The 57,671-nt window shown below is 62.7% G+C and carries 52 protein-coding genes and 1 pseudogene (2 of these 53 only partly in view); 17 read left to right on the top strand and 36 right to left on the bottom strand.

Annotated elements, in window-relative coordinates; all coding sequences use genetic code 11:
- Positions 1 to 505, bottom strand: partial view of a LacI family DNA-binding transcriptional regulator gene (locus ACX3OW_RS05435; protein ID WP_459094703.1) — the start only. The gene continues 530 nt to the left of window position 1, outside the view; 505 of the gene's 1,035 nt are visible here — the first part of the coding sequence; its start codon is at positions 503 to 505; its stop codon lies beyond the left edge, outside the window.
- 70 nt (positions 506 to 575) lie between these two features.
- On the opposite strand from ACX3OW_RS05435, the gene ACX3OW_RS05430 reads away from it, so the two are divergent.
- From ACX3OW_RS05430 to ACX3OW_RS05410, 5 genes are all read left to right on the top strand, one after another.
- Positions 576 to 2,006 (top strand): aldehyde dehydrogenase family protein, encoded by a 1,431-nt coding sequence (locus tag ACX3OW_RS05430; protein WP_459094702.1) that lies wholly within the window; start codon positions 576 to 578, stop codon positions 2,004 to 2,006.
- A gap of 4 nt (positions 2,007 to 2,010) precedes the next feature.
- The gene (locus ACX3OW_RS05425) at positions 2,011 to 2,775 is read left to right on the top strand and encodes a glycerophosphodiester phosphodiesterase family protein (RefSeq protein WP_459094701.1); all 765 of its coding nucleotides are present in this window, start codon (positions 2,011 to 2,013) and stop codon (positions 2,773 to 2,775) included.
- A gap of 77 nt (positions 2,776 to 2,852) precedes the next feature.
- On the top strand, positions 2,853 to 4,412 hold the full coding sequence (locus ACX3OW_RS05420) for an ABC transporter substrate-binding protein (RefSeq protein WP_459094700.1): 1,560 nt from the start codon (positions 2,853 to 2,855) through the stop codon (positions 4,410 to 4,412).
- Between the two features lie 60 nt (positions 4,413 to 4,472).
- Complete coding sequence (locus ACX3OW_RS05415) at positions 4,473 to 5,396, top strand: ABC transporter permease (RefSeq protein WP_459094699.1); 924 nt, start codon at positions 4,473 to 4,475, stop codon at positions 5,394 to 5,396.
- A gap of 2 nt (positions 5,397 to 5,398) precedes the next feature.
- A complete protein-coding gene (locus tag ACX3OW_RS05410; protein WP_459094811.1) occupies positions 5,399 to 6,220 on the top strand; it encodes an ABC transporter permease in 822 nt (273 codons plus the stop codon).
- Between the two features lie 65 nt (positions 6,221 to 6,285).
- Here the strand turns inward: ACX3OW_RS05410 and ACX3OW_RS05405 are convergent, their stop codons facing one another.
- Complete coding sequence (locus tag ACX3OW_RS05405; protein ID WP_459094698.1) at positions 6,286 to 7,146, bottom strand: LysR family transcriptional regulator; 861 nt, start codon at positions 7,144 to 7,146, stop codon at positions 6,286 to 6,288.
- 109 nt (positions 7,147 to 7,255) lie between these two features.
- Between ACX3OW_RS05405 and ACX3OW_RS05400 the strand changes: the two genes are divergently transcribed.
- The 8 genes from ACX3OW_RS05400 (at position 7,256) to ACX3OW_RS05365 (ending at position 16,090) form a co-directional block, all read left to right on the top strand.
- Complete coding sequence (locus ACX3OW_RS05400) at positions 7,256 to 8,128, top strand: metallophosphoesterase (RefSeq protein WP_459094697.1); 873 nt, start codon at positions 7,256 to 7,258, stop codon at positions 8,126 to 8,128.
- Positions 8,115 to 9,122, top strand: coding sequence for an ABC transporter ATP-binding protein (locus tag ACX3OW_RS05395; RefSeq protein WP_459094696.1), 1,008 nt, complete (start codon positions 8,115 to 8,117; stop codon positions 9,120 to 9,122). Before ACX3OW_RS05400 ends, ACX3OW_RS05395 begins: the two co-directional genes overlap by 14 nt.
- The gene (locus ACX3OW_RS05390) at positions 9,122 to 10,078 is read left to right on the top strand and encodes an oligopeptide/dipeptide ABC transporter ATP-binding protein (RefSeq protein WP_459094695.1); all 957 of its coding nucleotides are present in this window, start codon (positions 9,122 to 9,124) and stop codon (positions 10,076 to 10,078) included. The genes ACX3OW_RS05395 and ACX3OW_RS05390 overlap by 1 nt, the downstream gene beginning before the upstream one ends.
- Before the next feature lie 209 nt (positions 10,079 to 10,287).
- Positions 10,288 to 11,733 (top strand): alkaline phosphatase family protein, encoded by a 1,446-nt coding sequence (locus ACX3OW_RS05385; RefSeq protein ID WP_459094694.1) that lies wholly within the window; start codon positions 10,288 to 10,290, stop codon positions 11,731 to 11,733.
- A 43-nt stretch (positions 11,734 to 11,776) separates the two neighbouring features.
- Positions 11,777 to 13,402, top strand: coding sequence for an arylsulfatase (locus tag ACX3OW_RS05380; RefSeq protein ID WP_459094693.1), 1,626 nt, complete (start codon positions 11,777 to 11,779; stop codon positions 13,400 to 13,402).
- Positions 13,403 to 13,455: 53 nt separating this feature from the next.
- Positions 13,456 to 14,376 (top strand): formylglycine-generating enzyme family protein, encoded by a 921-nt coding sequence (locus ACX3OW_RS05375; RefSeq protein ID WP_459094692.1) that lies wholly within the window; start codon positions 13,456 to 13,458, stop codon positions 14,374 to 14,376.
- A 29-nt stretch (positions 14,377 to 14,405) separates the two neighbouring features.
- Entirely contained in the window at positions 14,406 to 15,329 is a 924-nt protein-coding gene (locus ACX3OW_RS05370) for a sulfite exporter TauE/SafE family protein (RefSeq protein ID WP_459094691.1), read from the top strand.
- Positions 15,329 to 16,090, top strand: coding sequence for a TIGR02186 family protein (locus tag ACX3OW_RS05365; RefSeq protein WP_459094690.1), 762 nt, complete (start codon positions 15,329 to 15,331; stop codon positions 16,088 to 16,090). Before ACX3OW_RS05370 ends, ACX3OW_RS05365 begins: the two co-directional genes overlap by 1 nt.
- Positions 16,091 to 16,350: 260 nt before the next feature.
- On the opposite strand, the gene ACX3OW_RS05360 is transcribed toward ACX3OW_RS05365, so the two are convergent.
- The 14 genes from ACX3OW_RS05360 to ACX3OW_RS05295 form a co-directional block, all read right to left on the bottom strand.
- On the bottom strand, positions 16,351 to 18,078 hold the full coding sequence (locus tag ACX3OW_RS05360; RefSeq protein ID WP_459094689.1) for a DUF6538 domain-containing protein: 1,728 nt from the start codon (positions 18,076 to 18,078) through the stop codon (positions 16,351 to 16,353).
- Between the two features lie 384 nt (positions 18,079 to 18,462).
- Positions 18,463 to 18,858, bottom strand: coding sequence for a VOC family protein (locus tag ACX3OW_RS05355; protein ID WP_459094688.1), 396 nt, complete (start codon positions 18,856 to 18,858; stop codon positions 18,463 to 18,465).
- Positions 18,859 to 18,870: 12 nt separating this feature from the next.
- Entirely contained in the window at positions 18,871 to 19,512 is a 642-nt protein-coding gene (upp, locus tag ACX3OW_RS05350) for a uracil phosphoribosyltransferase (protein ID WP_459094687.1), read from the bottom strand.
- Between the two features lie 13 nt (positions 19,513 to 19,525).
- The gene (locus ACX3OW_RS05345; protein WP_459094686.1) at positions 19,526 to 20,743 is read right to left on the bottom strand and encodes a phosphopentomutase; all 1,218 of its coding nucleotides are present in this window, start codon (positions 20,741 to 20,743) and stop codon (positions 19,526 to 19,528) included.
- A gap of 31 nt (positions 20,744 to 20,774) precedes the next feature.
- On the bottom strand, positions 20,775 to 22,094 hold the full coding sequence (deoA, locus tag ACX3OW_RS05340) for a thymidine phosphorylase (RefSeq protein WP_459094685.1): 1,320 nt from the start codon (positions 22,092 to 22,094) through the stop codon (positions 20,775 to 20,777).
- 156 nt (positions 22,095 to 22,250) lie between these two features.
- Positions 22,251 to 24,620 (bottom strand): aldehyde dehydrogenase family protein, encoded by a 2,370-nt coding sequence (locus ACX3OW_RS05335; RefSeq protein WP_459094684.1) that lies wholly within the window; start codon positions 24,618 to 24,620, stop codon positions 22,251 to 22,253.
- A gap of 170 nt (positions 24,621 to 24,790) precedes the next feature.
- Positions 24,791 to 25,780 (bottom strand): deoxyribose-phosphate aldolase, encoded by a 990-nt coding sequence (gene deoC / locus ACX3OW_RS05330; protein WP_459094683.1) that lies wholly within the window; start codon positions 25,778 to 25,780, stop codon positions 24,791 to 24,793.
- A complete protein-coding gene (locus ACX3OW_RS05325; protein ID WP_459094682.1) occupies positions 25,777 to 26,571 on the bottom strand; it encodes a purine-nucleoside phosphorylase in 795 nt (264 codons plus the stop codon). The genes deoC and ACX3OW_RS05325 overlap by 4 nt, the downstream gene beginning before the upstream one ends.
- Positions 26,568 to 26,978 (bottom strand): cytidine deaminase, encoded by a 411-nt coding sequence (locus ACX3OW_RS05320; RefSeq protein ID WP_459094681.1) that lies wholly within the window; start codon positions 26,976 to 26,978, stop codon positions 26,568 to 26,570. Before ACX3OW_RS05320 ends, ACX3OW_RS05325 begins: the two co-directional genes overlap by 4 nt.
- 29 nt (positions 26,979 to 27,007) lie before the next feature.
- A complete protein-coding gene (locus ACX3OW_RS05315) occupies positions 27,008 to 27,973 on the bottom strand; it encodes an ABC transporter permease (protein ID WP_459094680.1) in 966 nt (321 codons plus the stop codon).
- A 3-nt stretch (positions 27,974 to 27,976) separates the two neighbouring features.
- On the bottom strand, positions 27,977 to 29,110 hold the full coding sequence (locus ACX3OW_RS05310; RefSeq protein ID WP_459094679.1) for an ABC transporter permease: 1,134 nt from the start codon (positions 29,108 to 29,110) through the stop codon (positions 27,977 to 27,979).
- Positions 29,107 to 30,699: an ABC transporter ATP-binding protein gene (locus ACX3OW_RS05305; RefSeq protein WP_459094678.1), complete on the bottom strand. Its 1,593-nt coding sequence runs from the start codon at positions 30,697 to 30,699 to the stop codon at positions 29,107 to 29,109. Before ACX3OW_RS05305 ends, ACX3OW_RS05310 begins: the two co-directional genes overlap by 4 nt.
- Positions 30,700 to 30,710: 11 nt before the next feature.
- Positions 30,711 to 31,715, bottom strand: coding sequence for a BMP family lipoprotein (locus tag ACX3OW_RS05300; protein ID WP_459094677.1), 1,005 nt, complete (start codon positions 31,713 to 31,715; stop codon positions 30,711 to 30,713).
- A 182-nt stretch (positions 31,716 to 31,897) separates the two neighbouring features.
- Positions 31,898 to 32,374: a CoxG family protein gene (locus ACX3OW_RS05295; protein ID WP_459094676.1), complete on the bottom strand. Its 477-nt coding sequence runs from the start codon at positions 32,372 to 32,374 to the stop codon at positions 31,898 to 31,900.
- A 238-nt stretch (positions 32,375 to 32,612) separates the two neighbouring features.
- Between ACX3OW_RS05295 and ACX3OW_RS05290 the strand changes: the two genes are divergently transcribed.
- The 3 genes from ACX3OW_RS05290 to ACX3OW_RS05280 are packed head-to-tail and all read left to right on the top strand — an operon-like array spanning position 32,613 to position 36,359.
- Positions 32,613 to 33,836 (top strand): cell surface protein, encoded by a 1,224-nt coding sequence (locus tag ACX3OW_RS05290; protein WP_459094675.1) that lies wholly within the window; start codon positions 32,613 to 32,615, stop codon positions 33,834 to 33,836.
- Positions 33,837 to 33,865: 29 nt separating this feature from the next.
- Positions 33,866 to 34,804 (top strand): DUF6384 family protein, encoded by a 939-nt coding sequence (locus ACX3OW_RS05285; protein ID WP_459094674.1) that lies wholly within the window; start codon positions 33,866 to 33,868, stop codon positions 34,802 to 34,804.
- Between the two features lie 4 nt (positions 34,805 to 34,808).
- Positions 34,809 to 36,359: a hypothetical protein gene (locus ACX3OW_RS05280; protein WP_459094673.1), complete on the top strand. Its 1,551-nt coding sequence runs from the start codon at positions 34,809 to 34,811 to the stop codon at positions 36,357 to 36,359.
- Positions 36,360 to 36,485: 126 nt separating this feature from the next.
- Here the strand turns inward: ACX3OW_RS05280 and ACX3OW_RS05275 are convergent, their stop codons facing one another.
- From ACX3OW_RS05275 to ACX3OW_RS05200, 16 genes and pseudogenes are all read right to left on the bottom strand, one after another.
- Positions 36,486 to 36,884 (bottom strand): VOC family protein, encoded by a 399-nt coding sequence (locus ACX3OW_RS05275; protein WP_459094672.1) that lies wholly within the window; start codon positions 36,882 to 36,884, stop codon positions 36,486 to 36,488.
- A gap of 65 nt (positions 36,885 to 36,949) precedes the next feature.
- Entirely contained in the window at positions 36,950 to 37,708 is a 759-nt protein-coding gene (locus ACX3OW_RS05270) for an iron ABC transporter ATP-binding protein (RefSeq protein WP_459094671.1), read from the bottom strand.
- Positions 37,705 to 38,712, bottom strand: a complete 1,008-nt coding sequence (locus ACX3OW_RS05265; protein ID WP_459094670.1) for an iron chelate uptake ABC transporter family permease subunit — start codon at positions 38,710 to 38,712, stop codon at positions 37,705 to 37,707. Before ACX3OW_RS05265 ends, ACX3OW_RS05270 begins: the two co-directional genes overlap by 4 nt.
- Entirely contained in the window at positions 38,702 to 39,664 is a 963-nt protein-coding gene (locus ACX3OW_RS05260; RefSeq protein WP_459094669.1) for an ABC transporter permease, read from the bottom strand. The genes ACX3OW_RS05265 and ACX3OW_RS05260 overlap by 11 nt, the downstream gene beginning before the upstream one ends.
- A 72-nt stretch (positions 39,665 to 39,736) precedes the next feature.
- Positions 39,737 to 40,660 (bottom strand): siderophore ABC transporter substrate-binding protein, encoded by a 924-nt coding sequence (locus tag ACX3OW_RS05255; RefSeq protein ID WP_459094668.1) that lies wholly within the window; start codon positions 40,658 to 40,660, stop codon positions 39,737 to 39,739.
- Positions 40,661 to 40,824: 164 nt separating this feature from the next.
- The gene (locus tag ACX3OW_RS05250) at positions 40,825 to 41,433 is read right to left on the bottom strand and encodes an SCO family protein (RefSeq protein ID WP_459094810.1); all 609 of its coding nucleotides are present in this window, start codon (positions 41,431 to 41,433) and stop codon (positions 40,825 to 40,827) included.
- Between the two features lie 5 nt (positions 41,434 to 41,438).
- A complete protein-coding gene (locus ACX3OW_RS05245) occupies positions 41,439 to 41,924 on the bottom strand; it encodes a copper chaperone PCu(A)C (protein ID WP_459094667.1) in 486 nt (161 codons plus the stop codon).
- 50 nt (positions 41,925 to 41,974) lie between these two features.
- On the bottom strand, positions 41,975 to 42,358 hold the full coding sequence (locus tag ACX3OW_RS05240) for a hypothetical protein (protein WP_459094666.1): 384 nt from the start codon (positions 42,356 to 42,358) through the stop codon (positions 41,975 to 41,977).
- Between the two features lie 240 nt (positions 42,359 to 42,598).
- Positions 42,599 to 43,510: a LysR family transcriptional regulator gene (locus ACX3OW_RS05235; protein WP_459094665.1), complete on the bottom strand. Its 912-nt coding sequence runs from the start codon at positions 43,508 to 43,510 to the stop codon at positions 42,599 to 42,601.
- Positions 43,511 to 43,542: 32 nt separating this feature from the next.
- Entirely contained in the window at positions 43,543 to 44,286 is a 744-nt protein-coding gene (locus tag ACX3OW_RS05230) for a TSUP family transporter (RefSeq protein ID WP_459094664.1), read from the bottom strand.
- Positions 44,287 to 44,575: 289 nt separating this feature from the next.
- Entirely contained in the window at positions 44,576 to 46,474 is a 1,899-nt protein-coding gene (locus ACX3OW_RS05225) for an ABC transporter ATP-binding protein (protein WP_459094663.1), read from the bottom strand.
- Positions 46,471 to 48,327 carry an ABC transporter ATP-binding protein gene (locus ACX3OW_RS05220; protein WP_459094662.1) on the bottom strand — a complete coding sequence of 619 codons (1,857 nt, stop codon included), beginning with the start codon at positions 48,325 to 48,327 and terminating at the stop codon, positions 46,471 to 46,473. The genes ACX3OW_RS05225 and ACX3OW_RS05220 overlap by 4 nt, the downstream gene beginning before the upstream one ends.
- A 460-nt stretch (positions 48,328 to 48,787) precedes the next feature.
- Positions 48,788 to 49,471 (bottom strand): annotated as a pseudogene (locus ACX3OW_RS05215) (heparan-alpha-glucosaminide N-acetyltransferase); the annotation flags it as partial.
- A gap of 31 nt (positions 49,472 to 49,502) precedes the next feature.
- The gene (locus ACX3OW_RS05210) at positions 49,503 to 50,582 is read right to left on the bottom strand and encodes a GNAT family N-acetyltransferase (RefSeq protein ID WP_459094661.1); all 1,080 of its coding nucleotides are present in this window, start codon (positions 50,580 to 50,582) and stop codon (positions 49,503 to 49,505) included.
- A complete protein-coding gene (locus ACX3OW_RS05205; RefSeq protein WP_459094660.1) occupies positions 50,579 to 51,331 on the bottom strand; it encodes a polysaccharide deacetylase family protein in 753 nt (250 codons plus the stop codon). Before ACX3OW_RS05205 ends, ACX3OW_RS05210 begins: the two co-directional genes overlap by 4 nt.
- Positions 51,328 to 52,494 (bottom strand): glycosyltransferase, encoded by a 1,167-nt coding sequence (locus ACX3OW_RS05200; RefSeq protein ID WP_459094659.1) that lies wholly within the window; start codon positions 52,492 to 52,494, stop codon positions 51,328 to 51,330. The genes ACX3OW_RS05205 and ACX3OW_RS05200 overlap by 4 nt, the downstream gene beginning before the upstream one ends.
- 124 nt (positions 52,495 to 52,618) lie before the next feature.
- Here ACX3OW_RS05200 and ACX3OW_RS05195 point away from each other — a divergent pair, with 124 nt between their 5' ends.
- Entirely contained in the window at positions 52,619 to 54,004 is a 1,386-nt protein-coding gene (locus ACX3OW_RS05195) for a polysaccharide biosynthesis protein (RefSeq protein ID WP_459094658.1), read from the top strand.
- On the opposite strand, the gene ACX3OW_RS05190 is transcribed toward ACX3OW_RS05195, so the two are convergent.
- The 4 genes in view from ACX3OW_RS05190 to ACX3OW_RS05175 are tightly spaced (each overlapping or abutting the next) and all read right to left on the bottom strand, a layout consistent with a single transcriptional unit that may run on beyond the window.
- Positions 53,977 to 54,981 (bottom strand): glycosyltransferase family 4 protein, encoded by a 1,005-nt coding sequence (locus ACX3OW_RS05190; protein WP_459094657.1) that lies wholly within the window; start codon positions 54,979 to 54,981, stop codon positions 53,977 to 53,979. The genes ACX3OW_RS05195 and ACX3OW_RS05190 overlap by 28 nt on opposite strands.
- On the bottom strand, positions 54,978 to 56,261 hold the full coding sequence (locus ACX3OW_RS05185) for an O-antigen ligase family protein (RefSeq protein WP_459094656.1): 1,284 nt from the start codon (positions 56,259 to 56,261) through the stop codon (positions 54,978 to 54,980). Before ACX3OW_RS05185 ends, ACX3OW_RS05190 begins: the two co-directional genes overlap by 4 nt.
- Positions 56,258 to 57,259, bottom strand: a complete 1,002-nt coding sequence (locus ACX3OW_RS05180) for a glycoside hydrolase family 5 protein (RefSeq protein ID WP_459094655.1) — start codon at positions 57,257 to 57,259, stop codon at positions 56,258 to 56,260. The genes ACX3OW_RS05185 and ACX3OW_RS05180 overlap by 4 nt, the downstream gene beginning before the upstream one ends.
- Positions 57,256 to 57,671: the end of a GumC family protein gene (locus ACX3OW_RS05175; protein WP_459094654.1), read on the bottom strand. It continues 964 nt past the right edge of the window; 416 of the gene's 1,380 nt are visible here — the last part of the coding sequence; its start codon lies beyond the right edge, outside the window; its stop codon occupies positions 57,256 to 57,258. Before ACX3OW_RS05175 ends, ACX3OW_RS05180 begins: the two co-directional genes overlap by 4 nt.

Raw genomic sequence — 57,671 nt, 5'->3', positions numbered from 1 at the left:
GCATGTCGATTGCGGAGTCGTCGACCGTCCAGGTCTCCACCACCGGAACTCCGCGGCGTTCCAGCATGGCGTGGGTTCGGCGGGAATGTGCGCTGCCGGTCAGCACCACCCCACTGGGACTTTGTGCGAGCAGTGCCGACAGCAGGTCTGCCTCTGCATCCAGCGAATAGCCGCTCTGGCCGAGCAGAATCTGATAACCAGCCTGCGACAGCACATCGTTGAGACCCCGAATCTTGTCGGCAAAGATCGAGTTAGTCACCGTCGGGACGATGACGCCCACAGTCTTGCTGCGGTTGGACGCGAGGCTTCCGGCCAGTCGGTTCGGGATGTAACCAGCATCCTCCACTGCCTTCAGCACCGCAGCTCGCGTCGTTTCATTGACCTTGTCAGGAGTGTTGAGCGCCCGTGACACGGTGATCGGGGAAACCCCGGCCAGTCGCGCGACCTCTTCGATGCGGACCTTGTTCGACCCCGATCTTCGTGAGCGTTTCACGAGAGGTTTCATATTGACCAGCTCCATATGGTAGCGCTATCATTGACGCCAATTCTAGGCCGTAATAGAGGAAATACAGGCGATGTCAAAGCCCGTTGCGAGGTATGAGTTCGGGAATGGAACCGCTGGGGTGTTCGAGACGCGCAATCCAGCGCGGCCAGAGGAGGTTGTGGGTCTGTATGCGGTGTCCAGCGCGCAGGACGTCGACAATAGCTTTGCCGCCGCTGCTGCTGCGCAGGTCGCCTGGGGCCAGAAACCTCAGGCTGAGCGCAATGCTGCCATGGCCAGCTTCTTCAATGCCATCGAGCGCCGCGGCGAAGAAATCGCAGTATCCATCACGCTTGAGCAGGGCAAGCCGATTGCCGAGGCACGCGCCGAAACGGGCAAGTCGCTTGGCGAGGGGCGCGCGATGCTTGGCCACGCAATGTCCGTTGGCAATGCGCAGCAGGCCACGTGGCGTCCCGGCTTCCGCAACACTGTAACGCGCCGTCCGCGCGGTGTTATTGCTGCCATCTCGCCGTGGAATTTTCCAATTCTCACGCCGATGCGCAAGATTGCGCCGGCTCTGGCCTTTGGCAACGCCATCGTCCTCAAGCCATCTGAATTCACCCCTGCCGCCGCTGCTATTATCGCAGAGTGTGCCAGCGAGCATCTTCCCGCCAACCTGCTCAGTCTGGCGTTCGGGGCGGGCGCGGTGGGCGATCGGATGGTGCGCAATCGTCGCGTCCATGGCGTCACCTTCACTGGCTCGGTCAATACCGGCAAGGCAATCTACGCCGCCGGAGCCGATAATCTGCTGGAACTGTCCTTGGAACTGGGCGGCAAGAACGCCGCGGTAATCAATGACGTGACCGATATCGACGCTGCGGTCGCCCAGGTCGCAGGTGCGGCTTTCCAGTGTGCCGGCCAGCGCTGCACGGCCATCAGCCGCATCCTAGTGCACGCATCACTCAAGCAGGCTGTCACCGACGCCATCGCCAAGCTCGCTCAGGCCCAGGTGCTTGGCGATGGCTTCGCCCCCGGCGTCACTATGGGGCCGCTGTCTCATGGGGCTCAGCTCGACAAGGTCGAGAGTGTGGTCGAGCAGGCGCGTGCCGCCGGCGCACGCGTGGTGACCGGTGGTACGCGTATCCGCCCCGAATCCGCACCGGACGGTTATTTCTACGCGCCGACCATCCTGGGCGATGTCGATCCGGATAGCGCTGCTGCACGTGACGAGATCTTCGGGCCTGTCGTTTCGGTGCTGTCCTATCAGAGCGAAGATGAAGCCTTCGACATGCTGAATTCCGTCGGCTATGGCCTGACCGCTTCGTTGTTCTCAAATCAGCTGAGTCTGGTTGAGCGCTTCATCGCCCAATGCGAAACGGGCATGGTTCACATCAACCACGGCACCATTCCTGACAATCACATGCCATTCGGCGGCATCAAGGATTCCGGCGTCGGTGCCTATTCGGTCGGGCCCTCGTCGGCTGCATTCTACACCTCCGAACATTCGGTCTATGTGAAGGCTTAACGCAATGGTCAAGATATTGGGGCACCGAGGTGCCCGCCAGCTTTGGCCCGAAAATACCCTTGCGGGATTTCGGAACGCCATCGAATTGGGCGTCGACATGGTGGAGTTCGACGTACACCTCAGTGCCGACGGTGTGCCTTTCGTGATGCACGACGCCTTGCTCGACCGCACCACGCTCGGCAGCGGACCGATCAGTGCAAAGTCGGCGGCGCAGTTGAGCCAGATCGGGTTCCGGGACAGCGCAGAAACAGTGTCCACGCTGGACCAGGTTCTGGATCTGCTCGCGGACTATCCGGTTGAGCTGGCCGTCGAGATTAAAACCAATATCGATTGTTCGCCCTACCTTGACATTGAGACCAAGATTGTCGCGGCGCTGGACCGCCGGCGTATGGTCGGTCGCTCGCTTATTCTAAGCTTTGTGCCCGATTGCCTGGAGCGCGTGCGCGCGCTGTCGAGTGAGGTCGGCTTGCAGGCCTGCCTGTGGCGCCCACAGGCAGACATTCAGGGCGGGCTCGTGCCCGCCTTGAACAGACTGGCCGGCATTCCGGGGGCCATTGTGGCTGTTCAGGAAGAACTGTTTTCACTCAATGAAACGGCCTGCTTTGCATGCATGCCGCCCGAGCGCCTTGCTGTCGGCGTGAACAACGATCCGTCCCGCATCCAGTACTGGCTGAGCAGGCCCGTTCGTCACATATCCACGGATCGCCCGGATGTCGCCCTGGGAATCAGGGATCACGGCAAAAACGCATCGCAGTATTATGAAATCTAATTACACGTAATGATCGGGTGATTGGGCATGGCTATTTTACTGAACCGGATCCGACAAGATCTGGACTAGGAGGAAAAATGTATCAGTTGAAATCCACCGGCGTGGCAGTAGGGCTGCTCGTCCTCATGGCAGGGGCTCCGGTCCTGGCCCAGGATAAACGCCCGATCCTGACTATTGGCGTGCAGAACCTGACGCCGGGCTTTGAACCCTCTATGAACATCAGCAATGCGGGCCAGCGCATCACCGCGTCGATTTACGACAAGCTCGTCGCGCGCGACTACGGCGCGAGCGAAAATGGCGATGGCGCGGAATTGAGGCCTTCCATTGCAACGGAGTGGCGCCAGGTTTCCGCTACCGAGTGGGAGCTCGACATCCGAACCGATGTCACTTTCCATGACGGTACACCTATGACTGCGGAGGACGTTGCATTCTCGTTCGGCAGCGAACTGATGTTTGGTCCTGACCGTGTCATCAAGGCTGGCGTCACCTATTACAGCACGTTCACCGATGTCAGCGTTGTCGACGCAGATACGATCAAGATCACTACCGCTGCGGCCGATCCGATTCTGCCGGCTCGTTTCACCTCGCCGCTGGGCATGGTTCTACCGAAGGACTATTTCCTTGAGGTCGGCATCGAGAAGTTCAACTTGGCGCCAATCGGTACCGGCCCTTACAAGCTCGCTGAGTTCAAACCGGGTGAGTATATCCGCCTGGTGTCCCATGACGGGTATTGGGGCGGCTTGCCACCTGCGCGCGAAATCATCTTCCGCGAAGTCCCTGAGGAGGCCGGTCGCATTACCGGTCTGCTCACAGGCGAACTGGACATGATTGTTTCGATCACCCCGGACCAGCAGTCGGTTATCGATTCCTCGGGTGTTGCGACCATCAAGCCTGTCGTGATCGACAATTCCCGTGTCATCGCTTTCAACACGTTCCAGGCGCCAATGGATGACAAATACCTGCGGCAGGCGCTGGTCTGGGCGGTCGATCGTGCTGCAATTGTCGACGCGCTCTGGTCTGGCCAGAACCGCCTCCCGCGCGACTTCAACTTCGTTAGCCACGGCCGCGATTACCTCGAAGATCGCCCCGACGAGCACTACGATCTGGAAATTGCCAAGGAGCTGCTGGCCAAGTCGGATTATAATGGTGAAGAGCTGATCTTCCGCATTCAGGGTGGCTACTACGCCAACTACGAACAGGTTGCCCAGGTTCTGCAGCAGCAGTGGGGCGATGTAGGCATCAAGGTGACGATTGAGATCCGTAGCACCTTCGCTGAAGTGCTCTCACCGGGAGTGCACATGTTCGCGCACTCCAACGGCATGCAGATTCCCGATATCACTCATCCAATTGTCAATCTGTATGGACCGCAAGGCATTCGCACCCTGCCTACAGCCACTGCCTACAGCTGGGATCCCTCCGAAGAGTTCCTTGACCTGATCAGCAAGCTGGAAACCACGATCGACCACGACGAACGTATCGGCGTGTTCGAGCAGGTTCTCGACCTCATGGATGACCAGCGCCCCCAGATCGAGCTGTTCCAGGCCATGGAGTATTATGGCGTCCGCAAGGGCCTCAACTGGCAGCCATACTCGTTTTGGCCCATGGATTTCCGCTCGAACAACCTCAGCTTCGATTAGTTAAAAACCAAAGACAGGCCGACTTCGCTCGGCCTGTCTTTCGCTCTATAAAGGTCGACCATGTTGGGTTCTTTCTTCTGGCGTGCCGTGCGCATGCTCGCGACCCTTTTTGTCGTCGCGATCGCGGTGTTCGTGATGATGCGCTTTTCCGGTGATCCGGTATCCGTGCTTGCTGGGCCGGACGCTACTCCTGAGCAACTGGCGGAGTTGAGCGAGCGTTGGGGCTATGATCGCCCGATACTCGAGCAATTCGCGCTCTACATGAAGGGCATCTTTACCGCTGATTTCGGTCTTTCGGTCCGCACCTATACGCCTGCCGCTGAGGTTTTCATCGAGCGCGTGCCGGCAACGCTGATGCTAGGTCTGACCGCGTTGCTGTTTTCTGTTCTCATCGGCATGCCCCTGGGCATTCTGGCTGCAGTTAAGCAGAACAGTCCCTATGATCGCTTCGTGATGGGCTTGTCGGTGCTTGGCTTTGCCATGCCCAATTTTTTCCTCGCCATTCTGTTCATTCTGCTGTTTTCGCTGCAACTCCATCTCTTGCCCAGTTTCGGATCGGGCACCTGGCAGCATCTGGTCCTGCCGGCCGCGACCCTCTCTCTCTCCAGCGCTGGAGCGATTGCGCGCTTTGCCCGCTCCTGTATGCTCGACGTCCTCAACCAGCCTTACGTTGCCGCTGCCCGTGCGCGCGGCATCAAGGGCTTGCGGCGTACCATCGTGCATGCCCTGCCAAATGCCTCCATCCCCATCGTCACTATTCTTGGTCTGCGCTTCGGCGATCTGATCGCGGGTGCGATCATCGTGGAGACTGTGTTCGCCTGGCCAGGTGTAGGCCGTTTGCTGGCCTCGTCGGTGGCCGTGCGCGATCTGGCCGTCGTTCAGGTCATTGTGCTGGCAACTGCGCTGACCATGATCCTGGCAAATCTCACCGTCGACCTGCTCTACGGCCTTCTTGATCCTCGCGTCCGCAGGAGCGCTCGATGAAAATGTCCTTGTTCACCAAGGTCGCTGCCGGCTTCCTGATTCTAATCGCCGTGCTGGCGATTGGTGCCGACCTGTTTGCCACGCATGACCCGTTGCGTTCCAATCTGTTGACGCGCTTGCGTCCGCCAGTCTTTGCCGGCGGCAGCTGGGCCAACTGGCTGGGTACGGACGAGCTTGGTCGCGATAGCTATTCACGTTTACTGTATGCGCTGCGCACCAGTCTGCTGATTGCAGCCGTCGGAACGATCATTGGCGCGGTGGTTGGCACCACGCTCGGCTTCACGGCGGCCCATTTCCGGGGCCCCGCCGAGCAGATCATCATGGCGGCGGTCGATTTTCAGGCGGCCGTGCCGTTCATCATTCTGGTGATGTTCGTGCTGGCCGTGCTGGGAAACAGTCTCATCGTTTTTCTGGTGATGATCGGTTTTGCAGGTTGGGAGGTCTATACCCGCCTGTCCCGAGGCCTGGTCTTGTCCGCCAAGCAGCGCAATTACGTGGTAGCGCTTGAGGGGCTCGAAATGAGCTGGCCCCGCATCTATCTCAGGCACGTGCTACCAAATATCGCCAGCGCCATCATTGTGCAGCTAACCCTGAACTTCCCGGCGACCATCTTGCTGGAGACCGGCCTCAGTTTCCTTGGCTTGGGCGTTCAGCCGCCCAATACCAGTCTTGGTCTGATGTTGGGTGAAGGCCGTAACTACCTGCTCCAGGCTTGGTGGCTTGCGGTCCTGCCAGGCGTCGTGATCTTCCTGACCGCCCTGTCGATGAGCATTCTGGGTGACTGGCTGCGTGACAAGCTCGATCCGCTGTCGCAGGCTCGTTGATCAGCAAGGCCTTCTTAACGCCCGCCTTCGGATTTTGGCCGGGGCGGGTGTTCCTCTGTTCCAAATCAGTCCATGCAGTCGAAGAAGCCCTTCACCACGCGGGAATCCCGGGTGTCGGCATTGCATGCCGCAACGATCTGGTAGGGCTCGGTAAGCTCGTCGATCGGCAGGCTTACAAGCTTGCTCGCCAGGGTGGATGCACCCTGCGAGGTCACGGTTATGCCAAGCCCATTGTGCACCGCTTCAACGGCGACCGCGGTGGAACACACAGTCATCACCTTGCTCAAACTGATGCCCTTTCGTGCAGCGCCCGTCTCCAACCGCCACCGCGCGAACGAGCGGACGCTGGCGAGGATGATCTGGTGCTCTGCCAGTTCTGCGATAGAAATGGATTCGCGCGCCACCAGATGATGGTCGGGCGGCACCAGCGCGACATGTCGCCGCTGGTCAATTTTCCAGATATAGAGATTTTCCTTGTTCGCCGGTTCCGGCATGATGACCACATCGGCTTCGCGCAGCCGGAGCATCTCTTCGCAACGCCGCCAGCTGGTGTTTTCAAACATCAGGTCCACGCCTGGATGACGCTCGCTGAACCGGCGCATATAGGCTAGGGACGGGTTGCTGGCGGTGGCCGCCACACGCAGCAGGCCCTTTTCGAGGCCACTAAACTCGCTGATGCGCTCATCGAGCTGGGTCCGGAGCAGGCCCATTTCCTCGGTGACTCTGTGAATGCGATGCCCTGCCGGGGTCAGAACCAGGCCGGTTCGCCGGCGCTCCAGCAAATGCGCCCCGACTACGGCTTCAAATTTGGCGATGCTCTGGGTCACGCTGGACTGAGTGACGCCCAGGGCCTTCGCGGCCTTGGAAAAGCTGCGCAGCTTGACCACAGAATTGAAAGCAACGATCTGGTTAAGGTTGATCTTCATCGCCTGGCGCCCCTGATGCGAACTTAAGAATATCTAATATCACGCAACATTACCACTACATGAAAGCGCTAGCATGAGGCGCGATGGGATAGGACGCTGATTACCAAATATGTTGAAGTTTATCCACCTTACGGACCTCCACATCACCGGCACTGGTGAGCTCGCCGCCGGTTATGACACCTATGCTAATACGTCACGTGCCCTCGACCATGCGTTGAACCTGTTTCCGGACGCCGACTTCGTCGTCATCACCGGCGATCTGGCCAATTGGGGGGAGCATGAGGCCTATCGGCGTCTGGAGGCCCTGATTGCGTCCGTGCCGATCCCGGTTTTCCTGATGATCGGCAACCACGACAATCGTGACAATTTCTTCTCGGTTTTCGGCTCTCGCCATCCCTATGTCCTGCCATATGCGCAGTACAAGCAGACGATGGGTGGCTACGACCTGCTATTCCTTGATACCCAGGGAATCGGCTCGCATGCCGGCTGCCTGAGCCCGGCGCGCCTGGAATGGCTTGATCGGACCCTGCTGGAAGCCAGCAACGAAGTGGTGCTGTTCATGCATCACCATCCAGCGGCGCTGCATGCACCGGCGCTGGATGCTAAAGGCATGTCGAACTGGCCCGAATTTCACATGGTCCTGAAGCGGCACGCGGCCAAGGTTCGTCATATCTTCCACGGTCATTGCCACATGATCCTGCAGGGCAACGTGCAGGGCGTGTCTTTTACCGGCATTCGTTCCATGAGCGACCAGGCCTATACGGACCTCAAGCTTTCCAAAGCCGCCCGCCAGAACACGGAGCCGCACTATGGGGTGGTCGTGGTAGATTCTGACTCGGTTGTCGTGCATTTGCAGGAGTTTAATTACTCCGGGCCGCTGCTTCTTCGCGAACGGCAGCGCTTCGAGGAGTTCATCGGCCACTGCGCAGAGCGTGGTGTGACCGTTCCTAGAGAGGAGCCGTCCACAAATGTTGCAACATGATGCAATGGCCGTATCGGCAGCGCCGCCGGTGCTTGCGATTTCGGGCCTTTCGGTTGCGCTCGATTCTGAAGCTGGGGCCACCCGGATCATTCACGATGTCAGCCTCGAGGTTGCGCGCGGTGAATGCGTGGGGGTCGTGGGTGAGAGCGGCTGTGGCAAGACCGTCAGTTTCCTTGCGACGCTCGGTCTGCTGCCGAGCTCGCTGAAGGTGTCGGGCAGTGTCCGGCTCGACGGTGCGGAAGTGCTCGGCATGGGCGAGAAGGGCCTTGAGGATGTGCGTGGTCGCAAGGTCGGCATGATCTTTCAGGATCCTCAATCGGCCCTCAATCCGGTCCGTACCATCGGTGCCCAGTTGATGGAACCGCTGCGCCTGCATCTAAAAATGACGCGCACACAGGCCGAGGCGCGAGCCATAGAACTGCTTACCCTGGTTGGCATTCCCGCGCCAAAGGATCGCCTTCGGGCTTATCCGCACGAAATCTCCGGCGGCACCTGTCAACGCGTGATGATCGCAGTCGCGCTGGCATCGGAGCCCGAGGTGCTGATTGCCGACGAGCCGACCACAGCGCTAGATGCGACCGTGCAATTGCAGGTTCTGGAACTGCTCAAGTCGATCCAGAAAAAGACCAACCTCGCCATAATTTTTATCACCCATGATCTGGGCGTCGTGGCCGAGATCTGTGATCGCGTCGTTGTCATGTATGCGGGCCGCACTGTGGAATCCCAGTCGATCCCTCAGGTTTTTCAAAAGCCGCGCCACCCCTATACGCGCGCATTGCTCGATTGCCTTCCAGCTCTCGAAATCAGCGGTGAACCACCCCGGGCCATTCCCGGCGAGGTCCCCATGCCGGGGCGTGCCCCATCCGGTTGCCCTTTTCACACAAGGTGTGCGCAGGCGAGCGATATTTGCACTGATCAGGTTCCAGCTATGAGCCTTGTCCGAGGCAGCCAGCATGGCGTGGCGTGCCACCACCCCTTGCAGGGAGAAGCATAATGGCAGACGTGCCTCTTCTGGAGCTCCAGCAAGTCTCCAAGACATACGAGTTGACCGGCAGCCCCTTTGCCAAGGCGAGAAGCCTGGCTGCCGTGTCCGATGTGAACCTGCGCATCATGCCCGGCCGGTCGGTCGGGCTGGTCGGCGAAAGCGGTTGCGGCAAGTCCACTCTTGCCAAGATTGCCGCCGGCTTCACCCCGCCTTCCAACGGCGCGGTCATGTTCAAGGGCCAATCCCAACGCGACGCGAAAGGCCGTATCAGGCCGGGGCGGCGCAAGGTCCAGATGGTGTTCCAGGATCCCTTGGCTGCCCTTAATCCTCGTCAAGCTATTGGCCACCAGATCGACGAGGCCATTGCCCTGGCAACCGGCAGCAAGGAGGGGCTGGCCGAACGGCGCAGCGATCTGATGCAAAATGTCGGGCTCAACCCGGACTTCGCCAGCCGCTTTCCGCACGCATTGTCGGGCGGGCAAAGGCAGCGGGTCGTCATTGCCCGGGCGCTCGCTGCGGAGCCGGAACTGCTGGTTTGCGACGAACCGCTGGCAGCACTGGACGTCTCCGTGCAGGCACAGATTTTGGCCCTTCTGGATGACTTGCGCAACAAGATGGGGCTGACGCTGCTGTTTATCTCTCACCAGCTCTCCACGGTGCGTTACCTGTGCGACGAGGTCGTGGTGATGTATGCCGGGCGCGTCATCGAGCAGGGCCAGACTTCTGACCTGTATCAGACCCCCAAGCATCCCTATTCCGCCATGCTGCTGTCCACGGCCCTCGACCCGCGCACCAAGCGGGCGCGTGACCAGGACATTGTCGGTGAGGCTCCAAATCCGATCGCCCTTCCGTCGGGCTGCCCCTTCCATCCGCGATGCGCGCTGGCAGAGGGGGTCTGCTCAATCAGCAGGCCGCCTCTGCGCCAACTGGATGACGGGCATCTGACGGCCTGTCACTTCGCCTGACTGCTTGGTGTCTTGCCCTGTGGTTCGCACACAGAGCTGGGCGAGAGGCCCTTTGCGCGACCAGCGGCAAGGCATCAGGTTGTAGCTGCCGAATGCGACTCGGCCCCGGCTTGTAGGTGCGCACCGCCGTTTCTAGCCCGAGCTGTCCCGGCCCGGCTCAGCATTAAAATGGTCCGGCAAATGGGCCGCAATCTGCCCTAGGAGATATTATGAGCGATAGCCGTTTTGTAGTTCTGGTTCTGGATGGCTTGCGTCCGGACCTTGTCACGCCGCAAGCCATGCCGAACCTGGCCGCGTTCCGCGATCGTGGGGCATCACTCAAGCTGTCAAAGGCGCAGTTTCCTACTCAGACGCGGGTTAATAAGACGAGCTTCTCCAGCGGCACCACGCCAAAATATCACGGCGTCCACTTCAACAAGATTTTCGACGCGTCCCTGCTGGACGACCAGTGCATTGATCTGGGCAGCCACGCCGATGTTGCGCTGGCAGACAGCCAAGGCCGCCTGATCACCGCGACCACAGTTGGCCGTGCGCTGGCCGACGCCGGCCGACAGTTCGCCATGGTCCATTGCGGCATGTCAGGCGCGCCCTGGCTGCTCAACTATCGCGGCAACGAGATTGGCCAGGAACACCTGTCCATGGCAGGCTATTCGCACAGCACGGCTAAGATGGCGCAGCTGGTTTATGATGGGATGGGCGACCTCCCAAGCCCCAAGGGCATCAATTTCGCGCGCAGCCGGTTTGCCTTTGAGGCATTCAAGAACGTCATCTACCCGGTGCTTCAGCCGCAGATCGGTCTGATTTGGTCGGACGAGCCCGACAAGTCCCTGCACGTCGATGGCCTGCGCGGACCGGTATCGCGCGCCGCGCTGATGCACGTTGATACCCTGGTGGGCGATGTCGTCAGCTGGTGGCAGAAGCGGGCTGAGAGGGATGGTCTGAACCTGATCGTCATTTCCGATCACGGGCATGTCGAGCAGATCGGCGGTTACAAAATCGATGATCTGCTCAAGGAAGCCGGCCTGCCGGTCACTACCGATCCCAAGCAGAAGGGCGCGCTATTGCTGCCTTTCGGCAGCGGTGGAGTTTACCTGCGCGATCAGTCCTCGCAGGTGCTGGCCGACATTGTGGACGTCATGCAGGGCAGTGACTGGGCCGGCAACTTGTTCACCAACGACCTCGATGGCGTGAACGGCATTGTTCCGGGCACCTTCTCCAAGGCACTTGCCTCGATCGATCATGCCAGGTCGCCTGATTTGCACTTTACGCTCCGCCGCCAAGAGGCTGAACTGCCAACCCATCCCTATGGTCGGTGCTTCGAGCGCGAAGGCAGCGGTTCGACCCATGGCGGGCTGCATAACGAGGAGCTGACCAATCTCTGCTTTGCTTGCGGTCCGGATTTCAAGTCGACCTACAGCTCTGAAACCGCAGGCGGTATCGTCGATATCGTGCCGACCATGTTGCACGTACTCGGCATCGACAAGCCGCAGAGCATGATGGGGCGGGCGCTGGGCGACATGCTGGTCGGTGGTACCGAGCCGCAGGACGCGAGAGCCGAGATCCAGCAGTTCAGTGTTGGCGCGGGTTCTTACCAACAATCGCTATCCTTGCGCCGCCTCGATAGCCGCAACCTACTGATGAGCGGAACCCGGTAGCAACCCTAGCCTTAGCCATTCAAGTATTTTGAACGTGGACGACATGAGAAAAACTAACGTTATCATCATCCTGAACGACGACATGGGATATTCCGATATCGGCTGCTATGGCGGGGAGGTCGAAACACCGAATCTGGATGCCCTGGCCAGCAGTGGCCTGCGCTATTCCCAGTTCTACAATACAGCCCGGTGCAGCCCGTCGCGCGCATCGCTATTGACTGGCCTGCACCCCCATCAGACCGGCATTGGTGTGCTGACATACAATATGGGCCCGGAGGGCTATACGGGCAATCTGAGCGATCAGTGCGTCACCATACCTGAAGTGCTGCGCGAAAGTGGCTATCGTACCTATATGAGTGGCAAGTGGCACATTGCCTCCAGCCTGGTGGAGCCAACCGATACCTGGCCGACGAAGCGCGGCTTCGACGAGTTCTACGGCACCATCATCGGGGCGGGGAGCTTCTATCACCCCAACACACTGACCCGTGGCACCGAGAATATCGAACACGAGGCCATCAACGATCCCGGCTTCTTCTATACCGATGCGGTCAGCGATCAGGCCGTGGCCTATGTTCGTGATCACGCTACCAAGAACGTCGACGATCCGTTCTTCATGTATGTCGCTTACACGGCGCCGCATTGGCCCCTGCATGCTCACGAAGAAGATATCGCCAAATACAAAGGGCGCTTCGACGCCGGCTGGGACACACTGCGCGAGCAGCGGCTGGAACGACTGGTTCGCGCCGGCATCCTCGAAAAGTCCTGGAAGCTCTCGCCGCGTGACGAAACCCAGCCGCCTTTCGAGGAGGCTGAGGACAAGGAATGGCTCATCCGCTGCATGGAGGTCTACGCCGCCCAGATTGATCGCATGGACCAGGGCATCGGCAGGCTGGTGCAATCGTTGAAGGAGACCGGGCAGTCCGAAGACACCGTCATCATCTTCCTGTCTGACAATGGTGGCTGCGCCGAGGATATTCCGGTGGGCGTTGACCCGCGCCAGCTCGTCGAAAAGCTGATGATCGCGCAGTATAAGACCCGTGATGGTCGCGACGTTCGCATCGGCAACGAAACCGACGTCATGCCGGGCGGCGAGGATACCTATCAGAGTTATGGCCCGGCCTGGGCCAATCTGTCTAACACCCCCTTCCGCTTCTACAAGCACTGGACCCATGAAGGCGGGATTTCGACGCCGCTGATCGTGCATTGGCCAGCCGGAATTGAGGACAAGGGCGGCATCCGCCACAATCCGGGCCAGCTGACTGACATTATGGCAACGGTGCTTCAGATTACCGGTGCCCAATATCCAGAAAGTCGTAATGGCCTCGCTGTTCCGCCCTGTGAGGGTGTCAGCTTGGTGCCGTCCTTCGTCGGTACGGCGGTCACCCGCAAGCCGCTGTTCTGGGAACACGAAGGCAATGCCGCCGTACGCGATGGCAAGTGGAAGCTGGTCAGGAACTACCCCAAACCGTGGGAACTCTATGACATCGATCAGGATCGTACCGAGCTGAACGACCTGGCCGCTCAGCGTGGCGACCGCGTGGCGGAAATGGCGGCCATGTACGAGCAATGGGCAGAACGTTGCGGCGTCATTCCGCGGGAGCAGATTCTCGAGATCATGGTGCAGTCGCCGGAGCCCGCTTTCTGGGAAGAGCGGGCAATTGATCGCTAGCGGTTCGGTCCCAAAGCGTCTTCGGCCTGCCGAAGCGATGAGTTTGTATTGAAATGTCCTGCTGCTCTTTCGATCGTGGTGCTTCCACCGCAAATGAACTGGTTTCCGCATTTTCACGCGGAAACAACAGCGCTTCTGAGCGTGTGTTTTTTCCTGCGGCAACAAGCTTTATTGGTACCGACCGCCCGCTGATCCTGGTGGACGGAGAAGGGCCGAGGCGTGTCATCGATCTGGCGGCCTTTTCCCTCGATGCTACCGCGGTGACCAATGCGCGTTTCGCCGCCTTCGTCGTCGATGTCGGTTATGTCACCGAAGCAGAACGGTTTGGCTGGTCCCCTGTATTCAGGGGGCTGCTGGGCGACAAGGCGCCCCCGCCATCCAACAGTGTCACCCCGTGGTGGGTCAAGGTCGACGGCGCCTGCTGGTCTGCGCCCGAAGGCCCCGACTCGTCCACCTCTGGCCGGGCGGATCATCCTGTTGTGCAGATCTCCTGGAGCGATGCCCGCGCCTTTGCGGCCTGGGCGGGTGGACGTCTGCCAACCGAGGCGGAATGGGAACATGCCGCCCGTGGCGGACTTGACGATCCGCGCTTTCCCTGGGGCGATGACGAACCCGGCGATCTGGCGATCTTCGCCAATATCTGGCAGGGTCGTTTTCCGCACGACAATACAATTGCGGACGGCCATTTCGGTACCAGTCCCGTGAAGGCGTTCCCCGCCAATGGCGCTGGCCTCTATGGCATGGTAGGCAATGTCTGGGAATGGTGCTCCGATGCCTTTCAGGTTTCGCCGTCAATTCTTGCCGCCGGTCCGCGCAATTCCCACGCGCTTCAGAACCATAAGAAGGTGATGAAGGGCGGCTCTTTTTTGTGCCACATCAGCTACTGCTATCGGTATCGTATCGCGGCCCGGTCATCGCTAACCGCTGACTCTTGTGCCAGTAATTGCGGGTTTCGAGTGGCCTATGATGCTTAGGTCGCGCGTGTGCCCGCAGTGATCCAGCGATGACGGTTTATTTGCCTATTGCCGAACTCTCCATGAACCTCTTCTTCCTGGTGGGGATCGGTGGTGCGGTGGGGTTTCTCTCTGGCCTGTTCGGCGTCGGCGGCGGCTTTTTGCTGACGCCCCTGCTGATCTTTTCCGGTGTACCCGCTCCGGTGGCTGTAGGTTCGGTCACCGGCCAGGTCGTGGCGGCCTCCACATCGGGCGCGCTCAGCCATTATCGCCGTGGCGGCGTCGACCTCCATCTGGCTTCCTATATGATCGGATCCGGCATTGTCGGCTCGTTCTTTGGGGTGGCGACATTCTCGATGCTGAGCCGGAGGGGGCAGCTCGACATGTTCATCTCCTTGGGATTTCTGTTCCTGCTCGGATTTGTTGGTATCATCATGCTCAAGGAATCCGTCGGTACCATCCTCAAGCAGCGGCGGGGCATGGTGGTGCGTTCCCACCTGTCGGGCCAGCGTAGCTGGCTGCATGGCTTGCCATGGCGCATCCGCTTCAAGAAGAGCCGGCTCTATATCAGCGTGCTTCCCGTGCTCGCCATCGGCCTGTTCATCGGCTTTGTCGGGGCCTTGCTCGGCATTGGTGGCGGCTTTGTCATGGTTCCCGCCCTAGTCTATCTACTGCGCGTTCCGGGTAATGTCGTCATCGGTACATCTCTGATCCAGGTGGTGGCGATGATGGCGGTCACTACCGTTCTACACGCAGTGCAGAGCCAGAGCGTCGACATCATTCTGGCGTTCTGCCTGATGGTGGGGGGAACCGTGGGCGCCCAGTTCGGGGCGGTGGCCGGCAAAAATTTGCCCGGTGAGCAATTGCGCGGCCTGCTGGCGCTGCTGGTGCTGGCCGTGGCCTTGCGGTTCGGGCTCTCGCTCGTCCTGCCGGTTTCAGATGCCTACAGCATGGCTGTGGTCGGTGCCCGGTAATGATCCGTCTCGTCCTCTGCCTTTGCCTATTGCTGATCTCACCCTCCACGGTTCGGGCTGAACGCCTACTGACGGGCTTGTCCCATGATACTGTCGAGATTACCTCAAGCTTTTCGGGGGAGCGGATCACTCTGTTCGGCAACATCGTTCCCGGTGTTGGCGAGCAACCCGGAGTTGCGGAAGGTCCATTTCAGGTCGTGATCGTGGTCGTGGGGCCAACGCAGGACCGTGTGACGCGCAAGATGACCCGTCAGTTCGGCATCTGGCTCAATACCGCTGAGGTGGTATTTCACGACTTCCCGAGCTTTTTGCGAGTGATGTCGAGCGACCGCTTGCGCTCTGTCGCCGACCTGACCTCCCTTTCAGAAAATTTTATCCTGCCCGAAGCCTACACACTGGCGCCCAACCAGGCCGGGGCGATCCAGACGCTGGCCTTTGGCCGCGAACTGGTCCGCCTAATGGCCGCAGAATCGCTTCTGGGTATCGAGGAAAACGGCGTCAACTTCCTGTCTGATACTGTCTATTCCGCGCAATTACGGCTTCCCGCTGGCGTTCCGCCGGGCCGCTATGTTGCCCAGACCTTTGTGTTCAAGGACGGCAAAATCGTCGCCCGCAAAGCAAGTGGCTTCTCGGTGCGCAAAATGGGCTTTGAACGTTTCGTTTCGCAGTCGTCCACGCAGTTTCCGCTCCTCTATGGCTTGGTCTGCGTGGTTTTGGCGCTCTTTACCGGCTGGCTTGGCGGCGTCATTTTCAAGCGCTGACGGCCCGGTTTCCGACCGGAAGGTGATCGAGGCTAGTTGTTTGATCCCGCACGACCTTGGGACCCCACCAACTATCGACGTTTCAATGACTTATCATGCCGATCGACGCCAAACCCAACGCAGATTAACACACGCCAACGACCACCCGAGCGCGCCATCCACAAAATCGCTTCGAAAAACAGCCCGATGTTCGTCCGCTCGCTGCTATGGCAGATCTCCAAAAATCAGCCTTGAATCACGATCCCTTACCCTTGGGAATCCTAAATCGTTGAATCCTCACTACGTCCTAGGCCTTCTAGAAAACTCCACCTCATTGCCTGAACGATTGCATTGAGGCGGTGGATATCAACGGGCCGCGGTTCCTTCTTGGTGCCGTAGCCCTTGGTGGCGCCGGTCTCGGCATGACCGAGCAGTTGCTTCTTCTCATCCTCGGTGGCGCCGACGCTCGCCGTCGCGTCCTTAAAACTATGCCGGAACGAGTACAGCGTCTTCTGCGGATCACTAATCTTGAGCTCGTTGCGGGCAAAATCGGCCCAGAATGACGAGACTTGCTGCGACACGCCGTCAATGTCACCATGTTTGTCCTCCACCGATCGCCACAGGGTGGTCCAGCCCTGAGCGCTGGCGGTGTCGACAAGCTCGTTGAAGCCGAGACCGATAAGTTCGTTACGGATCGGCAGCCAGCGCCGCCGCGCCACGGTTTTGGTATGGCGCCCACCGCTGGTGGTGACAACAAAACACAGAATATCGGTGCCGGGATAGCAACGGATCGTGTCCGGGCCCAACTGCAGGATCTCACTGGAAATCATGCCGTGCAAACAGGAGATCAGGGGCAGCCAGAATGGCAGTACGTCCAGAGCGGTGGCCGACGCCGGGATCTGGCGCTCGGTGAACAGTACGTGGCCGAAGATCGTGTGCAGATCCTGACACGAATAGGGTTCGCGCGCATCCTCGCCATCCGGCACCGTCAGGCGAATGTCGCCACGGACCGCCTCATCAATCCAGCCCTTGTTGGCCGCCGTCTTGACCAGGGTGGTGATGTAGCCGGTGCGCTTGTTGACTGAAGCGGTGGCGTAGCGGCCGCTGTCATACATCTGGTCGCGAAAGGCGATGATATGCCGGCGCTGCACCAAACCGACATCGCTGACCCCGGCCAGGGTCTGGAACAGACCGATGGTCTTATCCATGTCGTCCAATTGCTTGCCGGTTGCGGGCTTGTTGGTCCGGATGCGTTCGGCAGCATAGGCGGCGCGGCAATCAGACAAAGATTTCCCGGCGGCCGCCTGCCGGGCGTTGGCCGAGCCCATAATCCGGGCCACCCGTGCATCAGTGCTGCTGGCAATCTCGGCCTGCCACGGGCCAGCCACGGTATCAGGATGGGCATGCTGCACATCCTGACCCATGCGAAAGCGCAGCGCCACATCCAGAAACCTGATTTCTGCGGCCAGCGCTGCGGCCATGAAACGGGCAAAATACGGGTTGGCCTGCGACACTGGGACCCCGAGCCGGCGTACGATTGATTGCACGAAGGCGCAGCGCTCGGTGGCATACTCGCCGACGGTCATGTCCTTGAGCCGGTTGTCGTGCTGGATCAGGGCTGGCGCATCGGGATAGGCCAGACTGAGATCGACCGGCCGCCCGGGCTTGCCCGCGACGGCATGGCCCTTGCGGCCCAGGAGCAGCCCTTTGAGATCATCTTCGATTAGTGTCGCCTTGAACCATGCGGCCAGTTGCTCCCAATCCGGCCAGGTCCAGCTATCGACATGGATAATGCCGATGGCAAAGCCCTTTTCACGGCGCAGGGCAGCGAACTGGGCGTCGAGTTCGGTGGTGATCCGCGCCGCTGCGGCATAGGCTTCCGAGGCATTGGCGGTAGCCAGCGTGCGTTGAATGCGCTGAATGGGATAGGCGTGCGCCAGATCACCGGGAATGCGGCGGACATATTGCAGCACCGTGCCGCGGCGCACGACGTAGGGCGGGAGTTTCATTGCGTCATCCATGTTATGCACTATGGTTGACAGACACGCCTGTTACAAGCGCATCTGCGGCGCGCAAAACATTGATGGTGACGATGAAAAGGCCGGGTCAGAAATAAAGAAAATATAGCGATATCAGTTGTTTGGCGCATTTAAACGTTGAGCATATGATGCATTTCGACAGCTGGGTCTCGACCTATTTCTTCGCTTCCGCCTTGTCATACCTTCTCCCCTTGTGGGAGAAGGTGCCCGAAGGGCGGATGAGGGGGCTTCCTCAGCATTGAAGCATGGGCGGATGCAGCCCCCTCACCCTGCAATTCTGCTGGACGCAGAATTGCTGTCCCTCTCCCACAAGGGGAGAGGGTAGAAAGAGGTGATGGGGAAAGAGCCTGGCGCCTACTGGAACCGGCCGCCCTTCTGGATGACTTCGATCTGGTAGCCATCGGGGTCGGCGATGAAGAAGAAGCGGGCGACCAGCGTCTCGCCATTCTTGAAATCGACCAGCTTGCGCGGGCCGTAGCCCAGTTCGGCCAGCCGCGCATGGGTGGCGTCGACATCATCGACCACCACCGCCAGATGACCATAGCCATCGCCCAGCACATAGGGCTCGGTTCGGTCGTGATTGATGGTCAGTTCCAGCTCGAACCCGCCGGTCTCGGCGGCCATATAGACCAGTGTGAACGCCTCGAACGGCACGCGGTCGACAACGGCCAGCCCGAAGGCCTGCTCGTAGAAATCGACCGAGCGGGCTTCATCAATGACGCGGATCATCGTGTGGGCAAGTTTAGCCATGGTTAGTCAGTCCTATTTGGTGCCGTACATGCGGTCGCCGGCATCGCCGAGACCAGGCACAATATAGCCCTTTTCGTCAAGATGACTGTCGATGGCGGCGGTGAAGACCGGCACGTCGGGCTGGCTTTCGGTGAAATTCTTGATGCCTTCGGGCGCGGCCAGCAGACACAGGAAACGGATATTGTTGGCGCCGCGCTCCTTGAGCTTTTCAATGGCGGCGGTGGCCGAATTGCCGGTGGCCAGCATTGGATCGACGACGATGATCAGCCGGTTGGCCAGATCGGAGGGGGCCTTGAAGTAATATTCGACCGGCTCCAGCGTTTCATGATCGCGGTAGAGGCCGATATGGGCCACGCGGGCGGCGGGCACCAGGTCGAGCATGCCATCGAGCAGACCATTGCCGGCACGCAGGATGGAGGCAAAGACCAGCTTCTTGCCCTTGATTGCCGGCGAGTCCATCGAGGACATCGGCGTCTCGATCGGGATCATCTCCAGCTCAAGATCGCGCGTCACCTCGTAGCACATCAGATGGGCGATCTCGCGCAGCAGGCGGCGGAACCCGGCAATCGAGGTTTCCTTGTTCCGCATGATGGTCAGCTTATGCTGGATCAGCGGGTGATCGATGACAGTCACATTGCCCACGACCTTGCTCATTCGATCACCTCAACTACAGAAAAGATTTGCCGTGGCGGCCGGGCGCGAGGCCGAGCCAGCTGGCAATGGTTTCGCCAATATCTGCGAAGGTGGAGCGAATGCCAATCTCTCCCGCAGCCAGGCTTGGGGAAAAGACCAGGATCGGCACCTGTTCGCGGGTATGATCGGTGCCCGGCCAGGTCGGATCATTGCCGTGATCGGCGGTAAGCACCAGCAGATCGTCGTGGCGCAGCTTGGCGATCATTTCCGGCAGGCGGGAATCGAAATATTCCAGCGCCGCCGCATAGCCCGGCACGTCGCGGCGGTGGCCATATTCGCTGTCGAAATCGACGAAATTGGTCATGATGAAGGCGTGGTCGTCGGCCATCTCCATGGCGTCCAGCGTCTTGTCGAACAGTTGCGGCAGGCCGGTGCCCTTCATTTTGTGGGTGACGCCATGGCCGGCATAAATGTCGGAAATCTTGCCGATGGCATAGACTTGGTTGCCGGCGCCCTGATTGCGGTCGAGCAGGGTCGGCTCAGGTGGAGCAATCGCGAAATCGCGACGATTGCCGGTGCGCTTGAAGCTGGCGGCATCCTCCCCGATGAAGGGGCGGGCGATGACGCGGCCGATCATCAGCGGCGCAGTGAGTTCAAAAGCGATCTGGCAGATTTCGTAGAGGCGTTCGAGCCCGAAATGGCCCTCATGGGCGGCGATCTGGAACACCGAGTCGATGGAGGTGTAGCAAATCGGCTTGCCGGTGCGGATGCTCTCCTCGCCCAGTTCGGCAATGATGGTGGTGCCCGAGGCGTGCTTGTCGCCCAGAATGCCGGGCAGCTTGGCGCGCTTGATGAACTCGGCGATCAGCTCGGGCGGAAAGGTGGGCTCGGTCTGGGGGAAATAGCCCCAATCGAAGGGTACCGGCACGCCGGCGATTTCCCAATGGCCCGAGGGGGTATCCTTGCCACGCGACACTTCGCGGCCGACGCCGAAGCGGCCGCCCTTGGGCGTGGCTGACAAATTGGGCGGCAGGCTGCCGGTGGAGAGCTGAATGGCGGCGCCAATGCCGAGCGCGTCCAGATTGGGCACATTCAGCGGCCCGGCGCGCAACCCCGCACGGTCGGCCTTGCCGGCCGCCGCAAATTCGGCGATGTGGCCAAAAGTGTTGGAGCCGACATCGCCATATTTATCGGCGTCCGGTGCGCCGCCAATGCCGACGCTGTCGAGAATGCAGAGAATGGCGCGCGGCATGGGGGACTCCTGGTTTGTCGGCGTGAGCAGGCTAGGCTGGCGAAATGGCGCCGGCAATCAGTGGATGCGGAGTGGCCCTATCCCCTAGCTGGTAGGCGGATTTGAGGCGGGCTTCTGCCTCGGCGGCAGAGGCTTCGTCGCGCGCGTGGATGCGGGCAATCGGGGTGTGCGCATCGGCGGCGGCGCCGAGGCCAAGCAGGCGGTCAAAGCCAACAGTATGATCGATGCTGTCAGTGGGTGTGGTGCGCCCGCCTCCCAGGATGACCACGGCCATGCCGACACTGCGGGTGTCGATGGCGGAGACAGCGCCCTGCCCGGTGGCGAAGACATCGCGGATGATCGGCGCGGGGGCGAGATAGCGATCCATGTTGGCGATGAAGTCGCTCGGCCCACCCAAAGCCGCAACCATGCGGCCAAAGCGGTCGGCGGCGCGGCCGCTGTCGAGCGCCTCATCCACCAGTTTGCGGGCTGTAGCGGCATCGCTGGCAACGCCAGCCATTTCCGCGACCACGGCGCAGAGCGCCAAGGTCACCTCGCGCAGGCGGGCATCCTGATGCTGGCCGGTGAGGAAATCGACCGCATTACGCACTTCCAGCCCATTGCCGGCGGCGCTGGCCAGCGGCTCGTTCATGTCGGTGATCAGCGCGCGGGTCGGCAGGCCGGCGCCATTGGCGACCTCAACCAGACTGCGCGCCAAGGCCTGCGACTTTTCCAGCGTCGGCATGAAGGCGCCGGAGCCGGTCTTGACGTCGAGGATCAGCGCGCCGAGCCCCGCCGCCAGCTTCTTGCTGAGAATGGAGGCGGTGATCAGCGGGATGGATTCGACCGTGCCGGTGACGTCGCGGATGGCGTAGAGCGCCTTGTCGGCGGGGGCGAGATCGGCAGTCTGGCCGATAATGGCGCAGCCGGCCTCGCGCACCACCTTGCGGAACAGGGCATTGTCCGGGCTAGTGGTGTAGCCCGGGATGGCGTCAAATTTATCCAGCGTGCCGCCGGTATGGCCGAGGCCGCGCCCGGAAATCATCGGCACGTAAATACCGATGGCAGCCAGGATCGGCGCCAGCATCAGGCTAACATTGTCGCCGACGCCGCCAGTGGAATGCTTGTCGGCCACCGGGCCATCGAGATCGGACCAGTCGAGCACCGTGCCGCTGTCGCGCATGGCCAGGGTCAGCGCGACGCGCTCCGGCATGGTCATGTCGTTGAAATAGACCGCCATGGCAAAGGCGGCGGCCTGAGCATGAGACACGCTGCCCGTAGTGAAGCCGGCGATGAAACCGGCGATTTCCTCAGTGCTGAGGGCGTGACCATCACGTTTGCGGGCGATGACTTCTTGCGGGAGGAAGAGCATTCAGGGTCTTTCTGCGGGCGGCGCTTGTTGCTCCACCCCCTCCTGGCCTCCCCCATCAAGGGGGAGGTATCTCTCCACTCGCTGGGCTCGATCCAGTCCACTCACTGAGCGGCACCTCCCCCTTGATGGGGGAGGATGGGAGGGGGCGATCCGGGCTTACGCCCCGTAGGGAATCCAAACATTCTTGACCTGGGTGGCCTTGCTCAGGAAATAATCGCCTTCAAAGCGCCGGTCGGCGAGATCATAGGCCAGGCCACGGGTGGTCCAGGTCTGCTTGACGTTGGTGATCGAGGCTTTTTCCACCATCGTGGACGCTTCGGCCGAGCCGACGAACCACATGGCGTCGACGCCATCATGTTCGGCCAAAGTCTTCGCAAGGTTGACGCTATCGCCGGTGACAATGTTGATCACGCCGGAGGGGACATCGGAGGTTTCGATGACCTGATAGAGGTCGGTCACGCTCAGCGGCGACTGCTCCGAGGGCACCAGCACCACAGTATTGCCCATGGCCAGCGACGGGGCGATGAGGGCGATGGACCCGAGCAGCGGGCGGTTGGTGGGGGCGACGATGCCCATGACGCCAAGCGGTTCGATCATGGCGGCGGCGACAGCACGCAGGGGCGGATTATGCACCGCGCCATCATATTTGTCGGCCCAGCCGGCAAAGGCAAACAGCCGCTCCACCGACAGCGCGACTTCCTCGGCCCCATCGACGCCGGTCTGCGCCTTGAGGCGGGCGGCAAATTCATCGCGGCGATAATCGAGATTTTCTGCGAGGAAATAGAGGATTTGCGCGCGGGTATGGGCGGCCGTGGTCGACCAGCCCAAAGCGGCGCGGGCAGCTTCGACGGCGTTGCGGATATCCTTGCGGTTGCCGTCGCCAGCCTCGCCGATCAGCTTGCCACTCGGGTCGAGCACGGCGCGGGAATAGCCGCTATCGGGACGAGCCTGCTTGCCGCCGATATACATCTTGGCGGTCTGGTCGAGATGGCCAGAATCGAGCGGATTGGCTGCCGCCTTCGCCGGGGCGGCGTTAGGTGCAGCCGCCTTCAGCGTCTTTTCCCAAGCCGGCTTGAGATAGGCGCTCATGCCCTCGCGGCCGCCTTCGCGGCCAAAGCCGGATTCCTTGTAGCCACCAAAGCCCACGGCGGCGTCGAAATTATTGGTGCCGTTGATCCAGACCACGCCGGCCTTGATCTTGGGGGCAATATCGAGCGCCAGATTGATGTTCTCGCTCCAGATGGTGGCAGCGAGGCCATATTTGGTGTTGTTGGCCAAGGCCACCGCTTCCTCGGGCGTGCGGAAGCTCATCGCCACCAGCACCGGGCCAAAGATTTCCTCGGCCACCAGCGTATTGGCGGGCGATACATTGGTCACCAGCGCCGGCTTGAGATAGCAGCCGCCGCTCGGCAGGTCGCCATCGGGCTCATAGATGATGGCGCCTTCCTTGCTGCCGCGTAGCATCAGCTCACGGATGCGCTCGACCTGCACCGGGGCGACCAGCGCGCCGATATCGATGGATTTATCCAGCGGATCGCCGATGCGCAGGCTCGCCATGCGGGTCTTGAGCTTGGCGATGAAGCGGTCCTCGATGCTCTCCTGCACCAAAAGCCGCGAGCCGGCGCAGCAGACCTGGCCCTGATTGAACCAGATGGCGTCGACCAGCCCTTCAATGGCGCTGTCGATATCGGCGTCTTCAAAGACGATATAGGGCGACTTGCCGCCCAGCTCGAGCGACAGGCCCTTGCCGGTGCCGGCCGTGGCGGCGCGGATGGCCTTGCCGACTTCGGTCGAGCCAGTGAAGGCGATCTTGTCGATGCCCTCATGGGCGACAATGGCCTCGCCGGTTTCGCCGGCGCCGGTGACGATATTGACCACGCCCTTGGGCAGGCCGACGCGCTCGCAGATTTCGGCGAACAGCAAGGCGGTGAGCGAGGTGAATTCGGCGGGTTTCAGAATGACGGTATTTCCGGCGGCCAGCGCCGGGGCGATTTTCCACGACAGCATCAGCAGCGGGAAATTCCACGGGATGATCTGGCCGCAGACGCCATAGGGCACCGCATCGGGGAATTCACGGCTCAGATGCTGGGCCCAGCCGGCATGGTGATAGAAATGGCGGGCGACCAGCGGAATATCGATGTCCCGGCTTTCGCGGATCGGCTTGCCATTGTCCATGGTTTCGAGCACCGCGAACAGCCGGCTGTGCTTCTGGATGGCGCGGGCGATGGCATAGAGATATTTGCCGCGCTCATAACCGCTGAGTGCGCTCCAGCCCTTGAAGGCGGTTCGGGCGGCCTTGACCGCCTTGTCGACGTCCTCGGCCGTGCCATCACTGATCTGCGCCAGTGGCGCGCCGGTTGCCGGGTTATCGGACGAAAAAGTGGAGGCGCCCGGCTTGGTCCATTTGCCATCGATGAAATGGCCGAATTTGCGATCATGGCTGTCCAGCCAGGCGATAGCGGTGTCAGCGGCCTCCGGGGCCGGACCGTAATCGAGGGACTGAAAGATTTGCGCGATCTTGTTCATGTCGTTCTCCTGTTGGCCCGACCCTCTCCAATCCGTCATCACCGGGCTTGTCCCGGTGATCCATAAGCGCGCTCAAAGCATGCGAAACTCAGATGGATTGCCGGGACAAGCCCGGCAATGACGATGGAAAAGAGCCAAGTGCCTCCTCCTGAAAAATACTACCGAGGTCCCTAGACCATCGGCTGGCGGTAGTCCGCCGCATAGTGGCCGGTCAGGCCGTGCTCCAGCTGGCGCTCGATATCGGTCAGCAGGCTCGAGGCGCCGAAACGGAACAGATGCGGCTGCAGCCAGTGCGTGCCCAGCTCTTCCTTCATCAGCGCCATATATTTGATGGCGTCACCGGCCGTGGCGATGCCGCCGGCCGGCTTGTAGCCGATCTCGATGCCGGTCTCGTCGGCGAACCAGCGGATCATGCGGATCATGGTCAGGCTGGTGACCAGATTGGCGTTGACCTTCTCCTTGCCGGTCGAGGTCTTGATGAAATCGGCGCCGGCCATCATGCAGACCAGCGAGGCCTTGGCGATATTGGTCTGGGTGGCCAGTTCGCCAGTGCCCAGAATGGTCTTGATATGGGCATCGCCGCAGGCTTTGCGGAAGGCGCGGATCTGGTCGTAGAGCCCCTGCCAGTCGCCGCGCAGCACCATGCCGCGCTCGATGACGATGTCGATTTCCTTGGCGCCATCAGCGACCGACAGCTCGATCTCGCGCAATTTGGTTTCGACGGGCGCGAGGCCATGCGGGAAAGCGGTGGAGACCGCCGCGACGGGAATGCCGGTGCCCTCAAGCGCTGCCACCGCCGTCTTGACGAAATTATGATAGACGCAGACCGCGCCGGGCAGGATGCGCAGCCCGCCAATATCGAGCCGATCGACAATGTCCTGGCGCAGCGGATAGCGCGCCTTGGCGCAGAGTCGTTCGACCCGCCCGTCAGTATCGTCGGAATTGAGCGTCGTTAGATCGATCAACGTGATGGCCTTGAGCAGCCAGGCCAGCTGATAGTCCTTTTTCACCGTGCGGCGGGTGCCGATGGTGCTGGCGCGGCGCTCCAGCGCCGAACGGTTCATGCGGACGCGCTCGACCCAATCGAGATCGAGCGGGAAACCGGGATTGCGCTTATGCGGCATATGGGTTTCGGCGGTATCGACAACGCGCAGGCTCATAGCTCCTCCACCAGCGCGGGGATCAGCTGCTTGAGCTTTGTCGCGCCCTGTACCGCCATGGTTTTGGTATGCTCATGGCTGATGTTTTCGGTCGAGAGGCCCGCGCCCATATTGGTGATGGACGAGCAGGCCCAGACCTTCATACCAAGGAAACGCCCGAGAATGACTTCGGGTGCCGTCGACATGCCAACGGCGTTGGCGCCCAGTCGCACCGCCATCTGGATTTCGGCGACGGTTTCAAAGCTGGGGCCGGAATACCACAGGTAAATCCCCTCCCCCAGCTTGATGCCCTGCCGCGCCGCAATGGCATTGGCCTTGGCGCGCAAAGCGGGATTGTAGCAATCGACCAGATTGACGAAGCGGCGATCGGTGGGCTCGCCGATCAGCGGGTTCATGCCGGCATAGTTGATGTGATCGGAGATCAGCATCAGATCGCCGGGCGCAAAGCGGGGGTCGAGCGAACCGGCCGAATTGGTCAGCAGCAGCGTCTCGGTGCCGAGTTCGGCCATTGCCTCCAGCGCCGGCCGCATGGCGGCGGCATTGCCGTGCTCGTAATAATGCTCGCGGCCGGTGAGGATGGCGAGGCGCTTGCCGCCCATGGAGCCGATCAGCAGGTCGCGGCCATGGCCGGACACGCCACCGCCGGGAAAGCCTTCCAGCTCGCCATAGGGAATGGTGATTTTGTCGCCCAGCAGATCGCCAATGGCCGACAGGCCCGAGCCGAGCACCAGAGCGGCGGTGATGGGTTCGGCGCCGGCGCGGTTCTGGATGATTTTGGCGGCAGTGGTCATTTCGGCAGATACTCCGGGCCAAAACTATGGGGCAGCAACTGGTCGAGGGTGCAGACCAGCGGTTCGCCATCGACGCCGTGCGAGATCACCTGCACGCTGAGATCGGCGAATTCGCGGATGCGCTGGCGACAGCCGCCGCAGGGGGTCACCGGCGCCTTGCCCGGGCCGGTGACATAGATGCGGGTGATGCGCTTGCCGCCGCCGGCGATCATGGCGGCGATGGCCGAGGCCTCGGCGCAATTGCCCTGCGGATAGGCGGCGTTTTCGATGTTGCAGCCGGAGTAGATCTTGCCGTCATCGGCCAGAATAGCGGCCCCGACGGAGAAGCGTGAATAGGGCGCATAGGCCTTGGCACGAATGGCTTCGGCGGCCTTGAACAGGGCCTCGTCAGTCGGTGTCTTCGACATGTTACGTCCTTTTGCGCCGCCCGCTGGGGCTAGCGCTCCTTGGTATAGGGCACGCCGCCGGCCTTGGGCCCGACGGCCTTGCCGATGAAACCGGCGAGCAGCACCACGGTCAGCACATAGGGCAGCGCCTGAATGGCCTGCACCGGGATTTCGATATTGAACAGGCTGGCGCCCTGCAGGCGGATCTGCAGCGCATCGAGGAAGCCGAACAGCAGGCAGGTAAACATGGCCGGCACCGGCTTCCACTTGGCAAAGATCAGCGCTGCCAGAGCGATAAAGCCCTTGCCGGCGGTCATGTTATTGCCGAAGCCCGAGCCCTGGGCGATGGAGAAATAGGCCCCGGCCAGCCCGCATAGCACGCCCGTAATCAACACGGCCTGATAGCGCATCTTGGTGACGGAAATGCCGGCCGTATCCACCGCCTTGGGGTTTTCACCGACGGCGCGCAGGCGCAGGCCAAAGCGGGTGCGATACAGCACATAGGCGGTGATCGGCACCATCAGGAAGGCCACATAGACCAGCAGATAATGCCCCGAAATCAGCTCGGCATAGATCGGGCCGAGAATGGGGATGCCCGAGAGTTCATTGACGAAGGGCAGATCAATGGTGCCGAAGCGACCATTCGGCCCCAGCGCCGGGGTGCGGCCGCCTTGGTGGAACCATTGCTGGCCGAGGAAAGTGCAGAGACCCGCCGCCAGCATGTTGATGGCGACGCCGGCAATCAGCTGATTGCCCTTGAGCGAAATCGCGGCGGCGCCCTGCAACGCCGCCGTGGCGACCGAAACGCCGATGCCAGCCAAGAGGCCCAGCCAGGCCGAGCCGGTGACGGCAGCCACGGCCGCAGCGCCAAAGGCGGCCGCCAGCATCTTGCCTTCAAGCCCGATATCGAACACCCCGGCCCGCTCGGAATACATGCCGGCCAGACACGCCAGCAGCAGCGGCGTCGACAGGCGCAAAGTCGCATCGAGAATGGAGAGAATGGCGCCAATATCCATGGCTCAGCTCTCCGTCGTCTTGGCGGTGGACACGGCGATGGCCTCGGCCTTTTGCTCGGGCGAGAACAGCATGAAGGTCCGTTGCAGACCCGGACGGAACAGCCCTTCCATGGCGCCGGTGAACAGGATGACCAGCGCCTGGATGATCACCACCACGGTGCGGTCGAGCCCCGAAATCACATATTGCAGCTCATTGCCGCCCTGATACAGCGCGCCGAACAGCAAGGCCGCCAGCCCGATGCCGATGGGATGGTTGCGCCCCATCAGCGCCACGGCGATACCGACAAAGCCGGCATCGGCGACGAAATCCAGCACCAGCCGGTTCTGCACCCCCAGCACTTCGTTGAAGGCCACCAGCCCGGCGAGCGCGCCTGACAGGGTCATGGTGATGATGATCATGCGGGAATTGGAAATGCCGGCATAGCGGGCGGCGGTGGGGTTTTGCCCCATGACGCGCAGGGCATAGCCGAATTTGGTGTGCCAGATCAGGATATAGACCCCGACCAGCGCCAGCAGGGCGACGAAGATCGACAGGTTGACCGGGGTGTAATTGAACGGCGCGAAGAAGCTGCCCAGCTTGGGCATGCGGCCGGTTTCGGCAATCATCGCCGATTCCGGGCCGGAGACGCCGGCGGGCTTCAAGACGCGATTGAGCATGTAGATCATCAGCGCCGAGGCGATGAAGTTGAACATGATGGTGGTGATCACCACGTGGCTGCCGCGCTTGGCCTGCAGATAGCCGGGAATGAACGCCCAGGCGCCACCGAACACCGCCGCGGCGAGCAGCGCCACCGGGGCGACGATCAGCCAATGGGTATCCTGCAGGGCCAGCGAGACGATGATGACGCCGAGTCCGGCGACATAGGCCTGGCCATTGCCGCCGATATTGAACAATCCGCCATGCGCCGCCAGCGCCACGGCGAGGCCGGTAAAGACGAAATTGGTGGCGTAATAGAGGGTATAGCCGATGTTGTAGCCATTGCCGAAGGCGCCGGTGATGATGGCCCAGATGGCGGTGAACGGGTTCTGCCCGATCATCAGCACGACAAGGCCCGACACCAGAATGGCCAGCAGCAAATTGAGCACCGGCAGCAGGGCCACATCGGCCCAGCGCGGCAGGGGTCTGAGCGCACTCACTTTACGGACCTTTCCTCGACGACGCCGGCCATCATCAGGCCGAGCTGGCCTTCGGTGGCGGTGGCGGGATCGGCCTCGCCGACGATCTGGCCGTCGAACATGACCAGGATGCGGTCAGCCAGCGAGCGGATTTCATCAAGTTCGACCGAGACGAGCAGGATCGCCTTGCCCGCGTCGCGCATCTTGATGATCTGGTTGTGGATGAATTCGATGGCGCCGATATCGACGCCGCGCGTCGGCTGCCCGACCACCAGCACATCGGGGTCACGGTCCATCTCGCGGGCCAGCACGATTTTCTGTTGGTTGCCGCCAGAAAATAGCGCGGTCTTGAGATTGATATCGGCCGGGCGCACGTCAAAGGTCTTGATGTGCTCCTCCGCCTTGGCCTTGGCCGCATTGATATCGAGAATGGCGCCAGCGCCATATTCAGGACTAGTGGCATAGCCCAGAATGGCGTTTTCCCATTCGGCAAAACCGGTGACCAGCCCCATGCGCTGCCGATCTTCGGGCACATGGGCGAGGCCGGCGGCGCGGGCGCGGGCCGCGCCATCATCGCCCCGCAGCGAGAGCGGACTGCCATTGAGAATGACCTTGCCGGCGCGCTGGTCGCGCATGCCGGTGATCGCTTCGAGCAATTCGGACTGGCCGTTGCCCGAGACGCCGGCAATGCCGACAATTTCGCCGGCGCGGATAGTGAAGCTGACATCCTTGACCCGGGTGATGCCCATATCGTCGTTGACGACGAGGTTCTGCACTTCCAGCAGGGTCTTGCCCGGATTGGCGGCGCCCTTTTCGACGCGCAGCAGCACGCGGCGGCCGACCATCAGCTCGGCCAGCTGCTCGGGCGAGGTTTCGGCGGTCTTGACCGTCGCCACCATCTCGCCCTGGCGCATGACCGACACCGCATCGGTGATGGCCATGATTTCGCGCAGCTTGTGGGTGATCAGGATCACCGTCTTGCCCTGCTCGCGCAGGGTGCGCAGCACGCGGAACAGATCGTCGGCTTCCTTGGGCGTCAGCACGCCGGTCGGCTCGTCCAGAATGAGGATTTCGGCGCCGCGATACAGCGCCTTTAGAATTTCGACGCGCTGCTGCTGACCCACCGATACATCTTCGATGATGGCGTCGGGGTCGACTTCCAGCTCGTATTCGCGCTCCAGCCGGTCCAGTTCGCGACGGGCACGGTCGAGGCTGGGCTTGATGAAGCCGGAATCCTCGGCGCCCAGAATGACGTTTTCGAGCACGGAGAAATTGTCGACCAGCATGAAGTGCTGGTGCACCATGCCGATACCCAGCGCCAGCGCATGGCGGCTGTCGGTGATGGCCTGCTCGGCGCCATTGACGCGGATCTTGCCGCTATCGGCGGTGTAGAAGCCATAGAGGATCGACATCAGTGTCGACTTGCCGGCCCCGTTTTCCCCGACAATGCCGTGGATGGTGCCGCGCGCGACCTTGAGGTCGATATCCTTATTGGCGTGCACGGCCCCAAAGCGCTTGTTGATTTTTTCAAGCTCGATGGCCCAGCCGTTCGCCGGTGCGGAAGCAGCGGCCGGGTCCGGCCGCTGCGTGATGTTTGTGTTATCGCTCATGCGCTGGCCGCTTAAAGCGGGCAGCTCGAGTCGGATTCATAGTCGTGGACGGCAATTTCGCCCGACAGAATCTTGGCCTTGAGCGCCTCAACCTGGGTGACCATGTCTGGTGTGATCAGGTCCTTGTTGTACTCGTCGAGGGCGTAGCCCACGAAGTCGCCTTCCAGACCCAGATCGATCTTGCCGGGCTTGAAGGTGGCGTCGTCGCCAGCATTGGTGAAGGCTTCGATGACCGCGTTATCGACGCGCTTTTCCATCGAGGTCAGCACCGAACCGGGATGCAGATAGTTCTGGTTGCTGTCGACGCCGATCGAGTATTTGCCGTTGTCGGCCATGGTCTGCAGCACGCCCAGACCCGAACCGCCAGCAGCGGCAAAGATCACTTCGGCGCCCTGATCAATGGAAGCCTTGGCCAGCTCGCCCGCAGTCACCGGATCATTCCAGGCAGCGGGGGTGGTGCCGGTGTAGTTTTCGATCAGCTTGGCATCGGCGTTGACCGCCTTCACGCCCTGGGCATAGCCGCAATAGAAGCGGTGGATCAGCGGCACGTCCATGCCACCGATAAAGCCATAGGTGCCGGCAGTGGACTTCATGGCGGCGAGCGCGCCGACCAGGAACGAACCGGTATGCTCGTCAAAGCGGATGGACTGCACGTTGGGCGCATCCACCACGGCGTCGATCACCACGAAATTGGTGTCGGGGAACTCAGCAGCCAGCGGGCCAAGCACCGATTCCCACATGAAGCTCATCACCACGATGGGATTGGCACCCTGGGAGGCGAAGCGGCGCAGGGCCTGTTCGCGCTGGGCGTCGTTCTGCAGTTCGAGATCGAGATAGTTGCCGCCGGTATCGGCCTTCCACTTCTCGGCGCCATTATAGGCTGCTTCGTTGAAGGACTTGTCGAACTTGCCGCCCAGATCGTAGATCAGCGCCGGATCAGCGAGCGCAGCGCCAGTGAGGACTGCGCTCAGCGCGACGCCGCCGGCAATGGCCTTGGTAAAGGTGGTGAGTTTCATTGAGTTCGTCTCCCTGTCTCGCACTGAAGCGTTGGCGCTTGTCTTCCAACGGACAATCTTCGTGCGCTACAGCGAATACAATCGTGCAAACGAGACGCCCGCAAGAGGGAATCGAGCAATTTTTTCCGAATGGTCAAATATTGAGCAAGGTTCTGCTGGCCACTTTATGCCAATAGGCCCGATCAGGACGGAGTCACGTCGCGTTCCAGCGGCGTGACCTCGGCGCCCATCGCTACGCCAAAGCGCTCGAAAAAGCCGTCGATCACCTTCTGCGCCGAATTGCCGATAATGGCCTTGCCCAGCCGCATGAGCTGGCCCGAGGCGCCACCCTGGGCGGCAAAGACCAGCAGGGTTGCGTCGCCGGAATCGGACAGGATGATGTCGGCCGAGCCTTCGGCCAGCCCGAGCAGGCCACCCTTGCCCTTGCCCGACAGGGTATAGCGCTGGGCCGGCACGATGCCGGACAATTCCAGATCGCCTTTGAATACCGGGTGGACCACGCCGAGATTGACCTTGATCTCGAGTTCGAGCGCGGTTTCGCTGGTCCAGTCGATGCGGTGACAGCCGGGAATGGCGGCCTTGAGCACTTCGGTGTCGTTGAGCGCGGCCCAGACGGCGATGCGGGGCGCGGCGACGCGATAGCGGCCTCCAAAGTCCATTAGTGACGCCCAACTGGCTGCAAGGACGCTGCCGCCCTATTAACGCCTTGATAGGTCAACAAGGAATTCCCGGCCATGGCGTGCAACCCCGCTCTTTACGTGCGGCTTTTTCGCACCAATATGGTCTAAATAGTTGCCCCGGCCCCGTGTTGCAATTGTCATGCGGCCAGCCAGCAGCGATCTAATAGCGCAAACAAGCGCCTTCCGCCGGTCCGGCGTCAGTTTACGGGAGCGAATAATGGCCGATGAAGTGACCACCGCACAGCCAAGCCAGGCCTCTGTCGCCGTGATGGCCGAAAAGCCGTTGCAGTATCTGGACAAGGCGGTCAACGCCATTCGCGACCTGGGCATCTGGCCCGAACAGCAGGGCGAACAGCCGATTACCGGGCTGCTCAGCCAGATCACCGAACTGGACGAAACCCGCGTGGTGCTGATCGGCCGCACGCTCAGCCAGGCCAGCGCCTTCAACGAAGTGGTGCGCGAGCAGATCGCCGCCATGAAGATCGGCGAGCGCTACGAAGACATCACCAAGGGCTTCGATTCGATCCGCGACGACGCCAAGGGCATGGTCGACCAGTTGGCCGACAACAAGCTCGACCTGCTGGAGCGCGCCTCCAATGTGTGGATGAAGGTCAGCCGCGGCGACATCGCCCAGCGCTTCAACAAGATCCGCGACATCTATCTTGAGGTCACCAAGGACACCAAGGACCAGATCGACCGCGAGCAGACCATTCTCGAGGCCTATCGCGACTTCCGCGGTGCGCTCAAGCAGTCCGAAGTGATGGCGCTCGAAGTGCTGCATACCGCTGAAGGCCGCCTCGAAGCCAAAAAAGACATCCTCAATGCCTCCTCGGCGGCCGTCGCCGGCTATGCCGGCACCGTGCCGGCTGATCGCGCCCGCCTCGAAATGGATCGCGACGAAAAGCTGCGCGACATGCAGAACGAGGAAAAGCGCTACCAGATCGCCAAGGATCTCTCGGACAATCTGACCATCTCCTACAACACCTCCGAAGTCGTGATGGCCCGGCTGATGCAGACCACCAATGCCAAGGAGCGGGTGTATCAGCAGTCGATCTCGTTCTTCTCGACCAACGAAACCGTGCTGACGGCGCTCAGCGCCTCGTTTACCGGCATGTTCGGGCTGCATGAATCGACCCAGACCCTCAACGCGATGAAGGAAGGGATGAGCAAGAGCCTCGAAACCCTCTCCGAAATCGGTGACAAGGTGCAGGAAGAGGCGGTCAAGGCCGGCTATGGCCCGACGGTGCGTGCCGATGCGGTCAAGAAGCTGGTCGACTCGGTGGTGAACTTCCAGGAGAAGAGCCGCACCATCATCAATGAAATGCGCATCGCCTCGACCAAGAACTCCGCCGAAATTCGCGATGCTGTGGAAGACGGCAAGCGCCGGCTGGCGGCCCTGGCCGCCGATGGCAATGCGCTGCTGCTTGAAACCAAGAACTGAAAGGCCCTGACCTCGGGTGAACGCCAACTATGAGTGACGTGACAGCGAAGCCCGCTGCGCCCCTGGATGAAGTCATGCTGGCGATGGACGTGGTCGACACGCTCCGTCACCGGCAGGACTTGGCCGTGCGTGAACTTGGCACCGATGCCAAGGAACGCCAGCTCATCGACAAGCTGCGCGACATCTATCACCAGCAGGGCATCGAAGTGCCCGACCACATCCTCAAGGAGGGTGTGGCAGCACTGCAGGAAAGCCGCTTCGCCTATGATCCGCCGGCGCCGGGCTTCGGCACGACGCTGGCGCGGCTCTATGTCGGTCGCAAACGCTGGGGCAAGCCGGTCGGGTTGGCGCTGCTAGCGCTGGTGCTGCTCGGCGTCGGCTTTTTTGGCGTCTGGCAGCCCTATCAGAACGGGCGGGCCGAACAGGCGCGGATCGAGCTGGCCGAAGGCCTGCCGGCGCAGCTGGACCGGCTCTACGACACCATCTTTGAAGAAACCAAGGTGCAGCAGGCCGTGCTGCAGGCCGAGTCCCTGCGCACAAGGGGCAAGAATTTTGCCGCCGAGGGCGACCGCGTAGCGGCCGAAGCGGCGGTGGCCGATCTGACAGCATTGCGCGACCAGTTGCGCCGGGAATACGTGCTGCGGGTGGTCAATCGCGCCGATGTGCAATCGGGGTTCTGGACCATCCCCGAAATCAACACCGCCGCCACCAACTACTATATCGTGGTCGAAGCGATCGATGCCGACGGCAACACGCTGAGCCTGCCCATTCTCAATGAAGAAAACGGGGAAACCGAGATCGTCTCCAGCTGGGGCGTGCGCGTGCCGGAAAGCGTTTATGACGGGGTCGCCGCCGACAAGCGCGATGACGGCATCATCCAGGTCAATGAAGTCGGCCGCAAATCGGATGGCTTCCTCGATGTTGAATATAACATGCCCGTTCTCGGCGGCGCAGTGACGCGGTGGTAGAGCAATGAGCATCCGCGGACCTGAAGCCCTGGCCAGTCTCGACGAGGCGATGCGCGACATTCGGCGCGAGGAGGAGGAAATCTCCAAGCGCCTCGCCCGGTCGGCTGAAAAGCTGGGCAAGATCAAGGAAAACGAGGCGGAGCTGTTCCGGCAGCTGGCGCAGTTGCGGCTCGACCCTGCCGTGCAGGGCGAGCTGGACGGGCGCATTTCGGCCGCCGAGGCCAAAGCCCGCGACATGCTCAAGGCCCGCGCCAAGGATTTGAGCAAGGCCGAGCAGACCATTGCCGAATGCGACGCGACTTTGGGTCGGCTGACCGCCGAGCGCGCCGCGACGCTCAAGGTTTTTGAAGGCCATCAGGCCGAACTCAAGGCGCTGGCCGCCAAGCTTGGCGCCACCATCGCGCGCGACCCCGCCTTCGCCGCCCAGCGGACCCAGGCCACCGAGCTGGGCGAAATCGCGGCGCAATCGATGCGTAAGACCGAACAGGCCGAGACCGACCGCGACGAGAAGGGCAAGCCCTACCGCGACGATCCGCTGTTCATGTACCTGTGGGAGGCCGGCTACGGCACCGCCAGCTACCGCGCCAACAATCTCATCCGCTATTTCGACGGGATGGTCGCGAGCTTGGTGGGCTTCCACAAGGCACGGCCGAATTTCACCATGCTCAACGAGATCCCGCTGCGGCTGCGCGAGCATGCCGAGCGGCAGATCGAGAATGCGCGCGCCGCCGAGGCGGAGGTCGACAGACTCGAAACCGAAGCCATCGACGCTGCCGGCGGCAAGCCGATGCGCGAGGCGATGCAGGCCAGCCAGGACCAGATCGAGGCGCTGGACAGCCAGATCGTCGCCACCGAAGACCAGCGCGACGACACCGCCAAGACGCTGGGCCTGCTGTCGCAGGACAGTAACCCCGCCTTTGAGGGCGCGTTGTCGGAACTGGCGACGGCGCTGGGCCGCGAGGATATCCAGACGCTGCTGGCCGAGGCCCGTCGCACCCGCACCGGGCAGGACGATACTATCGTGGCCCAGATCGACGATGCCCGCGCCCGCGCCAAGGACGAAGACGCCGAAACCGCCGACCAGAAGGGGCGGCTACGGACACTGGCGGCGCGGCGGCGCGAGCTGGAAGACATCCAGTGGGAATTCAAGAAGCAGCGCTTTGACGATCCGCGCTCGACCTTCCGGGACGAAAAGCTGGTAGGCGACGTGCTCAACGACTTCCTGCGCGGCGGCATTACTGCAGCCAGCTATTGGGATCAGTGGCGGCGCAGCCAGAACTGGAGCGCCGGTACTTCGGATTGGGGCGGCGGCGTTGGCCTGCCCAATAATGGCCGACAGCGTTCCAGCTCCCCCTGGGCCGACAAGGGCGGCAGCAGCTTCAACTGGCCCGATTCCAGCTTTGGCGGCGGCAAGTCCAAAGGCAATAGCGGCGGCTTCGGGGGCGGCTGGGGCGGAGGCTCCAGCAGCGGCGGCGGCGGCGGCTTCTCCCGCCCCCGCACTGGCTCGACCGGCACGCGCAAACATTCGGGCTTCAAAACTGGCGGCGGGTTTTAGGACTGAGGGTTTCCCCCTCCCGGATCGTCACCCTCGGGCTCGACCCGAGGGCCCTGCACTGACCCAACACACAGCAAGTATAACGCCCACGGGTCAAGCCCGAGGGTGACGGCTGGTGGGCAAGCCTCAGTTCGCCGGCGGCGTGGCCATCAATTCCCAGACATTGCCTTCGCTATCCTCGAAATAGGCGGAATAGCCCCATTCGGACTCGGTGCCCGGCGTGATGATGGTGCCGCCGGCGACCAGCACCTTGTCGAGGATGTCATCGACTTCGGTCGCGCTCGCGGCCTGATGGCTCAGCACGAAGCCGGGTGTGCCGGCGATCACGGCATCCTTGCCGGCGGTCTCTGCGATCTGCTCGCGCGGGAACAGCACGAAGGAGAAATCATTGTCGAAGAAGAAGGCGACATGGTCCTCCCCGGCGCCGATCTGCTCGTCGCTGATGTCGAACAGCGTCCGATAGAAGGCAAAGGCCCGCTCCAGATCGTCGACCCCGATGGTGATGATGGAAATCGAAGGCTTCACGGACGGCTCCTGATACGCGGGATTTTGCGCAAACTAGCCCAGCAGGCGCCGTGGAGCCAGCCGAGCTAGTCGTAATAGACCGAAATCCGCTGGCCGCCGATTTCGTGGACCTTGATATCCATTTCGTAGATTTCTGACAGCACCACCGGATCGATCATCTGGTCGGCAGGGCCCTGCCCCGCCACCTTGCCGTGCTTCATCGCCACGATGTAGTCGGAATACCAAGAGGCGAAATTGATGTCGTGCAGCACCAGCACCACGGTCTTGCCCAGCTCGTTGGCGGCGCGGCGCAGCAGCTTCATCATGCCCATGGCATGTTTCATGTCGAGATTGTTGAGCGGCTCGTCGAGCAGCACATAATCGGTGTCCTGACACAGCACCATGGCGACGAAAGCCCGCTGGCGCTGGCCGCCTGAGAGTTCATCGAGAAAGCGGTCGGCCAGTTCCACCAGATTGAGATAGGTGATGGCCTCCTCGATATGGCGCTGATCCTCTGGGGTCAGCCGGCCCTTGGAATAGGGATAGCGGCCAAAGCTCACGAGATCGCGCACGGTGAGCCGTGCAGTCATGTGATTGTCCTGCCGCAGGATCGACAGCCGCCGCGCCAGCACATCGCTGGGGGTCTTGGTGACGTCGAGACCGTTGACCGTCACCGTGCCGCTATCCATCGCCATCAGCCGGCTGACCATCGACAGCAGCGTCGATTTGCCGGCGCCATTGGGACCGATGATGGAGGTGATGCCACCGCCCGGCAGGGTCAGCGAGACGCCGTCGACGACGCAGGCATTGCCGTAATGTTTGGTGACGCCATGGGTGACGATCAACGTGCAGCCCTCCGCAGGACGAGAATGATAAAGACGATGCCGCCGAGAAACTCGATGATGATCGAGAGCGCGGTATCGAAGGCGAAGACGCGTTCCAGCACGGTCTGGCCACCGACGAGGCAGGTGATGGCCAGCAGCACCGCTGCCGGCAGCACATATTTATGCTGGCTATTGCCGACCAGCGAATGCGCCAGACTGGCCACCAGCAGCCCAAAGAAAGTAATCGGCCCCACCAGCGCGGTGGACACCGCCACCAGCACCGAGACCAGCATCAGAATGATGACCACGGTGCGCTTGTAGTCGACACCCAGATTGATGGCATGGGCGCGGCCGAGCGAGAGAATGTCATAGGTATGCATCAATCGCAGCCCGACAAGGGTGACGGCGACGATGATGGCCGCGGCCACCACCAGCAGCGTCGTATCCACCGTAGCGAAGCTGGCAAAAAAACTGTCCTGCAGCACATTGAAGGCATTGGGATCGAGCATGCGCTGCATGAACTGGCTGAGGCTGCGGAACAAAATGCCGAAGACGATGCCGACCAGCACCAGCAGGGTCAGGCTGCGCTCCTCGCCCAGAAACAGCCAGCGGAACAGCAGCCCGGAAAACACCACCATGACGACGACTTCGACGCCGAACTGGAGTTGCGGATCGAGCGCGGTCAGCGCACCGACGCCGAGGAAGAACACCACGGCGGTCTGCAGCAGGATGTAGAGCGCGTCGAAGCCCATGATCGACGGGGTCAGGATGCGGTTATTGGTGACGGTCTGGAACAGCACCGTGGAGACCGCCACCGAATAGGCCACCAGGCTCAACGCCAGCAGCTTCCGCCCCCGGAACGGCAGCACGAAGCTCCAGCTGCCCTTGGCCCCCAGCGTCATGAAGCAGGCGACGGAAATAAGCGCCAGCGCGCCGAGGATCAGCAGCACCAGCACCGGGCGGGTCAGCCAGGCCGGCCGCAGCGAAAACCTGCCCAAGGTAGCGGTCTGGGTGTCAGGAGGCATGGCGACGCGTCCCCAGCAGCAGATAGAGGAACACGGCGCTGCCGATGACCCCGACCACGACGCTGATCGGGATTTCATAGGGGTAGCGGATGACGCGGCCCAGAATATCGCAGGCCAGCACGAAGCCGGCGCCGCTCACTGCCACCCAGGGCACAGTGCGGCGCATATTGTCGCCGATCATCAGGCTGACCAGATTGGGGATGATCAGGCCAAGAAACGGAATGGAGCCGGCGGTGACCAGCACCACGGCGCTGACCAGCGAGACGATGACCAGCCCCAGCACCATGACGCGCTGATAGTTCAGCCCCAGATTGGTGGTGAAATCCTTGCCCATGCCGGCCACGGTGAAGCGGTCGGCGGCGACATAGGCCAGACCCAGGCACCCCAGCCCGATCCACAGCAATTCATAGCGCCCGCGCAAAATGCCGGAAAAATCGCCCATGTTCCAGGCGAGCATCGACGCCATCAAATCGAAGCGATAGGCGAAGAAGCTGGTGACGGCGCCGATGATGCCGCCCAGCATGATGCCGACCAGCGGCACCAGCATGACATCGCGCAGCGGCACCACGCGCAGGATGCGCAGGAACAATGCCGTGCCGGCCAGCGCGAACGCTGCCGCGATCAGCATCTTGCCCATCAGCGGCCAGCCCGGCACGAAAATCGTCGCGACAAGAAAGCCGAGCCCAGCCGATTCCGTGGTGCCGGCAGTGGAGGGTTCGACGAAGCGATTGCGCACCACCATCTGCATCACCAGCCCGGCCACCGCCATGGAGCTGCCGGCCAGGATGATGGCCAGGGTGCGCGGCACCCGGCTGATCAGCAGCACCTGCATCGGCCGGTCTTCGGCACTGGTCGACAGCAAACCGCTCAGCGACACGTCGCTGACGCCGACAAACAGGCTGATGACCGCAAGGGCCAGGGTCGCCACGATGGCGAGGATGAGCAGGCGCACCGGCCGACCTTCCTAAAAACATCAGAAGCCCGGCGGCCTTGCGGCAGCCGGGCTGGGATCAAGTCAGGTCGATCAGCCGTTGAGGCCGGCCAGCACCTGGTCGAGCATCAGCATCACGCCGTTATAGCCATGCATGGTGATGTAGGCGGCCTGGGGGTCGAGGTAAACGATGTGACCTGCCTGGGCAGCCTTGGTCTGGTTGACCAGCTCATTGTCGAGCAAGGCCGCAGCGGCGCCAGCGTTTTCGCCGGTGCCGGCATCGCGGTCGACCACAAACAGCCAGTCGGGATTGGTTTCGAGGATATATTCGAAGGACACGCCGTCGCCGCCGTGATCGCCATCCCTGACGTCAGCCATGGCCGAGGGGATGCCGACCTGATTGTGGATCCAGGCGACGCGGCTATCGGGGCCATAAACGCCGAGCTTGCCGGCATTGGTGACCAGCACCAGGGCATTGCCCTTGCCTTCGGCAGCGGCGGTGACTTCGGCGACCTTGGCGTCGAGTGCGGCCTGCAGTTCAGCAGCCTTGGCTTCGAGGCCGAAAATGCCGCCCAGCGTCACCAGATTGGCTTCGAGGCCACCGATAATGTCGGCATTGTTCACCGACAAATCGATGGTCGGCAGGATGTCCTTGCCGGTCGGATAGGCGGCGGCCGAGCGGCCGGCGACGATGTAAAGGTCGGACTCGGAGGCGGCAATGCCTTCAAAATCGGGCTCGAACAGCGAGCCGATCGGCAGCGCATCAGCAGCCACGAAATCCTTGAGATAGCCCGGAACGTTGCCAGCCGGGGTGCCGGCGACGGCAACGCCGAGCGCATGCAGATTGTCGAAGGCAGCCCAATCGGACGTCAGCACCTTGGCGGGAACGCCACTGATCGTGGTCTCGCCCTGCGCGTGGGTAATGACCTTGTCCTGCGCCATTGCGGCCAGGGCGGAAAACGACAGCGCGCCGGCAACGAGCGCGGCGAAGAGTACGGGGGTACGGGTAAGCTGCAAGGCTGCTTCCAATCCAGTAACGGTCAATCGGGGGCGCGGTCAAAATCATGACTGCGTTGGTCCGGTTTACTAGCCAGATGAATCGGCGGAGTCAAAAGATAAGATGACGCATTCCATCATCTTTTTAATTGCCCGGCCGGAAATTAATCCGGCCGGGCCTGGAATCAGGATTTAGCCAGCAGATTGCGCAGCTTACCCAATGCGGTGGCATTGTACTCGCCATAGGCGATGGTGCCCTGGAACCCGCCCTGCCGATCCAGCAGATACACCGAGGCGGTGTGATCCATGGTGTAGTCATCGCTGCCCTCGATCGGCACCTTGGCGTGATAGGCGCCCCAGGCCTTGGCTATCTTGTCGATCTCGGCTGGCTCACCGGTGAGCCCGGTGATGCGGTCGCTGACCCAGCTCACATAGTCGTCGAGGATGGCCGGCGTATCGCGTTCCGGGTCGACGGTGACGAAATAGGCGCGCAGATCCTTGCCCTCATCGCCCAGCGCCTCGAACCAGGCGCTCATCTCGGCCAGAGTGGTCGGACAAACGTCAGGGCAATGGGTGAAGCCGAAAAACAGCACCGAGGGATTGCCGACAAACACGGTTTGATCCACCGGATTGCCGCGCTGGTCGACCAGATTGTATTGCCCGACGCCGAAGCTGCCCGTGGTGGCGGTGGCAGTGGCAGTGGCAGCTGGCTGCGGGCGGAGCAAATAAGTGCCGGCGCCTACCACGGCCACGGCGGCAACGGCTACCCAGAGCCCGATACGAAAACGATGCATATTCATTAGTGCTGGTGCTCCATGGCTTCCGGCGCAGCGGCGGCTGCGGCCCCGACCGGCAGCATGACCTCAACCGTACCGGCCTTCTCAAAGGTCAGCGTCACCGGCACGGTTTCGCCTTCGACGAAGGCCTGATTGAGCCCCATGAACATGATGTGGATGCCGCCGGGCGCCAGCACGATGGTTTCGCCAGCCGGGATTTCAACGCCATCTTCGAGCTGGCGCATCTTCATCACGTCGCCTTCCAGCGCCATTTCATGGATCTGCACATTGCTGGCGGCGGGCGAGGTGGCCGAGACCAGACGATCAGCCTCGGCGCCGGTATTTTCGATGGTCAGGAAGCCGCCGCCGACCGGCGCATTGGGCAGGGTGGCGCGGGTGAAGGGCAGCGAGATATTGATCGGCCCGAGATGGACCACGCCATTATGGGCGAAAGCGGGGGTAGCGGTGAGAATGGCGGCCACGACGGCGGCCTTGAGCAAACGGATCATGATGGAATTCCGGAAATTGAATTGGTCTTGCTGGCCCAGCGGCCAAAAATTCAGACCACAACCGGAGGCGCGCGCGGTCCACTCGGCGGCGCGGCGGCCGCCGCAATGATCGCCGGGACACTGGGCGCGGCAATCGGGGCCAGCGCCATCAGCGTCAGCCCGGCGGGCAGCACGCTAGGCGTGGGCTGCACCAGATCGGTCTTGCCAACGCCGGTGGCGGGGCATTTGCTGACCGGATTATCCTGATCGGCGCCGATCAGTCCGGCTGGCGTACAGGTCACCCAGCTGGCGGTGATAGTGGAATAACCCAGCTCTTCGAAGCCCAACTGGCTGGCCCGCGCATGATGCAGCGGCGCCAGCAGCGTCAGCACATAGATGGCCAGCACGGCCAGGGCCGTCCCGATCTCTCTGCCGATGCTGCGCTGGCTGGACATGATCTCACTCATAGAATGCCACAGGCCGAGACGAAAGAGCTGAGTTGTCGCGGCTCCTGCGATGCGGCAGCGTTCAACAATGCCGGTGTTCATCGCCTCCCTCCCCCTTGAGGGGAGGGATCGAGGGTGGGGGTGTCGTGCTATCCCAGCCCTCCATTACAATCGAGGTTTCGACACCCCCACCCCAGCCCTCCCCTCAAGGGGGAGGGAGCCCATCGGGGCTCGCGTTCTCCAACGAACCTACACGCTCGGCACATAGGTCTCGCTACACAGCGCGATGAAACTCTTCATCGCCGCCGAGAGCGGGCTGGTCTTGCGGCGGGCCACCAGCAATTGGCGCAGCGCCCAGGGCTCGGCCAGCGGGGCGCAGACCAGATCGGTGCCGGCCAGGAGATGCAGGCTCGTCGAGCGCAAAAAACCGATGCCGAACCCGGCCTCCACCATGCGCACCAGCGCCGGGAAACTTTCCACCCGCACGCTTTCCAGCAGCGGCTTGCCGGCGGTTTTGGCAGCCTCGGCCAGCAGCCGGTCCAGCGAGCCGGCCAGATGAATGCCGACGATGGGATGATCGATGACGGTGGCAAAGCCGATATCTTTGCGCGGCTCGATGCGCGCGGCCAATGGATGATCGGGCGGGGCCAGCACCCAGACGCGGTCATCCTCGAAGGCTTTGATTTCAAAACGGGTGAAATCGTAATTGTCGGAGACAATGGCGATATCGGCCCGTCCCTCATCCAGCGCCAGCAGCGATTTGGCCGCGCTCATTTCCTGAATGTCGAGGTCGATGCCGACATGCTTGGCGGCGTAATGCGCCAGCAATTCGGGTAGCCGCCCGGTCAGCGCCGAGCTGGTGGCGGCCAGGCGCAGGCTGCCGCGCTGACCGCTGCCGAAATCGGCCATCACCGCGTCGAGATCGGCGATGGCGCGCAACACTTTGCGGCAGCCATCGGCATAGGCTTCGCCGGCCGTGGTGAGCCTTACGCCATGGGCCGAGCGATCGAACAGCACCACGCCCAGCCGGCTTTCCAGATCAGACACCCGCCGGCTCACCGCCGACGAGGCAATGCCTTCGCGCTCGGCGGCGCGGCCAATCGAGCCGGTATCGGCCAACAGCAATATGAGGCGTGCGGTGACGCTATCGAACGGTGCCATGCCATCTCCCCAGATGAGCGGCACCATAACGATCAGCCGCCGATCAGCAAGGAAATGCCGCGCAGCAGGTAGTAAAAACCGATAGCGGTGACCAGCAGGCGCGTCCAACTCTTGAAATTGGCGTCGGTCAGCCGCTGCAATACCCAATAGCCGGCGCTGGTGCCGGCAATGGCGAAAGGCGCCGCCAGCGCCACCGCGCCCCATTCCCAGCCGCTCAGCACCATGGCGGCATTCCAGTAGAACACCACCTTGCCGGCATGGTTGATCACCTGCGCCGCCGCCTTGGTGGCGATGATGGTGTGCCGGTCCATCGGGGTGCGGATGAAGAACATGTCGATGGTCGGCCCAGCCACGCCCACCGCCAGATTGATGCCGCCACCGAGCAGGCCACAAATAAAGGCGTGATGCGGCTTGCTGGCATCGAGCGCCAGCCAGGATTGCGGTATCCACAACAGCGCCGGCAGCACGCCGATGATGATGCAAACGCTCGCCAGATCGGGGACATAGCGGACGCTGAACAGGATGACACCGGCGGTAAACAGCCCCAGCGTCATGATCGCCAGCACCCGCCAATCGATGAATTTGCGCGAGAAATAGGCGCGCGAGCCATTGGCGATGATCTGGATGGCGCCCTGCACCGCAATGGCGGTGCCCACCGGCAGGATCAGCAGCAGGATGCCGAGCAGCACCAGCCCGCCCGCCATGCCGAAAATGCCTGACAGCGTGGCGGTGAAAAACACCGACGCCAGCAGAATGGCGACTATCGGCAAACTCATTATCTCAGTCCCTCATTGGAAGAACTCATGCCCGCTCTGGTCTGAGCGCGCCATGACAGATGCGGCATGAGGGGGTGCCGGAAGGCATAGCCAAGGCGTTCCGCAAACGCGATGTCATCCCGGCCTTGAGCCGGGACCCATCCTGAGATCGGGGGATGGGCCCCGGCTCAAGGCCGGGGTGACGCCGTGGGTGTTACGAGATGCTGCCCAGAGCTCGATCTCTACCTCCCCCTTGATGGGGGAGGCTAGGAGGGGGTGGAGCCACACAATCAAAATACAGGACGAACGCTCACGTACTCGCCGCCCGCGCATTGGCCTGCGCCACCAGATCGTCCGGGATATCGTCAAAGCTGGCATAGTTCATATTATACAGCTTGGCGTAGAGCCCCTGCTTTTCCATCAGCTCGTCGTGATTGCCGGTTTCGATCATCTCGCCGTTCTGCAGCACGATGATGCGGTCGGCGCCGCGAATGGTGGCCAGCCGATGGGCGATCACCATGCCGGTGCGGCCTTCAAGCAGGGTCAGCAGCGCCTTCTGGATCTGCCGCTCGGTGTAGGAATCGATATTGGCGGTGGCCTCATCGAGCACCAGGATTTTGGCGTCAGCCACCAGCGCCCGGGCGAAGCTGAGCAATTGGCGCTGCCCCAGCGACAGGTTGGAGCCGCGCTGTTCCAGCACGCTGTCATAGCCGCCCGGCAGGCGGGTGATGAACTCATGCGCGCCGACCGCCTTGGACGCCGCGATCACATCGTCCAGCTTCGCCGAGGCCTTGTTGTAGCGGATATTGTCGAACACGCTGCCGGTGAACAGGAACGGCTCCTGCAACACCATGGCGACCTGCTCGCCCAGCGATTCCTGGGTGATGTCGCGCACGTCATGGCCGCCGACCAGCACCGCGCCACCCTGCACCTCGTAAAAGCGGTGCACCAGCGACATGGCCGAAGTCTTGCCCGAGCCGGTCGGCCCGACCAGCGCCACGGTCTCGCCCGGCTTGACGGTGAAGCTGACATTTTTCAGCACCGGGCGGTCGGCGCTATAGCCGAACACCACGTCGCGGAACTCCACCGAACCGTCCATGTCGCGCGTCAGCACCACGGCGTCGGGCTTGTCGGTGATCGAGGCGGGAATATCGAGCACTTCGGTAATGCGGCGGCCCGAGGTCATGGCGCGCTGCATGATGGAATATTGCATGGTCAGCGAGCGGATCGGGTCGAAGAAGCGCTGGATATAGAAGATGAACGCCACGATGACGCCGATCTCCAGACTGCCATTGAGCACCAGCGAGCCGCCGACCACGATGACGATCGCCATGGCGATGCCGGTGAGGCTGTCGACGATCGGCACCATCACCTGGGCAAAGCGCGAACCGGTGAGCTGGGTCTGCAGATTGTTGAAGGCCTTGTCGTCATACAGGTCGAAATTGACCTTCTGACGATCCAGATTCTGCACGGTGCGGACGCCGTTAATGCCTTCGGCCATGGCGCCGGCGGTGATCGAATTGGTCTCATGCGCCGCCCAGAAAGCGCGCTTGGCCGGTGGCAGCCAGAAGATGCGCACGATGAACAGCACCGGCATGGTGCTGAGCGTGAGCAGCCCGAGCCGGAAGTCGAGCGTCAGCAGCACGGCGACAATGCCGAATAGCAGCACCAGATCGCCGACCGAAATCACCGAGGTTTCGAGGAATTCCTGCATCGAGCTGACGTCGCCCTGCAACCGGCTCATCAGCCGGCCGACCTCGGTCTTGTCCATGAAGCTCAGCGACACGCGCTGCAATTGGGCAAACATGGCGCGGCGCATGTCGAACAGCACATGCTCGGCCACCTGCCCGACCTGGCTTTCCTGCACCCAGGAGGCGGCGAAATTGATCACCACCACCAGCGCGAACGAGCCGGCGGCCCATAACAGATTGGTGGTGTTGCCACCCTCGGTCATGCCGCTGTCGATGGCGCGGCCGATGATCAGCGGAATCGCCAATTGGGTCAGGGTAAAGATCAGCACCGCTGCGACCGACAGATAGATCTTGGCCTGATAGGGCGCGACGAACGCCCAGATGCGGCGCACGGTGCGCGGATCATAGGCCTTGCCGAAAATCTCTTCTTCGATGCGGTGGCTGCCGACGCTGGCGCGGGGCGGGCGCTGGCCCGGAAAGGCGGCGACGTCGCGATCGTCTTCGTCAATGGCGCTCATTGGGCAGCGCTCCCCAGCTCAACATCATCGGTGGGACGGGTCTGCAAATCATAGAGCGCGCGGTAGCGGCCGCCCTGCGCCAGCAGTTCCTCGTGGCTGCCCTGCTCGATGATCTTGCCGTCTTCGAGAAACAGGATGGTGTCGGCATGCAGCAGCGAGCTCAGCCGGTGGCTGATCACCAGCGTCACCCGATTGCTGGCATAGCGGCGGATGGCGCTGCGAATGCGGTGTTCGGTGCCGGCATCGATGGCGGCGGTGCTATCGTCAAACACCATCACCGCCGGCTTGAGCACCAGGCTGCGGGCAATCGACAGGCGCTGGCGCTGGCCGCCCGAGAGCGATACGCCACGCTCGCCCACCACGGTGTCGTAACCGGCGGGCAGGCCCATGATGTAGCTGTGCAGCTGGGCGCTTTCAGCGGCCTTTTCGATCTTGGTCTCCTTGGACCAGGGATCGCCATAGGCAATGTTATTCTCGATGGTGGTGGTGAACAGGAAGCTGTCCTGCTGCACCACAGCGACGGCGCGGCGCAGAGATTGCAGCGACACCTGGCTGACATCCTGCCCATCAATGGTGATCTTGCCGCCGCTGACATCGTAAAAGCGCGGGATCAGATGGGCGAGGGTCGACTTGCCGCTGCCCGGCGCGCCGACAATGCCGATGGTCTGGCCGGCCTTGGCCTCGAACGACACGCCATTCAGCGTGGCGTGGGTGGCACCCTCATAGGTGAAATGCACATCCTCGAAGCGCAGCGTGCCCTCGGTCACCTTGAGGTCCGGCACGCCGGGCGCATCGACAATGGCCAGCGGCTGATCGAGGAAGGCGTAGAAGCGCTCGCCGCAGGTGGAGGCGCGGGCAAAGGAGTTGACCATCAGGCCGAGCTGACGCACCGGCATCTGCAAAATGGTCATGAAGGTGAGAAAGCTCGCCAGCGTACCGACGCTCATCTCGCCGGCAATCACCTTGTTGCCGCCGACCCAGAGCACCAGCCCCATGGCGGCGAAGAAGGAAAAGGTCATGGCCGAGGTGTTGCGCACCCGGATGCGGACGCGATCATGCGCCAGCTCCAGCGCCTCCTTGGACGCCTGATCGAACTTGGCCAGCTCGAAATCCTGCGCCGAAAACGCCCGCACGACGCGAATGCCGCCGAGATTTTCTTCCATCACCCTTGTCAGCGCCGAGAGCTTCTGCTGCAGGATGACCCAGGTGGCGCGCAGGGTCAGCTGGGCCGAGGACGAGCGCCAGGCGACGAAGGGCACAAAGCTCAGCGCCAGCAGCCCCAGCACCACATCGGTGGTCAGCAGCATAAAGGCGCCGACCCCGATCAGCACCGAGAGCAGGATCATGCGCACGAAGCCGGTGGAAAAAAACATCCGCACGCCGTCGAGATCGAGCAGGCCCATGGTGATCAGATCGCCGGTATGGACCTTGTCGTGGTAGGAATAGGACAGGCGCTGCACCTTGTCATAAAACGCCAGCCGCAGCTCGTAGCCGACATGGTGGCCCACCGATTCCGAATAATAGTTCTGCACCAGCGTGAAGCAGCCGCGCGCCACCGAAACGCCGAGCAGCAGCATGGCGCTCATGAACAGCGCCGCCTCGGCCCCCTCGCCGCCACTGCCCAGAATGCCCTGCGCCTGATCGACCGCATGCCCCAATAGCCGCGGCACCATCAATTGCAACACCGAGGCAATTATGGTGGCGCCGATGGCGGCGCTCGCCTGCCAGGGATGGCGCAGCGAATACAGCGTGATCCGGGTCAGCGGGCTCTGGCCTTTGCCGGCATGCGCAGCGGCCACATGTTCCCGTGCATCGCCGCGTGAATGGACGCGGCCAGCCTTCTCGGTGGTCAAGGGAATATCCAGACGTCAATATAAGTGTGGGTCGAAATTGGGGGCAAACTACCGTATTCCGCAGTATCGGACCGGATTAGCTCGCCCGCTCAGTCAACCCTCATTCGCCCTACCATTCAAGACAGAATCGTCACAAAAAACGCAAATCGCAACGTTCCAACCCTCATTGCGGCACAGCGGGCGCCGGGTAGATGACAGCGGAGCATTGCCGGTTCTGGGCATCAAGCAGCGCCTGCTCGGCAGCGCTGACCATGCCGGTCTCGATGGCATTCCACAGCCCGTTCTTTTCGACCCCTTCCAGGCCGCATTGGCAATAGATGGTGCAGAGCGGCGCCGTGGTGCCGCCCGCCTCGCAGGTACTCTGGCAGGAGCGCAGGAAATCACTGCTGCGCATCGCCACCTGCGGTTGCAGCACCGCTGCGGCCGGATAGACCAGCCCGAGCAGGATCGGCTGGTGCAACAGATAGATCAGCAGGCTCCAGCGCCCGAGGAAAGCCAGCAGCTTGGGCAAGCGTCCGCCCGGCGCGATGGCGGCGAGCCGCTCGTACCAGCTTGAGGCCAGCAGCAGCCGGGTGGCGATGATGCCGACCAGCACCGCGCCGAACCAGGGGAATACCGGCACCAGATCATTGGTCGGCGGCGGAACCTGCCAGAAGCCGAGCCAGGACCACACTTTCTCATTGAACAGCGCGTCGGAGAAAAAGAAGGTCGGCGCAATGAAGACAATCGCTGCAATGATCACCAGCCACAGCGGCGTGCGCACGAAGCCCAGCCCGAGCAGGCTGAACAGCGCGATGGCATGCAGCACGCCGAAATAGACAAAACTATCCGGGAAGGTGAACCAGGTCGCCGCACTGATGATCAGCGCCCCGGCCAGCACAAACACCCAGCGCCGCCAGAAGCCGCGCCAGCGAATGCCCCGACCATGGCCGAGCACCAACCCAACCCCGACCAGAAACAGGAACGCCGCCAGAATGCTGCGGGCAAACAGCACCCATTCCGGGTCATGCCCCACATCGGCCGGGATGAAGCGGAAATAGCTGAGGTCCCAGCATAAATGATAGACGACCATGGCCAGAATGGCGACGCCACGGGCGATGTCGACAATGGCGAGGCGGGGGCGCGGCGAAGCAGTTTCACTCATGGCCGCACAATGGCTGGCGTCGCCGCCGGGTTCAATCGTGAAAATCGTCGAGCAGCCGGCTCCAGTCCTCGCCCATCAGCCCGCCGAGATAGGCGTCGCCCCGCAGCGCTGCATCGGTGATTTCGGCATGCCTAGTGGAAATGCAGTAAGCGCCGCGCGGCACGAAAACCATGCCCTTCTGCGCCCCCAGCGCCGCCATCAGAAACGGCTGCGCCAGCCCCGTTGCGCCCAGACACCCCAGCGTATCGAGATGGGCCAGCAAATCACCGACCACCGCCGCCTCCTGCCCTGGCCGGCTCAGAATATTGAGCACCCGCGCCATGCCGCCCGGTCGGGCATAAAACACGCTGCACCCGGCCAGCTCGCTTCTGCCATCGCGCAGTTCGCGCAGGTGCAGCTTGCCATGCCCCGGATTTTGCGCCGCCATCTCGAGCAGCCAGCCCAGCTCCTCCGCCCCCCACACCGGATGCAGCGCGAAGCGCTCGACCAGCCCCGGCGCCAGTTGAATGAAGTCATCCCGCGCCATCGGCGTCCCAACGGCCGGACCAACTGCCCGCAGCCCCGGCACCAGGCGCCGCAACAGCGTATCGATGCCCCGCGCCACGCCACCCAGCATTGGCCGCAACCAGCCCGGCACACGGCGCTGCATCCGCTGCGCCAGCCATCCCGCCGGGCGAAATACCCGCCGCCAATCCAGGCTCTGCACCGGCAGCACATGGCCACCAATCGCCCGCCAATGGTCGGCGCTGACCGGATTGGCGCTATCGGAAAAACAGAAATCGTGATGCCGCGCCCGCAATGTCAGCACCATATTGGCCCCGCCGCGCGTCGGCTGGCGTGGATCGGTCATGTAATTGCTCATCAGCCGACCGGTCAGCACCCGCTCCCCGATACGCACCTGCATGGGAATGACCAGCAGCGCCGCGTCGATAATGCCGTCGCCATCGCGATGCACCATGCTGGCCACAGCCGGGTCATGGCTGGGCGCGGTGAAGAAGCTACGCTCGAGATAGCTCAGGAACGCCGCCGATGGCGCCCCACCACCGCGAAAGGCGCGGTAAAACAGAGCGGCGACAGCCGGCACGTCGTCGCGCTGCATCGCCGCCATCATCGCAAAGCTCCGCTTGCGACCAAAACCTCGGCCACCGGATGGATCGCCAGCCCCCGCGCCTGCACCCGGTCGAGCACCAGCCCAAAATGGGCCGGCGAGCAGCCAATGCTGCTGGGCGCGTGTTGCACATCGTGGGTGTAAAAAATCAGCCAGCCGCCACCCTCTACGAGATCTTCCAGCAGCCGGTCCAGCCGCGCCGGGCTGAGCGTCGCGTCATACAACTCCTCGGCCCGCAGATGCGCCAGGTCGATCCAGCCGCGATTGATCCCCGGCTGGATGCCGCGCAGCCCGGCATAAAGCGGCGCCAGCAGGCGCTTGGTATTGAGCGACACGACGCCGAACGGGTAGGCGAAGGAGGTAGGCGCCCGCCCGCTCAGCGCCGCGATTGCCGAAGTGTTGGCAGTCACATCGGCAATGAGGTGATCCGGCGCGCAGCGCTGGACATTGAGATGGGCGCTGGTATGGCCGCCGATATCGTGCCCGCGCGCCGCCAATGCAGCCACCTGATCGCGGCTGGCAATCTGCTGGCCGTTCTCGCTGCCCCCAGCCAGCGCATCGGCGAAATAGAAAGTGCCGCGCGCCCCGAGCGCTTCGAGCTGCGGCGCGGCGTATTCAACGGCAGAAACCGGAAAATCATCAAAGCTGAACGACACCATCGGCTGGCTCAGTCTGAGCCGGAATGGCCGGAACGGGATGGTCCGGGCCAGTCGGCGCGACAGGCCGGCAATGGGGTGGGACAGCTCTATCACCAGACCTCTTCGCGGACGGGTAGCGGCAGCGGCGTCAGACCCAGGCTGGCCAGAACCGCGTTCATGCGCGACACGGCGACCTCGGTGGTGAAGCTGGCGGCGCGCGCCCGCAGCGCCGCGCGGTCCACCGGCGCATCGAGGGCACGGCGCATGGCATGGACCAGTGCATGCAGATTGTTGGGCGGCACCAGCAGGCCGAAGCGCCCATTGGCGAGGATTTCGCGCGGGCCATGGGGCGCATCGGTGGCGACCACCGGCGTGCCGCAGGCCAGGGCCTCGACAATGGCATTGCCAAAGCCCTCATGCCGCGAGGAGGAGACCAGCAGCCCGACCCGCGCCACCCAGTCACTCGGTTCGGCAACGAAGCCTAGCAGCATGACGCAATCATCGAGCCCCAATTGCCGCACCAGACGCTGCAGCGCCGGGCGCTCCGGCCCCTCCCCGAGAATGGTCAGTCGCACCATGCGCTCGTCGCGCAATACGGCGAAAGCGGCAATCAGCGCAGCAAAATCCTTCTCTCGCGACAGCCGGCCCACCGCGATGATATGCCCGGCCTCGCGCCGCTCCGGCACGGTCAGTTCGGCCAACCGCGCCGCCGACAGCACCGCATTGGTGCCCAGATTGATCGCCCGTTGCGGCGCCACGCCGAAGTGCTCCACCAATTCCTGCCGCACCCCGGCGGTGAAGCTCAGCACCAGATCGGCGCGGGGATAGAGCCAGGGTGCCAGATGATAGCCGAGACGGTTTTGCCAATAGGGATCGGCGCGCCTGGCCGCCAGCGGCGCCGCCACTTCGCGCAGGATAATTCGCGGCCGCAGCGCCGGTGGGCATAGCTGCACCGCCACCACCGCAAGACAATTGCCCGCCGCCTCTGAGGCAATGATGGCCCCCGGCTGCCGCGCCCGAAGCATCCGCGTCAGCGCCGGAACGGCGCGTGCCATGCGCAGCCGCTTGCCCCCGCCCAGATCGAGCAGTGGCATGGAAGGCGCCAGAAAATCGCGCAGCGGCCCCTCTGCATCGAGGGTGGCCACCAGCATCGGCCAGCCCGCCGCCAGCAGCCCATTGGCCAGCTCGATGGCATCGCGCTGCGCCCCGCCGCCCGACATGGCGCGCACCAGCATCACGATAGATCGGCTTTGGCTATTCTCGTAAATAATCATCATCGACCAGATGGTAATAATTGAATTACTTAAATCTGATCTGATAATCCAAAGCCACGTTACTTGATTTAACGGGTTAATATTACTGGATTTTCCCTATGCACCTATACTTATCAATCCAAAAATCTTGAACGACCACCACGCCTCGCTGTATATGGTCTCCCGTCTGGGGGCTGCCGGGCTCAACCTGCTGTCGGTCGCCATCTTCACCCGGCTGGCCACGCCGGCGGTGTATGGCGTCTATCTCGTCGGCTTCGCCACCAGCTTCATCGTCTTCGCCACCCTCTGCCAATGGCTGCTGCACGCCCATTTCGGCGTCTATGCCCCGGCCCGCGCCGCGCGGCTGGCCGGAGCGCTGATCGTGGCGCTCGGCGCGGTCACGGCGCTCGGCAGCGTCCTGCTGCTGCTCGCCCTCGCCACGGGTCTGGTAGCGCCGGAGACGGCGTTGGGGATCGCCGTGCTATCGCTGGGCTTCATCATCCATATCGGCGCTGTCGAACTGGGCCGGGCCCGCCTGCTGGTCGCCGAGGTGACAGCCTCCGGCCTGCTGCGCGGCGTGCTGATCTTGGCGCTGGGCAGCCTGGCGCTGCTGCTGGCCCAATCGGCCAGTCTGTTGCTGACCGCCATTGGCCTGGGCCAAGCTCTCGCCGCCGCGCCGGTGCTACGCGCCTTGTGGCGCGACGGCATCGCCCGGCCCGAACCCGGCGATGTCATGGCGCTCCTCCGCTATGGCTGGCCGCTGATCGTGGCATTGGCAGCGGCGGCCCTCGCCCTCAATCTGGATCGGCTGGTGCTCGAGCGCTTGGCCGGCGCCGCTGCGGTCGGGTCCTATGGAGCGGTCAGCGACGTGACCCGACAGAGCTTTGTCGTGCTGGGCGAAGCCATCGCCGCCGCCTATGTGTCGCAGGCCAAGGCGCTGGGGGCGGATACTGCGCAACGCCGGGCCATACTCCGCCGCGCCTTCCTCACGCTATGGACCATAGTGCTGCTCGGCATGACCGGCTGGCTGGTGCTGGGTCCCGGCCTGCTCGGCGTATTGCTCGATGCCGACTATGCCGCCGCCGCCCCGGCGATCCTGCCTTTCATCGTGCTGGGCACCGGCGCGCTGACGCTGCGCGCTTATTATTTCGGCCAGGTGATCTATTTCGCCGGCTCGGTGCGGCGCGAGGTGATTGCCAATATCGCCATGCTGGCGCTCACCGCTATTGGCGTCGCTATTCTGGTGCCCGCCTTCGGCCCGACAGGCGCCGCCGCCGCCTTCGCACTGGCACAGCTCGGTGGTCTGCTCGGTTTCCTCATCGCCGATCGCCAGACGCGGCTGATGCCAGTCGACCTTGCCCGCGCCGGGCTCGCCCTGCTGGTCTGTGCCGGCACAAGCATAGTGGGGCTAATGCTCCTGCATCTCGCCGGCTGGTGGGTAGCGCTGCTGCCGGTGCTGGCAGCCTCCTTGTGGCTGGGCTGGCGCTGGGACCTGTTTGGTGCCCGTCAGTTGCTGGCAATCAGGCGGCAATAATCATCAATCATCCGCTCCACCGCATAGGCCTGGCGCAGGGCAAGAGCCGCCGTATAGCGCTGCGCCGAACTCGGATAGTCGGCCAACAGCGTCCGCACCGCTGCTGCCAACGCGCTAGCATCGTCAACCGGATGGAAGGCCACTGTCCCGGCCGGCGCCAGCACCTCGCGCAGCACCGGCAGGTCGGCTGCAATGATGGGCAGACCCGCCATGCCGGCTTCAACGGCCACCAGCCCAAAACTCTCCCATAGCGAGGGGAACACAAAGGCATCGGCCTCCGCCAGCAGGCCCGCCAGACCCGACCGATCCAGATGGCCCACCAGATGCAGCCGCGCCGCCACGCCCAGCCGCATGGCCTGCTGCAGCAGCTCCGGGCGCAGCGGCCCATCGCCGGCAATCACCAGATGGGCGGTCGGCAGCTCGGCCAAGGCAGCCACCGCGAGCTGATGGTTCTTCTGCTCGGCCAGCCGGCCAGCAGTCACCAGCAGCGGCGCCAGTGGCGGAATCGCCAGCCGCCCAGCCCAGCCACCGGTCACCGCTTTGGGCAGCGGCGCCACCCCATGCGGAATGAGCCGCAAGCGGCTTTGATAGGGTGGCGGATAGGTGTCCACAGCCGCAACGGTGGCCGCAGAATTGGCGACGATGGCAGTGTGCAGCCCCACTTGCCCGAACCACCGATCCAGCACGCGCCAAGGGCCACGCATGGCCGACGGAATGGCGGTGAGGTGGGTCGCCCGCACCCGCACGCCAACCACCCCACCCAGCAGTCCGCCAACCAGCCCCGCCGCCACCTGATAGGACAGAATGGCATCATAGCGCCCCATCAGGATGCGGCGCGCCACAAGCCCCGGCTCCTCGCGCAGCACCAGCGTCTCGACCTCATGCCCGCGCGCGGCCAAGCCCTTGGCCACCATCGCGGCCAGCACCGGCACGCCGCCCGGCGCATTGTTGCTGAGCAATTGCAGCACCCGGCTCATCGCCCCAACTCCGCCCGCGCCCACAGCCGCAGACAGACGATGGCCAGCAACCCGGTGAACCAGATCGAGTCGCCCCGATTGAACAGCACCGCCTCAAGACTGGACATCAGCAGGGTGAACAGCCAGCCGGCGACGAGATAGTCGAGAAACGCCCGTTCGGCGGCATCGGTCACCCGCGCCCTGATGGCGGCAATATGCCGGAGCGGCGCGATGCCGGCCCAACCGAGCACCAGCAACAAGCCAGGAATGCCCGCCGAAATGGCGATATCGAGAAAGCCGTTATGGGCATGCGACACCTGCGCCGCCGTGTCGCCGCTGCCGGCGATAGCATAGGTCGCGCCAGTGTCCCAGAACACGTTGTAGCCATAGCCAATCACCGGCCGCCGCCCGATGGCCTCCAGAGCGAGCTGCCAGATATCGGTGCGCCCGGTAAAACTCGGATCAGGCAGCTGCGCCACCAGCGCCCGCACCGCCGCAAAGGCCACCCCGCCAATGGTCAGTAGCGACAGCCCACCAACCAGCAGCAGCGCCACCAGCAGCGCGCCGCCCGGACGCAGCCGGGTGATCAGCAGCGCCCCGCCCAGCGCCGGCAACAACAGCAAGGCCGCCGACTTGCCGCCGGACAGCCCCAGCAGCGCCAGCGCCCCGAGAACAATACCCCCGCCCCAGACCCGCCAGCCCAGCCGCCACAACAAAATGCCGACCAGCGTGAAATGGATCGCCATCGGCGCCAGATCATTCTTGTGCCGGAACATGCCGCGCCAATCGCCGGCGAGGCCCTGCTCCACATTATCGCGCACCGAATGGATGGCCAGATCGGGGGCAAAGAGGGCGCCACCAAAACACAGCACAATGGCGAGGCTGGTGGCCACGCCCAGCGTCAGGACAAAGTCTTCCATCCGCGCGAACAGCAGCGGCAGGCAGACGGCGATGGCGATGACCACCCCGGCCAGCACCAGCCGGTTGAGCGCCAGCCCGGCACTGGGCGAGAGCAGCGCCGTCACGCCAAACCAGAGGAAGATCGACACCAAACCCGGACTGACCGCCTGCCACAGCCGACCAGTCTGCCCGCCGCGCCACACCAGCAGCAAGGCCAGGGCGAGGAGGAGCAGCGTCAGATTACGGCGCAGGCCATTGGACCGGGTCGGATCATCCAGCACGCCATAATCGGCAAGGCTGGCAAAGGGCTGCGCCTGCGTCCACAGCACCAGCATGGCGCAGAGCGCAATGCCACCCACCAGCAGCACCCGCAGCTCAAAACGGGCCAGCGCGGCAATCATGTCGCGCCCCGCAAATAGTCGCGCACAAAGCGCCCATAGGAAGACGGCGTATCGTCTTGCCGCAGCAGGGCCGGCGCGGCGCCGGGGCTATAGCACCAGGCGGTGTGGCCGAGACCTAATCCGTCCAGCACATCGCGGGCGAACGGCATGGCGAAGTCATCGAACCCGCCCTGCAAGCCATCCTCGCATGCCGGGCAAAAGCCCCATTCGGTGACGATGATCGGCCTGTGCTCGGCCAGCGCGCCGAGGCTGGCAAACCAGCGGTCGGGCGCATGGCGGTCTTCATTGGGATAGACATGCCAGGCATAGGCGGTGCGCGCATCATCCAGCGGATCGGCGGCCGCGCCCGTCAAATCATGCGCCCAGCGCCCGCCCGCCGCGAGCACGATGTTATCGCTGATGCGGCGGATTTCGGTCGTGATCGCCGCCCAGGCCGGCCGAAACTCGGACCAGAAAGCACCATCCGACAGCCAATGCCGCTCGTCGCCCACCGGCTCATTCCACAGCTCGAACAGCACAGCCGGATCACTGCCATGCCGCTCGGCCATGCCGCGCCAGAAGGCGATGGCGTCGTCGATGGAGGACAGATAGGCGTCGGCCGGCAAGCCCCATTGCGGCGGCGGAACCGGCTCATACAGGTCGGGAAAACCGATGGCGTGCCAATCGACAATGACGAAAAGCTGTCGCGCCCGCGCCGCCGCAATGTCGGCATCGAGCAACTGCCCCAGCAGCATTCGATCATAGCGCCAATGACCGGGATGCACGCTGATGCGCACGCAATTAGCCGCCCAGTCCTCGGCCACCACACGATAATCATCAAGGCTGCGGCCGGCGCGGATATAGACCGGATCGCCCATGGCAATGCCTGCGAGACGCAGCGGCGCGCTGTTCCACTGCAGCCGATTGCCGACGATCTCGATGCGGCCCGGTTCGGCGGCGCGCAGCAGCGGCGTCGCCGCCAGACCGGCCAGCCCAGCCAGAGCGCCACGCCGGTTCATTTGGTGGCCTTGCGGCGCTGGCGCAGCAGGCCATAGAAACCGCCCAGCACCAGCCCGGCGATGGCGCCCAGCGGCAGCAACAGGCTGAGTTTGGGCGGAAAGCTGCGCTCCATCGGCGCAACGGCGCGCGACACGATCTGGGCATTCAGCGTATCGATCTGCGCCTGCTCGGCGGTTTCACGCGAGCGCAGCAGCGCGTCCTCATAGATCGCCCGACTGGCTTCGGCCACGCGTTCCAGCTGGCGCAGGCGGATGCGGCGGGAGTCGGTATCCTGTAGCGCCGTGGTCGCAGCTTCCATCTGTTGGCTCAACGCCGCCGCCTGCTGCTCGGCCCGCTGCAGGCCCAGTTCGGCGGCATCCAGCAGCCGCCCGATTTCGGCGGTGATGGCAGTGCGGGCCAGCGCCACACGCT

It is taken from the genome of Devosia sp. A449 (genome assembly GCF_054489375.1).
Note: the sequence above shows the minus strand (reverse complement) of the source record. Positions and strands in the feature narration are given on the sequence as shown.

Coding starts and splice junctions, on each gene's coding strand:
- ACX3OW_RS05360 (WP_459094689.1), bottom strand. CDS start 18,078: ATGAAACTCCCGCCCTACGTCGTGCGCCGCGGCACGGTGCTGCAATAT.
- ACX3OW_RS05390 (WP_459094695.1), top strand. CDS start 9,122: ATGGCAGACGTGCCTCTTCTGGAGCTCCAGCAAGTCTCCAAGACATAC.
- ACX3OW_RS05430 (WP_459094702.1), top strand. CDS start 576: ATGTCAAAGCCCGTTGCGAGGTATGAGTTCGGGAATGGAACCGCTGGG.
- ACX3OW_RS05210 (WP_459094661.1), bottom strand. CDS start 50,582: ATGATGGCGGCGATGCAGCGCGACGACGTGCCGGCTGTCGCCGCTCTG.
- ACX3OW_RS05200 (WP_459094659.1), bottom strand. CDS start 52,494: ATGATGATTATTTACGAGAATAGCCAAAGCCGATCTATCGTGATGCTG.
- ACX3OW_RS05240 (WP_459094666.1), bottom strand. CDS start 42,358: ATGTCCAGCCAGCGCAGCATCGGCAGAGAGATCGGGACGGCCCTGGCC.
- ACX3OW_RS05250 (WP_459094810.1), bottom strand. CDS start 41,433: ATGCATCGTTTTCGTATCGGGCTCTGGGTAGCCGTTGCCGCCGTGGCC.
- ACX3OW_RS05325 (WP_459094682.1), bottom strand. CDS start 26,571: ATGACCACTGCCGCCAAAATCATCCAGAACCGCGCCGGCGCCGAACCC.
- ACX3OW_RS05300 (WP_459094677.1), bottom strand. CDS start 31,715: ATGAAACTCACCACCTTTACCAAGGCCATTGCCGGCGGCGTCGCGCTG.
- ACX3OW_RS05180 (WP_459094655.1), bottom strand. CDS start 57,259: ATGAACCGGCGTGGCGCTCTGGCTGGGCTGGCCGGTCTGGCGGCGACG.
- ACX3OW_RS05380 (WP_459094693.1), top strand. CDS start 11,777: ATGAGAAAAACTAACGTTATCATCATCCTGAACGACGACATGGGATAT.
- ACX3OW_RS05365 (WP_459094690.1), top strand. CDS start 15,329: ATGATCCGTCTCGTCCTCTGCCTTTGCCTATTGCTGATCTCACCCTCC.
- ACX3OW_RS05295 (WP_459094676.1), bottom strand. CDS start 32,374: ATGGACTTTGGAGGCCGCTATCGCGTCGCCGCGCCCCGCATCGCCGTC.
- ACX3OW_RS05425 (WP_459094701.1), top strand. CDS start 2,011: ATGGTCAAGATATTGGGGCACCGAGGTGCCCGCCAGCTTTGGCCCGAA.
- ACX3OW_RS05190 (WP_459094657.1), bottom strand. CDS start 54,981: ATGAGCCGGGTGCTGCAATTGCTCAGCAACAATGCGCCGGGCGGCGTG.
- deoC (WP_459094683.1), bottom strand. CDS start 25,780: ATGAGCCTGCGCGTTGTCGATACCGCCGAAACCCATATGCCGCATAAG.
- ACX3OW_RS05290 (WP_459094675.1), top strand. CDS start 32,613: ATGGCCGATGAAGTGACCACCGCACAGCCAAGCCAGGCCTCTGTCGCC.
- ACX3OW_RS05285 (WP_459094674.1), top strand. CDS start 33,866: ATGAGTGACGTGACAGCGAAGCCCGCTGCGCCCCTGGATGAAGTCATG.
- ACX3OW_RS05410 (WP_459094811.1), top strand. CDS start 5,399: ATGTCCTTGTTCACCAAGGTCGCTGCCGGCTTCCTGATTCTAATCGCC.
- ACX3OW_RS05370 (WP_459094691.1), top strand. CDS start 14,406: ATGACGGTTTATTTGCCTATTGCCGAACTCTCCATGAACCTCTTCTTC.
- deoA (WP_459094685.1), bottom strand. CDS start 22,094: ATGCTCTTCCTCCCGCAAGAAGTCATCGCCCGCAAACGTGATGGTCAC.
- upp (WP_459094687.1), bottom strand. CDS start 19,512: ATGAGCAAGGTCGTGGGCAATGTGACTGTCATCGATCACCCGCTGATC.
- ACX3OW_RS05280 (WP_459094673.1), top strand. CDS start 34,809: ATGAGCATCCGCGGACCTGAAGCCCTGGCCAGTCTCGACGAGGCGATG.
- ACX3OW_RS05305 (WP_459094678.1), bottom strand. CDS start 30,699: ATGAGCGATAACACAAACATCACGCAGCGGCCGGACCCGGCCGCTGCT.
- ACX3OW_RS05225 (WP_459094663.1), bottom strand. CDS start 46,474: ATGAGCGCCATTGACGAAGACGATCGCGACGTCGCCGCCTTTCCGGGC.
- ACX3OW_RS05315 (WP_459094680.1), bottom strand. CDS start 27,973: ATGGATATTGGCGCCATTCTCTCCATTCTCGATGCGACTTTGCGCCTG.
- ACX3OW_RS05345 (WP_459094686.1), bottom strand. CDS start 20,743: ATGCCGCGCGCCATTCTCTGCATTCTCGACAGCGTCGGCATTGGCGGC.
- ACX3OW_RS05420 (WP_459094700.1), top strand. CDS start 2,853: ATGTATCAGTTGAAATCCACCGGCGTGGCAGTAGGGCTGCTCGTCCTC.
- ACX3OW_RS05185 (WP_459094656.1), bottom strand. CDS start 56,261: ATGATTGCCGCGCTGGCCCGTTTTGAGCTGCGGGTGCTGCTGGTGGGT.
- ACX3OW_RS05395 (WP_459094696.1), top strand. CDS start 8,115: ATGTTGCAACATGATGCAATGGCCGTATCGGCAGCGCCGCCGGTGCTT.
- ACX3OW_RS05385 (WP_459094694.1), top strand. CDS start 10,288: ATGAGCGATAGCCGTTTTGTAGTTCTGGTTCTGGATGGCTTGCGTCCG.
- ACX3OW_RS05245 (WP_459094667.1), bottom strand. CDS start 41,924: ATGATCCGTTTGCTCAAGGCCGCCGTCGTGGCCGCCATTCTCACCGCT.
- ACX3OW_RS05320 (WP_459094681.1), bottom strand. CDS start 26,978: ATGTCGAAGACACCGACTGACGAGGCCCTGTTCAAGGCCGCCGAAGCC.
- ACX3OW_RS05265 (WP_459094670.1), bottom strand. CDS start 38,712: ATGCCTCCTGACACCCAGACCGCTACCTTGGGCAGGTTTTCGCTGCGG.
- ACX3OW_RS05405 (WP_459094698.1), bottom strand. CDS start 7,146: ATGAAGATCAACCTTAACCAGATCGTTGCTTTCAATTCTGTGGTCAAG.
- ACX3OW_RS05235 (WP_459094665.1), bottom strand. CDS start 43,510: ATGGCACCGTTCGATAGCGTCACCGCACGCCTCATATTGCTGTTGGCC.
- ACX3OW_RS05375 (WP_459094692.1), top strand. CDS start 13,456: ATGTCCTGCTGCTCTTTCGATCGTGGTGCTTCCACCGCAAATGAACTG.
- ACX3OW_RS05230 (WP_459094664.1), bottom strand. CDS start 44,286: ATGAGTTTGCCGATAGTCGCCATTCTGCTGGCGTCGGTGTTTTTCACC.
- ACX3OW_RS05415 (WP_459094699.1), top strand. CDS start 4,473: ATGTTGGGTTCTTTCTTCTGGCGTGCCGTGCGCATGCTCGCGACCCTT.
- ACX3OW_RS05335 (WP_459094684.1), bottom strand. CDS start 24,620: ATGAACAAGATCGCGCAAATCTTTCAGTCCCTCGATTACGGTCCGGCC.
- ACX3OW_RS05400 (WP_459094697.1), top strand. CDS start 7,256: ATGTTGAAGTTTATCCACCTTACGGACCTCCACATCACCGGCACTGGT.
- ACX3OW_RS05355 (WP_459094688.1), bottom strand. CDS start 18,858: ATGGCTAAACTTGCCCACACGATGATCCGCGTCATTGATGAAGCCCGC.